This is a genomic window from Bradyrhizobium sp. UFLA05-153 (genome assembly GCF_054185185.1).
The window spans coordinates 56502-97969 of record NZ_JBBIAM010000028.1 but is presented as its reverse complement, the minus strand read 5'-3'; the positions used below and the strand labels follow the sequence as shown (position 1 = coordinate 97969).

General features: G+C 63.4%; 45 protein-coding genes (1 of these 45 only partly in view). 18 read left to right on the top strand and 27 right to left on the bottom strand.

Features of this window, described 5'->3' with window-relative positions; translation table 11 throughout:
- Positions 1-305: 305 nt before the first annotated feature.
- The 4 genes from Q2941_RS18915 to Q2941_RS18900 form a co-directional block, all read right to left on the bottom strand.
- Entirely contained in the window at positions 306-929 is a 624-nt protein-coding gene (locus Q2941_RS18915; protein WP_254110438.1) for a peptidoglycan recognition protein family protein, read from the bottom strand.
- Between the two features lie 39 nt (positions 930-968).
- Entirely contained in the window at positions 969-2189 is a 1221-nt protein-coding gene (locus Q2941_RS18910; protein WP_254110437.1) for a GGDEF domain-containing protein, read from the bottom strand.
- Positions 2190-2772: 583 nt separating this feature from the next.
- The gene (locus Q2941_RS18905; protein WP_027525258.1) at positions 2773-3384 is read right to left on the bottom strand and encodes a LysE family translocator; all 612 of its coding nucleotides are present in this window, start codon (positions 3382-3384) and stop codon (positions 2773-2775) included.
- A gap of 53 nt (positions 3385-3437) precedes the next feature.
- The gene (locus Q2941_RS18900) at positions 3438-3812 is read right to left on the bottom strand and encodes a response regulator (RefSeq protein ID WP_027525257.1); all 375 of its coding nucleotides are present in this window, start codon (positions 3810-3812) and stop codon (positions 3438-3440) included.
- Positions 3813-3940: 128 nt separating this feature from the next.
- Between Q2941_RS18900 and Q2941_RS18895 the strand changes: the two genes are divergently transcribed.
- A complete protein-coding gene (locus Q2941_RS18895; RefSeq protein WP_254110436.1) occupies positions 3941-4771 on the top strand; it encodes an SDR family NAD(P)-dependent oxidoreductase in 831 nt (276 codons plus the stop codon).
- A gap of 311 nt (positions 4772-5082) precedes the next feature.
- Here the strand turns inward: Q2941_RS18895 and Q2941_RS18890 are convergent, their stop codons facing one another.
- Complete coding sequence (locus Q2941_RS18890) at positions 5083-5889, bottom strand: lytic murein transglycosylase (protein WP_027525255.1); 807 nt, start codon at positions 5887-5889, stop codon at positions 5083-5085.
- Between the two features lie 88 nt (positions 5890-5977).
- A complete protein-coding gene (locus tag Q2941_RS18885) occupies positions 5978-6595 on the bottom strand; it encodes a DUF6498-containing protein (protein WP_458193407.1) in 618 nt (205 codons plus the stop codon).
- Between the two features lie 260 nt (positions 6596-6855).
- Between Q2941_RS18885 and Q2941_RS18880 the strand changes: the two genes are divergently transcribed.
- The 3 genes from Q2941_RS18880 to Q2941_RS18870 all read left to right on the top strand — a co-directional run bounded on the left by Q2941_RS18880 (position 6856) and on the right by Q2941_RS18870 (position 8686).
- Complete coding sequence (locus Q2941_RS18880; protein ID WP_458193406.1) at positions 6856-7383, top strand: hypothetical protein; 528 nt, start codon at positions 6856-6858, stop codon at positions 7381-7383.
- Positions 7384-7592: 209 nt separating this feature from the next.
- The gene (locus Q2941_RS18875; protein ID WP_458193410.1) at positions 7593-7934 is read left to right on the top strand and encodes a hypothetical protein; all 342 of its coding nucleotides are present in this window, start codon (positions 7593-7595) and stop codon (positions 7932-7934) included.
- Positions 7935-8449: 515 nt separating this feature from the next.
- Positions 8450-8686 carry a hypothetical protein gene (locus Q2941_RS18870; protein ID WP_458193405.1) on the top strand — a complete coding sequence of 79 codons (237 nt, stop codon included), beginning with the start codon at positions 8450-8452 and terminating at the stop codon, positions 8684-8686.
- 18 nt (positions 8687-8704) lie between these two features.
- Here Q2941_RS18870 and Q2941_RS18865 read toward each other — a convergent pair whose 3' ends face one another.
- The 4 genes from Q2941_RS18865 to dnaG all read right to left on the bottom strand — a co-directional run bounded on the left by Q2941_RS18865 (position 8705) and on the right by dnaG (position 15659).
- Positions 8705-9085 (bottom strand): thiol-disulfide oxidoreductase DCC family protein, encoded by a 381-nt coding sequence (locus Q2941_RS18865; RefSeq protein WP_458193404.1) that lies wholly within the window; start codon positions 9083-9085, stop codon positions 8705-8707.
- Between the two features lie 30 nt (positions 9086-9115).
- On the bottom strand, positions 9116-10912 hold the full coding sequence (locus tag Q2941_RS18860) for an RNA-directed DNA polymerase (protein ID WP_458193403.1): 1797 nt from the start codon (positions 10910-10912) through the stop codon (positions 9116-9118).
- Positions 10913-11114: 202 nt separating this feature from the next.
- Positions 11115-13274, bottom strand: coding sequence for an RNA polymerase sigma factor RpoD (gene rpoD, locus Q2941_RS18855; protein WP_027525250.1), 2160 nt, complete (start codon positions 13272-13274; stop codon positions 11115-11117).
- A 378-nt stretch (positions 13275-13652) separates the two neighbouring features.
- Positions 13653-15659, bottom strand: coding sequence for a DNA primase (gene dnaG / locus Q2941_RS18850; RefSeq protein WP_458193402.1), 2007 nt, complete (start codon positions 15657-15659; stop codon positions 13653-13655).
- 184 nt (positions 15660-15843) lie between these two features.
- Between dnaG and Q2941_RS18845 the strand changes: the two genes are divergently transcribed.
- Positions 15844-16407, top strand: a complete 564-nt coding sequence (locus Q2941_RS18845) for a chlorite dismutase family protein (protein ID WP_027525248.1) — start codon at positions 15844-15846, stop codon at positions 16405-16407.
- On the opposite strand, the gene Q2941_RS18840 is transcribed toward Q2941_RS18845, so the two are convergent.
- Genes Q2941_RS18840 through Q2941_RS18830 form a run of 3 tightly spaced genes read right to left on the bottom strand, consistent with a single transcriptional unit; the run spans position 16404 to position 18567 of the window.
- On the bottom strand, positions 16404-16802 hold the full coding sequence (locus tag Q2941_RS18840; RefSeq protein ID WP_027525247.1) for a gamma-glutamylcyclotransferase family protein: 399 nt from the start codon (positions 16800-16802) through the stop codon (positions 16404-16406). The two genes, Q2941_RS18845 and Q2941_RS18840, sit on opposite strands and share 4 nt — an antisense overlap.
- A gap of 37 nt (positions 16803-16839) precedes the next feature.
- On the bottom strand, positions 16840-17655 hold the full coding sequence (locus tag Q2941_RS18835) for a transglutaminase-like domain-containing protein (protein WP_458193401.1): 816 nt from the start codon (positions 17653-17655) through the stop codon (positions 16840-16842).
- Positions 17656-18567 carry a transglutaminase family protein gene (locus tag Q2941_RS18830; RefSeq protein ID WP_027525245.1) on the bottom strand — a complete coding sequence of 304 codons (912 nt, stop codon included), beginning with the start codon at positions 18565-18567 and terminating at the stop codon, positions 17656-17658.
- 92 nt (positions 18568-18659) lie between these two features.
- Here Q2941_RS18830 and Q2941_RS18825 point away from each other — a divergent pair, with 92 nt between their 5' ends.
- Positions 18660-19469 carry an N-formylglutamate amidohydrolase gene (locus Q2941_RS18825; RefSeq protein WP_027525244.1) on the top strand — a complete coding sequence of 270 codons (810 nt, stop codon included), beginning with the start codon at positions 18660-18662 and terminating at the stop codon, positions 19467-19469.
- On the opposite strand, the gene Q2941_RS18820 is transcribed toward Q2941_RS18825, so the two are convergent.
- From Q2941_RS18820 to Q2941_RS18805, 4 genes are all read right to left on the bottom strand, one after another.
- Positions 19466-20449, bottom strand: a complete 984-nt coding sequence (locus Q2941_RS18820; protein ID WP_027525243.1) for a DUF3592 domain-containing protein — start codon at positions 20447-20449, stop codon at positions 19466-19468. The genes Q2941_RS18825 and Q2941_RS18820 overlap by 4 nt on opposite strands.
- A 75-nt stretch (positions 20450-20524) precedes the next feature.
- Complete coding sequence (locus Q2941_RS18815; protein ID WP_084801570.1) at positions 20525-21145, bottom strand: LysE family translocator; 621 nt, start codon at positions 21143-21145, stop codon at positions 20525-20527.
- 223 nt (positions 21146-21368) lie between these two features.
- Positions 21369-21911: a hypothetical protein gene (locus tag Q2941_RS18810; RefSeq protein WP_458193400.1), complete on the bottom strand. Its 543-nt coding sequence runs from the start codon at positions 21909-21911 to the stop codon at positions 21369-21371.
- Between the two features lie 2 nt (positions 21912-21913).
- Positions 21914-23359, bottom strand: coding sequence for an LVIVD repeat-containing protein (locus Q2941_RS18805; protein WP_027525240.1), 1446 nt, complete (start codon positions 23357-23359; stop codon positions 21914-21916).
- 205 nt (positions 23360-23564) lie between these two features.
- Here Q2941_RS18805 and Q2941_RS18800 point away from each other — a divergent pair, with 205 nt between their 5' ends.
- The 3 genes from Q2941_RS18800 to Q2941_RS18790 all read left to right on the top strand — a co-directional run bounded on the left by Q2941_RS18800 (position 23565) and on the right by Q2941_RS18790 (position 24919).
- On the top strand, positions 23565-23879 hold the full coding sequence (locus tag Q2941_RS18800; RefSeq protein WP_458193409.1) for an ArsR/SmtB family transcription factor: 315 nt from the start codon (positions 23565-23567) through the stop codon (positions 23877-23879).
- Complete coding sequence (locus Q2941_RS18795) at positions 23872-24336, top strand: SRPBCC family protein (RefSeq protein WP_458193399.1); 465 nt, start codon at positions 23872-23874, stop codon at positions 24334-24336. The genes Q2941_RS18800 and Q2941_RS18795 overlap by 8 nt, the downstream gene beginning before the upstream one ends.
- Positions 24337-24406: 70 nt before the next feature.
- On the top strand, positions 24407-24919 hold the full coding sequence (locus Q2941_RS18790; RefSeq protein ID WP_458193398.1) for an SRPBCC family protein: 513 nt from the start codon (positions 24407-24409) through the stop codon (positions 24917-24919).
- A gap of 110 nt (positions 24920-25029) precedes the next feature.
- Here Q2941_RS18790 and Q2941_RS18785 read toward each other — a convergent pair whose 3' ends face one another.
- From Q2941_RS18785 to Q2941_RS18755, 7 genes are all read right to left on the bottom strand, one after another.
- A complete protein-coding gene (locus tag Q2941_RS18785) occupies positions 25030-25806 on the bottom strand; it encodes a DUF2189 domain-containing protein (protein ID WP_027525237.1) in 777 nt (258 codons plus the stop codon).
- A 157-nt stretch (positions 25807-25963) separates the two neighbouring features.
- Positions 25964-26407 (bottom strand): hypothetical protein, encoded by a 444-nt coding sequence (locus Q2941_RS18780; RefSeq protein ID WP_027525236.1) that lies wholly within the window; start codon positions 26405-26407, stop codon positions 25964-25966.
- Positions 26408-26549: 142 nt separating this feature from the next.
- Positions 26550-26777 (bottom strand): Cif family virulence factor, encoded by a 228-nt coding sequence (locus Q2941_RS18775; protein WP_458193397.1) that lies wholly within the window; start codon positions 26775-26777, stop codon positions 26550-26552.
- Between the two features lie 78 nt (positions 26778-26855).
- Positions 26856-27323, bottom strand: a complete 468-nt coding sequence (locus Q2941_RS18770; protein WP_458193396.1) for a MarR family winged helix-turn-helix transcriptional regulator — start codon at positions 27321-27323, stop codon at positions 26856-26858.
- A 27-nt stretch (positions 27324-27350) separates the two neighbouring features.
- Positions 27351-28499, bottom strand: coding sequence for an epoxide hydrolase family protein (locus Q2941_RS18765; protein ID WP_458193395.1), 1149 nt, complete (start codon positions 28497-28499; stop codon positions 27351-27353).
- A gap of 221 nt (positions 28500-28720) precedes the next feature.
- Complete coding sequence (locus Q2941_RS18760; protein ID WP_027525232.1) at positions 28721-29176, bottom strand: GatB/YqeY domain-containing protein; 456 nt, start codon at positions 29174-29176, stop codon at positions 28721-28723.
- 59 nt (positions 29177-29235) lie between these two features.
- On the bottom strand, positions 29236-29937 hold the full coding sequence (locus tag Q2941_RS18755) for an alpha/beta fold hydrolase (protein WP_027525231.1): 702 nt from the start codon (positions 29935-29937) through the stop codon (positions 29236-29238).
- Between the two features lie 146 nt (positions 29938-30083).
- Between Q2941_RS18755 and carA the strand changes: the two genes are divergently transcribed.
- Together carA and Q2941_RS18745 are read left to right on the top strand one after the other, a co-directional pair.
- A complete protein-coding gene (gene carA / locus Q2941_RS18750) occupies positions 30084-31274 on the top strand; it encodes a glutamine-hydrolyzing carbamoyl-phosphate synthase small subunit (RefSeq protein ID WP_027525230.1) in 1191 nt (396 codons plus the stop codon).
- A 218-nt stretch (positions 31275-31492) separates the two neighbouring features.
- The gene (locus Q2941_RS18745; protein ID WP_254110419.1) at positions 31493-32020 is read left to right on the top strand and encodes a cupin domain-containing protein; all 528 of its coding nucleotides are present in this window, start codon (positions 31493-31495) and stop codon (positions 32018-32020) included.
- Between the two features lie 19 nt (positions 32021-32039).
- Here Q2941_RS18745 and Q2941_RS18740 read toward each other — a convergent pair whose 3' ends face one another.
- A complete protein-coding gene (locus Q2941_RS18740; RefSeq protein ID WP_027525228.1) occupies positions 32040-32366 on the bottom strand; it encodes an ArsR/SmtB family transcription factor in 327 nt (108 codons plus the stop codon).
- Positions 32367-32425: 59 nt separating this feature from the next.
- Between Q2941_RS18740 and Q2941_RS18735 the strand changes: the two genes are divergently transcribed.
- The 4 genes from Q2941_RS18735 to Q2941_RS18720 all read left to right on the top strand — a co-directional run bounded on the left by Q2941_RS18735 (position 32426) and on the right by Q2941_RS18720 (position 35075).
- Positions 32426-32851, top strand: a complete 426-nt coding sequence (locus Q2941_RS18735) for a YeeE/YedE family protein (RefSeq protein WP_458193394.1) — start codon at positions 32426-32428, stop codon at positions 32849-32851.
- Between the two features lie 8 nt (positions 32852-32859).
- The gene (locus Q2941_RS18730; RefSeq protein WP_458193392.1) at positions 32860-33312 is read left to right on the top strand and encodes a DUF6691 family protein; all 453 of its coding nucleotides are present in this window, start codon (positions 32860-32862) and stop codon (positions 33310-33312) included.
- 11 nt (positions 33313-33323) lie between these two features.
- Positions 33324-34217, top strand: coding sequence for an MBL fold metallo-hydrolase (locus Q2941_RS18725; protein ID WP_458193391.1), 894 nt, complete (start codon positions 33324-33326; stop codon positions 34215-34217).
- 90 nt (positions 34218-34307) lie between these two features.
- Positions 34308-35075: a sulfite exporter TauE/SafE family protein gene (locus tag Q2941_RS18720; RefSeq protein WP_458193390.1), complete on the top strand. Its 768-nt coding sequence runs from the start codon at positions 34308-34310 to the stop codon at positions 35073-35075.
- 97 nt (positions 35076-35172) lie between these two features.
- Here Q2941_RS18720 and Q2941_RS18715 read toward each other — a convergent pair whose 3' ends face one another.
- A complete protein-coding gene (locus Q2941_RS18715; RefSeq protein WP_458193389.1) occupies positions 35173-35703 on the bottom strand; it encodes a Dps family protein in 531 nt (176 codons plus the stop codon).
- A 113-nt stretch (positions 35704-35816) separates the two neighbouring features.
- On the opposite strand from Q2941_RS18715, the gene Q2941_RS18710 reads away from it, so the two are divergent.
- Positions 35817-36521 carry a class I SAM-dependent methyltransferase gene (locus Q2941_RS18710; RefSeq protein WP_458193388.1) on the top strand — a complete coding sequence of 235 codons (705 nt, stop codon included), beginning with the start codon at positions 35817-35819 and terminating at the stop codon, positions 36519-36521.
- Between the two features lie 206 nt (positions 36522-36727).
- Here the strand turns inward: Q2941_RS18710 and Q2941_RS18705 are convergent, their stop codons facing one another.
- Positions 36728-37099: an ArsR/SmtB family transcription factor gene (locus tag Q2941_RS18705; protein ID WP_458193408.1), complete on the bottom strand. Its 372-nt coding sequence runs from the start codon at positions 37097-37099 to the stop codon at positions 36728-36730.
- Between the two features lie 114 nt (positions 37100-37213).
- Here Q2941_RS18705 and Q2941_RS18700 point away from each other — a divergent pair, with 114 nt between their 5' ends.
- Both Q2941_RS18700 and carB read left to right on the top strand, forming a co-directional pair.
- On the top strand, positions 37214-38383 hold the full coding sequence (locus tag Q2941_RS18700) for an MFS transporter (protein WP_458193387.1): 1170 nt from the start codon (positions 37214-37216) through the stop codon (positions 38381-38383).
- Between the two features lie 251 nt (positions 38384-38634).
- On the top strand, positions 38635-41468 hold the 5' portion of the coding sequence (gene carB / locus Q2941_RS18695) for a carbamoyl-phosphate synthase large subunit (protein WP_458193386.1). 631 nt of this gene lie beyond the right edge of the window; only the first 2834 of its 3465 coding nucleotides appear in the window; its start codon is at positions 38635-38637; its stop codon lies off the right edge, out of view.

Here is a 41468-nt window from a genome sequence, read left to right as displayed (position 1 = left end):
CTACTGCGCCTGGCTGCTTGAGGAGGGTGGCCTGCCGGTGCGCGTGATTACAACCTCGCGCCAGCGCGAGGTGATCTGGCGCGATGCGCACCAGATCGTCACGAAGCCTTCCGCCGACCTTCCCAAGGCATTTCCCTGAGCATGGGAAGGCCCGGTGGGGATGACGAAGAAAGTCGAAAGCGGTCGCTTTTGATTTGCAGTCCGGCACCGGCGGTTTCGGCCCCCGGTTGCCGGACGCAAACCGGCGGCCCCCGGCATCGAGCGTGACGTTCGGCTCGCGCCTTGCGGAGACATCCGAATCCCCTCTACTCACCCCACTCCCTTGCCATCTTGGCCAAAGCACAGCCTTCGCAGTAGCGTCCGTCCTTGAAGTCGATCCAGTTGTGCGCATAGACGTGGTCGAGCGGGATGGCGTAGCGCGCCCGCAGGACGGCCACGAGGATGCGCCACGCCGCAATCTGCGCCCCGGTCGGCCCCGTCGTCACATCCGGAAAATTCCCGGCGAACTCGACACCGATCGAGTTGTCGCGCACGACCTGATGGTAAGTCGCGGAGTTGTCGATGAAGGCGTTGTCGTTGCGATTGGCGCCATCGCCATGGGTCGGCACGAGATTCTCAGCCACCGCCCAATAGACCGTGCCGTCGGTCTCGACCCATACCGTGACGCCGCGCCGCGTCGGGTTTTTCGATTGTGCCAGCGCCCCCATGCGGGCAGATCCCGCCGGCCCCTCGGTCTGGTGCACGATGATGTTGTGCCAGGCATGGGCAGCAGTGACGTCACCCCACGGCGCCAGCCAGACCATGTTCAGGCCGGGAATCGTCGGCGTGCCGGACGCCCGCGCCAGTCTGGCGAGGCCGGGATCGGTTGCGGCGGCCGGAGCGAGGAGTGCAAACGCGGCGAGCAGCGCCGCAAGAAGGCGGGAAAGCATGAGGTGGAATGGTCCGTTGCCCCTCCGCCTTAACATAGGTCAGGCGAACTTGCGTGCCACTTCGGTTTGCACGTGCGGCAGGTCCGGCTGGATCGGCGGCGCGGCATCGTAGATCGCGAAATCATTCTTGCCACTTTTCTTGGCGGCATAGAGCGCATGGTCGGCGTTCGCCATCAGCCGGTCGGGGAATTGACCGATGCCGCGCTCCCACTGGGCGATCCCGATCGAGACAGCGATCGGAATCTCGCCTCCTGAGCAGGTTTCGGCATCCCTGCGGCAAACCTCCAGCACACGGCTGGCGATCAGCGCGCCCTCGGTCTGGGTCGAGGACGGCAGCACGATGCAGAACTCGTCGCCGCCGGTGCGGGCGAGCATGTCGCCGGGTCTGAGGCGCGTCTGCGCCATCAGGGTGAAATGCTGCAGGCAGGCATCGCCCGCGGCATGTCCATGGGTGTCGTTGATGGCCTTGAAGCCGTCGAGATCGATGACCAGCAGCGAGAACGGCTTTCCGCTCCGCTCTGACCGGGCGCATTCCTCGGTGAGGCGCTGCAACAGGTGCCGCCGGTTGGCTACGCCCGTGAGGTCGTCGAGCAGCGCGAGATCGGCGACCTCATTGCGCAGGCGCTCGATCGCCATCAACAGGCAGCCGAAATTCCAGGCCATCGCCAGGAACACCAGCACCAGGATCAGCGCGGCCTGCAATCCGTTGAAATTGATTGCGGTGATGGCGCCGCCAAGTCCGATCAGCGCGGCGACGGAACGGATCAACTGGGCGGCGAGCAGCATGAAGGCGACGATCGCGGCGAGCCGCGCGCCTGGATTTTCCCGGCCATCCTGCTTGCCGAGGAGAAGCGGCAGCACCATCAGGATCGGTGTCGACTGACCCAGCGAATAAATCACGACGCGCGCGGGCATGTAGTCGATCACGACCAGAAACCAGGCGAGGCCTGCCGTGGTCAGCAGCGAGACCGCGATCGCGGTGGGCCAGGATATCGGCTTGTTGTAGAACCGCGTCACGCCCATGCAGGCGAGCCAGGACGAGAAGATCATCAGCCCGCCGCCGGCAATCAGCGGAAAGCGTTGATCCATTACGCCGCGCAGCATGCTGATGCCGGCGCCGACCGCAGCCAGCACCGCAGCCGCCGTCCAGAACCGCGCCGCCTCGAATTTGGGATAAGCGTTGGCCACGTAGGCCCAGATCAGGCCCAGCGCCGAGAAGTTGAGGACGATGACGATCCAGAGTGTCGACACGCTCAGCATGGCGACCGCGCGACGTGCATCGTCGCGCCCTCTCCGTTTGGCAGCCGTCCGTCCATAGCCATCCCCGTCTTGTTGCGGGGGACAATGCGCGTGGCGCGCTTAACGGAGTCTCACCGCGATCCGCGAAAGCGCGCCTTTGGTTTTGGATTGATGAACGCCGCGCGTGCGTTGCCGGATCGTTAGCCATGCCGCGCGGGCGTCCCGAAGGACGCCGGCGAGGCGGATTCGCGGACGGAAATCACCCGTAAAAGCGTTTGAGCTGTGGATAACGCGATGACAGCGGCGTGACAGCGCGGGGCAGGCGCCCGCGAATCTGCTGAGTTTAGTGTCGAGGATGTTGCGAGGCTGGCCCTCCGCCGAGCATCCCTCGTGTCGCGTTCCACCATTAACCCTTGAGAGGATACTATGGCTAAGAAAGCGAAGAAGGCGAAGAAGGCGAAGAAGGCCAAGAAGGCGAAGAAGAAGTAACGCTACTTCTTGTTCTTTGCCCGGGTGGAGCCTCGCTCCGCCCGGGCGTCAGTGGGACGGGTCTAAGAAACGGCGGGCGCAAGGCCCGCTTTTTTGTTGGCCGGGAGGGAGAGCGCTACCGCTCCGCAAACGCCAGCTTGGCGCCCAGTGCGGCGAAGCCGGCGGCAAAGCTGCGGCGCAGCCAGGCCATGACGTGGGGACGGGAAATGACGCGCTCGCGGACGGAGGCGGCGAACAGGCCGTAGACCACGAACACGGCAAAGGTCATCGCCATGAAGACGCCGCTCAATTCCAGCATCCGCGCCAGCACATGGGCCTCATCAGCGGCAATGAACTGCGGCAGGAAGGCGAGGAAGAAGATCGAGAGCTTTGGATTGAGGATGTTGATCAAAAATCCCGTGACGATCACCCGCCAGCTCGAACGCTCCTTGATCCGCCCCTCCACCGCCAGCGCCCCGGTCTCGCGCAGCGCCTGCCAGGACATGTAGAGCAGATACACCACCCCGCACCATTTCAGCGCCGCAAAGGCGAGCGCGCTGGTGTGAAGCACGGCGGCGAGCCCAAGCATCGCCGCCGTCATATGCGGCACGATGCCGAGCGTGCAGCCGAAGGCTGCGGCAACGCTCGCCCGCGAGCCGCGCGTCAGCGCCGCCGCCAACGTATACAGCACGCCGGTGCCTGGTGAAGCGACTACGATCAGGGATGTCAGCAGGAAGGACAAGGTCATGACCGGACCTTATCATCGCATTTGACGGCGAGAAAGCGACGCCCGAACGGCGGTCAGGACATCTGTGCGAACTCGGCCTCCCGCAGCACGTCCAGCGGCGCCCAGGGTTTTGGCCAGAATTTTGCGCCGTCGGGCAAGGCTTGCGTCAACGGCCGGCCGGAGGTGACGACGACGTCCAGCCCCGGATTGCGCGCCTTGGCGATATGGGCCAGTTCGACCCCGTTCACGTGCCCGGCGAGCTGCACGTCGGTCATCATTAGGCACAGCGTGCCACCCGCGACGTCGAGGACATGCCGGGCATCGTCACCGCTCTCGCACTGGATGACGTGATAGCCGCTCTCCTCCAAGAGAAGGCTGAGCATCTCGCGCTGCATGGCATCGTCCTCGACAATCAGTGCCACCGAACGAAATGGCCGGGCCTGTCCCATAGGCTGCTCCTGATATTGCTGGTCATGGACCTCAACTATCGTAGGTTAAAAAGGGAACCGCGAATTGGTTCGGCTCCGGACCAAATATTGTAAGTAGTGTTCCCTTCTTTGAACCCATGGAGCCCACCATGACAGCGATCCGCGGCGCCGCCGCCATCACGGGAGCCTCGAGCGGCATCGGCCGCGCGCTGGCGATCGAGTTCTGCCAGCGCGGCTGCGATCTCGCGCTCGCCGATCGCGACGAGGCCGGACTGAAGGCGCTGGCCGCCGAGATCGGCGGCAAGACCAAGGTCAGCGTGCATCGCGTCGATGTCGCAGAGCCAAGCGAGATTGCGCGGTTCGCGACCGAGGCGGTCGCGGAACACCCCGAGCTCAACATCCTCGTCAACAATGCCGGCGTCGCGCTGCTGGGCTCGTTCGAGGAGATCGACCAGGCGCAGATGGAGTGGCTGTTCAACATCAATTTCTGGGGCGTGGTGCACGGCACGCGCGCCTTCCTGCCGCATCTGAAGACGCGGGAGGCGGCGCATATCGTCAACGTTTCCTCGATCTTCGGCATCATCGCACCGCCCGGACAGACCGCCTATGCGGCCGCGAAATTCGCGGTGCGCGGCTTCTCTGAAAGCCTGCGCCACGAGCTTGACGTCGCGGCAAGCCAGGTGAAGCTGTCGGTGGTGCATCCCGGCGGCATCGCCACCAACATCGTACGCAATTCGCGCGCCGGCGTCGGCGTCACCGACAATGCCCGCCGCGCGCAGTCGATCGAGCGCTTCGAGGCCGCGGCGAGGACAACGCCGAAGGACGCTGCACTGCGCATCATCAGGGGCATCGAGCGCAACGAGCCACGCATCCTGATCGGCAACGACGCCCGCTTCATGGATCTCCTGCAGCGCTTCCGCCCGGCAACGTATTGGAAGCCGTTGCAGCGACGGCTGGAGAAGATGGCGCAGGGGAAGTGAGGTGTGGCTCGCGTGGTGGGCGCAAGGCTGCGGCCTCACCACACCACCGTCATTCCCCGCGAAAGCGGGGAATCCAGTACGCCGCGGCTTCTCCGCCTTCGTCACCGCCTCTGGAATACTGGATCGCCCGCTCCCGTGCGCAATTGCGCACGAGGCGGGCGATGACACCGGAAGCACGGGATGGCGCTTGCCACAAGCTCGTCATTGCGAGCGCGGTTCGTAGGTGAGCAAAGCGAGGGTGCCCACCGTGTGAGTCCGCGAAAGAGGTGGGCACGGCGCGCTGCGCCTTTGCCCACCCTACGAATTTCTCCTCACTGCCCCATCAGCCGATCGGCAAAATAGCCGATGGTCTTGCGATAGATCAGCGCCCTGTTCCATTCGCGCATGGCTTCGAAATTGGCGGTGCCTTCGCCATAGGGCTGGCCCATCTTGAAGCCGTTGGTGTGCAAGAGGTTCGCGGTCGAGGCGAGCACGTCGGCGGCGCTGTGGCGGAGGTCGACGCGGCCGTCGCCGTCGAAATCGACGCCGTACTTGATGTAGGACGACGGCAGGAACTGCGTCTGCCCGATCTCACCGGCATAGGCGCCGATCAGGTCGCGCAGCGGCAGGTCGCCGCGCTGCACGATCTTGAGCGCGGCGAGCAGTTCGCCCTGGAACAGCTCGGTGCGTCGGCAATCATGTGCGAGGGTTGCGAGCGTCCGGATCACCGGCAGCTTGCCCATGTCGCCCTTGCCGAAATCACTCTCCAGTCCCCAGATCGCGACCAGGATCTGCCTGGGCACGCCGAACTGCTGCTCGATGCGCGAGAGCAGCGCGGCATGGCGCTGGAGCAGCGCGCGCCCGCCATTGATGCGGCCGGGACCGACGCGGGTCGAAACATACTGCTCGAAGCTCTTGTTGAAGGTGTAGCGCTGGCGCCGGTCGAACGCGAGCACCGCGCCGTCCTGGGTCACGCCGCTGAACGCCGCGCTGGTCACGCTCGCCGAAACGCCAGCGGCCTGCGCCTCCGAAGCCATGCCGGCGACGAACGCATTAAAGTCGCTGCCACAGCGGGCGGCCCGCGCCGAGCCGCTGGCCAAGAGAACAATGAACGCGATGGCCAGACCGAATCGCAGCATATCGAATTTTCCTGAGATGATTTACGCAAAGCGCTGGCGATCATGCCCCGGAAAATCAGGCACGTCAAAGCTATGAGAGACTCATCTGCTAGCGGCGTCTCATATCAAACAACGTCTTCAATCCAATCAGGATGAGGAAGGGTGCGCGGCTGCCATAGCTGCGCGCCAACATCCCGCCGAAGATGATGCCGGCCTGCATCATCACGATCCGGACCAGCGTGGCACCGACGACGGACCCGAAAGCGTCCGCGGTCCCTGCATCAGGCGCATGAGGCCTCGCCCGCATACGGACATATCCAACGAGCCCGCCAAGGAACATCAGCGTCAGCGGCGCCCAGGCGCCGGAATGAAGGACGAAGGCCTGCACGAAGCTCAGCGGACCGGAGACACGCTGCGACCAGTCGCCGGAAAAGATCACCCACAGGAGCAGGAGGTGCCCGGCCATGAACACGAGCAGCACGGCGCTAAACAACTTCACCATGTCGGAATTGGTGGCACGCCGCGTGCGGCCGTTGACGGTGATGTCGCCGAGCAGCGCCTGCGGCAGGCGCGCCAACGTCATCAGCATCCAGAAGCCCGCGACCGCAGTCTCCATCCAGTAGAGCATCAAAACCTGGAACGGATCCGTGCCGCGATAGAGCACGCCATAGAGCGGCAGCCCATTGGCGACCGCAGTCAGCAGGTTCTGCGCTATAAGGACGGGCATTGCGGGCGGTGGCGGGAGCGTCTGAAGTCGCGGTGAAGTGCAGGGCATTGACCGTTCAGGTCAGCCCATTAGTCGTCGCGGCATCGCGGACGGTTCGATCGCGGCAAAAGCCCCTCAAGTCATTTTTCCGCGAAACACATGCGCGAAGCATGCGGGCGAACGTGCCCGGGAACATCACGACCGTCAAAGTGGTGCGGTTGATCCGCATCAATATCTTTCCGCGTGCACTTTTCTAGACTGGCGTGAAAAGGGAGAGCGGCATGATCGGAATCACACTGACCGCGGACCAGATCCGCAACGCGCCGGCGCCGGTGCGGCAATGGATCGAGCAGCAGGTGAGCGCTTCGCTGGGACCGGTGCCGCAAGCCCCAAACGCCACGCCGCCGCAGGCCGCCCATCTCGTCGCTTGCAGCGTGGAGGACATCGCCGGCATCGTCGACCACATCCGCGGCGTCTTCCCGGCAGTCAACGTGCTGTTCGAATTCGGGCGTCCCGGCATCACCTATGGTCCGTCGACCGTCATGGCGTTCCGCCTGATCGACATCCTGCATCACACCCGGCTCGACGACGTCGGCCAGGTCATCACGTGCCTGGAGATGATCAACGAGGCGCTGACGGTGGTGAAGAGCGATGCATCCGTGCGGTTCTGCGGCTTCGACAATGAAGGCCACTGCTTCATCGTGCCGCAAACGCAAGCGAGCATCGCCACGCTTTGGCAGACCCTGCTCACGCGGCAGGAGACGACACAGGAGAACGAGGCCGCCAAGCGCGTCGCGCCGGCGGCGTGACGCTCCGCGTCTCCTCCTTGTCATTCCGGGGCGGCCCAAAGGACCGAGCCCGGAATCCATCCAACCACAGAGTTGGCGGCGAGATGGATTCCGGGCTCGCGCTGACGCGCGCCCCGGAATGACGAGCGGAAAACTCTGCCCGTTACCGGGTTGAAGCCTCGCCCGCCGGTGCTAACCTCGATCTACCGATGCAGACAAAGCCGTACGGCATGCCCGACGACCAACAATACCCCCAACGAAAGCGCCTCGCGCTCCTGCGCGTGCCGCTGTTCCGCCTGCTCGCCATCAACCTCGCAATCGGCGCCTGTGCCGCGACGCTGCTCGTCGGCGGGCTGCTGCTCATCAATCCAGCGCACTTGCGTGATCTCATCTTCGCCGACAGTTCGCCGCTCGTCGCGATTTTCCTCCTGCTCGGCTCCTTCCTCGTCACTTTCGGCTCGGCCGCAATGGGGAGCGCCATCATGGCGCAGGGACGCAAGGAAAATGACGGCGGAGGCGGCGGCGGAAAGCTGCACCTGGCGCCGCAGAAGCTGATCGACGAACCGCGCTAGCGCGCACGCATCGTCGAATGGCCATTGACGTGCGATGGAACCGATGCAAACCGCTGCTGCCGTGTACAAACGCGACGAGTTCCAATCGCGGCGCCGTGATCGGTATAGTTTGACCAGCCAAGCAAATCGTTCGAATCTCAAACATAAACGCGATGGCGATTAACTTATGTGTGTCGCGCACGCAGCGACATCGCCCTGTCACAATTTTATCTTGCCAGCACGCCGATCCAGCGATAGAATTCTATCTTAAGTTGTTGCCCCTGCCAGCCCCGGGCGACGCTGAAGACCAAAAATAAACGGCGGGCTTTTCGGCCCGCCGTTTATTGAGGGAGGGGCACCAAAGGGCGCATCGGACCTTGCGAAGCGCCGGACGCTTCCATCCTGCAAACGGATTTCGTCGATCGATTGCGCAACCGGTCCCGCGGCCACAAGCTTTGCCACCAAGGCCCCGCGCTGACCACCGGCAAATCGCAAAGCCATTTGACTATGACGTTCTGATCGACGACAAGCCGCCCATGGCCAAAAAACCTGGAACCAATCCCAAAGGCGAATTCGCCTTCTTCAACGTCGTCTACGAAGACGATTCCCAACGCTCCAACCGTCGCGTGCCTGCCGAATTGCTCAGCGGCCTCGACGGCGACGAACCCGCACGCGGCTTCATCCTGGAGCAGGACCGCGAGATCGCCGAAAAGTCCGGCCGGCCGGCGCTTGAGATCAAGCGGATCGAGCGCGTCGGGGCGAAGGAGAAATAGGCAGACATCGGCCGGCGCTCACCAGCGCCCGCTACGCCTATTCCAGGCAAACAGCAGGTCGGCAAATCGGTCATAGAAGAACCGCGTGAACGGCAGCGCCACGCGATTGCCGAACAGCGCCGCAAGCCACCCCTCCCCCGGCGTCAGCCTCCACAGCGCGATCGCGACGTCCGCGCCGACGATGAGCAGGCCGGCCTCATCTGTCGCATGTAGGCGGCGCCTGATGTCGTCAAGCGAGGCGCCGAAGTGCGCCAGCGCGTCAGGCTGCTCGTTGATGTCCCTGAATTCGATCGTGCCCGCGCGAACCAGCGCAAGCAGCTTGTTGCGCTGCCAGTCGATGCCGGCGTCGCAGACGGGGCAGCGGGTGTTGTACCAGACAATCAAGTGAGCGTTAGACATACGGCGATAGCCCCGCACCACAAGCTAGCACTAGACCATCGTCGCATAATATTGATCAGAGAGCGCCCAAGTATGAACCTTCGCCAAGTGCGACGTCGCCGCAGGTTTAATACCGGTGCTCTTAAGCAGCGATAGAAGCATTAAGAATTTTGAATGAGTCAAGCGATTTGGAAGCGAAGGGTTTCCTGTCAGGACAAACTTGCTGATCGAAGCATAGCCGGCAGTGCCGATCGCCAGCTGCCGATGGAAGCTGAAAACTGAAGACGACCATGAATTACCGGCGCGCCTTAGAATCGCATCAAATTTCGCTTCAAGAGGAGTAGCAAGGAATCGAGGGAATAGCCCGCCGACTAGCCGCGAGAGCGGCTCATGAATGACCCAGGTGGTCACGTTTTTCTCGACGACACTCATCAGCTCGTCAATCGAACCATACCGCGACAATAGCCAGATTTTCGCGTAGAGGCCCCACGTGGTTTTTTCATCAAGTTCGCCGAGCACCAATTGGATCATCCACTCAGTGACAGGATTCTTGGGAAGCCTAGCTGCCACGATTGCAACCGCCACATCGACCTTCGAGGCGTCGTCAACCAAGCTCCCACTATGGAGTAGCTTCGCGATCAAAGGCAGCTTGTCTTCGGCGCCAGCCTTGTGTTGCCACCATGTAAGCAACACCTGCCGCACTGCAGGCCAATCGCGCAGGAGTTCATAGAACGTATCGTCGGCTAATTCAGATCGGGTCTGCCGTGCAAAATTTATCAATCGCTTGAGAATCTTTTCGCCATTGCCGTCCGCAAAGCGCCCCCTCTTCAAACCCCATCCTATTGCAAGCTCGATCTTGCGCCTTTCCTTCGTCAGCGAAAGTCCCAATGATTTCTTTTTCTCAATTAGATCAGAAAGCTTGTCGAGCAACAGATTCTCTCGAATCTTAAAATGCTGCTCGGCTTGTCTCTCCGACAAGATTCTCGTTTTCCCCGAATTCAACCTGATTTGGCGTGTTTGCAGGGCCAGATCGAGATCTCTAAGGACTGCCCTACCCACTTGGATACTATCTACTCCGATATCCATATCATCCATGTACCGAGCAAAATCGACGCCCGCTAAATTGGCGAGCCATTCGTCGATCTCGAACAAGAACGTGTGGGCAAGGAGCCGAGGCGCATCAAGATTTGATTGAGGCAACCCCACCGGAACTCGCGGCATGTAGTCGGGCTGCCATAGCATACAGGACAAAGTGTAGATCAAAAGGTCAAGCGCATGCTCTCGCGCCAGAGATTGATCGGCGAGAATGTTCCGCAAATGATCGTACGAAATGGAATCATAGTAATTCGCGATATCTGTAACGACGATGAATTTCTTACTCTTCGCAAATCCGAAGATCGACTTTTGAAACGCCAGCCAAGCGTTGATTGAGCCATATTCGAGCGAACTGCCCTTCACAACCTTCGAAAACTGGTGATCACCGGGCGCGTAGAAGGACTTTTTGGTTGGAGCCTTCACACGAATTTCCGCCCACAAAGCATCTGAGAGAGTCTGCAGAATAAGAGCGTCTTTCACAGAAGGGATCACCAATTGACGGCACAACCCCTTTGATTTTTCAGATAGCAGCCTAGTCGGCGTATTTGGGATATATGCCGCCGAAAGAACTTCTCCCTCGATGGTGACGCAAGCATCAATTCGGGTGTGGAAGTCGAGGTTCTCAACAGGATCTGGAATCGGTTGGCGACGCATCGCCTCTCTGACTTTGTGCTTCCACGTGAATTTGAGCCGCGCGACGTTGACGACGTCCTTTAGACCTTTGGCCTTGAGAGGAAACTTCGGCGAATGCATGGATGAAACAGTCGAGGTAACAAAGTAGAAATCGGAGCATCATATCTCGCACGATCAGCAAAGCAACCGATAGCTGTACTAGTATTGGACTATGCTCACGACGCGAATTTGATGCCAGTGCAAAAGAAAAACGGCGGGCTTTGCGGCCCACCGTTTTCGTTTGGATGAATGCCCGGATCAAACCTCGGCATAACGATCCGGATTAATTATCCAAAAAGCTCCGCAGCTTCCGGCTCCTTGACGGATGCTTCAGCTTGCGCAGCGCCTTCGCTTCGATCTGGCGGATGCGTTCGCGGGTGACCGAGAACTGCTGACCGACTTCTTCCAGCGTGTGGTCGGTGTTCATGCCGATGCCGAAGCGCATGCGCAGCACGCGCTCTTCGCGCGGGGTGAGCGAGGCGAGCACGCGCGTGGTGGTCTCGCGCAGGTTCGACTGGATCGCGGCGTCGATCGGGAGGATCGCGTTCTTGTCCTCGATGAAATCGCCGAGATGTGAATCCTCTTCATCACCGACCGGCGTCTCGAGCGACAAGGGCTCCTTGGCGATCTTGAGGACCTTGCGCACCTTCTCGAGCGGCATTCCGAGCTTCTCGGCGAGCTCTTCCGGGGTCGGCTCGCGGCCGATCTCGTTGAGCATCTGGCGCGAGGTGCGCACGATCTTGTTGATCGTCTCGATCATGTGCACGGGGATGCGGATGGTGCGCGCCTGGTCGGCGATCGAGCGGGTGATCGCCTGCCGGATCCACCACGTCGCGTAGGTCGAGAACTTGTAGCCGCGGCGGTACTCGAACTTGTCGACCGCCTTCATCAGGCCGATGTTGCCTTCCTGGATCAGGTCGAGGAACTGAAGGCCGCGGTTGGTGTACTTCTTCGCGATCGAGATCACGAGGCGGAGGTTGGCTTCCACCATCTCCTTCTTGGCCTGGCGTGCTTCGCGCTCGCCCTTCTGCACGGAGTGCACGATCTTGCGGAACTCGCCGATCTCGAGACCGGTGAGGGCTGCGAGCTGATGCACCTCGTGGCGGAGGTCCTTGATGCGATCCTTCTCGTGATGGACGAAATTCTTCCAGCCCTTGGCCGAAAGTTTCGACACGCGGTTGAGCCAGCGCGGATCGAGCTCCGAGCCGGTGTAGTTGCGCAGGAAGTCGTCGCGCGCGACGCCATGGCTGTCGGCTAGGCGCATCAGGCGCCCCTCGTGCGAGACGAGGCGCTTGTTGATGTCGTAGAGCTGCTCGACGAGTGAATCGATGCGGGCCTGGTTGAGACGCAGCGACTTCACCTCGACGATGATCTCGTCCTTCAGCTTCCTGTACTTGCGCTCCTGGTGCGGCGAGAGCGACGGGCCGTGCGTCGTGCTCTCGAGCTGGTTCTGGATGTCCTGCTCCTGCAGCTTGCGCAGCTTCTTGTAGTTGTCGGCGATCTTGTCGAAGATCTCGACGACCTTCGGCTTGAGCTCGGCCTCGATCGCCGCCAGCGACATCTGGTTCTCGAACTCGTCGTCCTCGTCCATGTCGGCTTCGGCGGCGGCTTCCCCCGGATCCTTCTCGGCCTCGGTGCCGTTGCCGACACCGGGCGCGGGACGGAACGGGGTCGGCGACGGGGGCGCCGCGGGCGGGGCAACGTGCGCGGGCGCGGCGGCAGTCGCCACAGCAGCTTCGCCGCCCTCGGCCGGCGCTTCACCGCCCTCGCCGGCGGGACCGCCGATCATCGCGGTGTTCATGCCGCCCTTGGCATCCGGGCCGGCATAGGTCGCTTCGAGATCGATGATGTCACGGAGGAAGATCTTGCCTTCGTTGAGCTCATCGCGCCAGATGATGATGGCCTGGAAGGTCAGCGGGCTTTCGCAGAGGCCCGCGATCATCGCCTCGCGGCCGGCCTCGATGCGCTTGGCGATCGCGATTTCACCTTCGCGGGACAAGAGCTCGACCGTGCCCATCTCGCGCAGATACATGCGCACGGGATCGTCGGTGCGCTCGCCCGGCTCGCTCTTCTTGACCTCGGTGACGGCCTTCTGGGTGACTTCGACGAGCTCGTTGTCGTTCTCGTCCTCGCCGCCCTCGTCCTTGTCGTCCTCGCCTTCGCTGTCATCGGCTTCGGTGACGTTGATGCCCATGTCCGAGAGCATGGACATGATGTCCTCGATCTGCTCCGGCGAGGTCTGGTCGGACGGCAACACTTCGTTGAGCTGATCAAAGGTCACGAAGCCGCGCTTCTTGGCCTGCTTGATCATCTTCTTCACTGCGGCGTCGGACAGGTCGAGCAACGGTGAGGGCGCGTCCTGGGAATCCTTCTCCGGAGCGTCCGCTGCCTTGTCGTCCTTTTCCTTGTCCTTCGTCTGCAGCGTCTTTGCCTTGGTGGCCATCCATTGCTCCTAAACGCGCTTCATACAGGCGGCTCGCACGGCGCCTGCCTGAATTCACTTGAACCTGTTTCGACGCTCTCGCTTCGTCAGCTCTCGACACGGAAAGGGCGGCGCAAACCTCTTTCGCCACCCCGAAACTTCTCTCGCCGGATTTGCCTAACGCTTCGTGAGCACCTTCGTCGCCGGCGAATGCAGGTAGAGTGCCAAACAGCGAATGCGCGGATTTATTCCTGACGCGTCTGTTATGCCTGCGGCCGCCTGTTGGCCAAAGTGCTACAAGACAGTTAAGCCTCGATTAACCCTGTTTCTGCCGCCAAACCTTGGATTTGGCGAGTCTTTTTGCGGTTCCGGCCGCAACCGTCCGCATGATTCTTCGTTTCACACGCTCTTCTGAAACCGGCCCGACAGCTCGCCAAAACCCTCGATCAGGGCTTCGGTACCGTCGACCTCGGCCATCCTGGCCTTGACGTCACGCAGCCACGCCAAATTGGCCTCGCTGGGGTCTTCCCCCAAGGCCAGCTCGGCGTCTTTCAGCTCCCTAAGTAGTGAATGCCACTGCCGATGCAAGGCGACGAGCTGATTCCAGGTGGCAAGAACGTCATCCGGCGCCGCGCCCTCGCGCGCCCCGAACACGGCCTGGGTCGTAATGGCGCGATCAACCCTTTGAAGTAGCTGAGAAAATCCGCTCCGATCGAGGTCGGCGCGCATCTTCTCGGCCTGCGCGGAGGGGTCCGGGCTGTGATGATGGTCGTTGGCGAAGGCGGCGATAATACCGGCGCGGAGCTTGTGGGCCTCCGGGTGGGCGATCTCCAGCGCAGCCACCTCCTCCAGATGGTCGTGCAGGAGCCAGGGGTGATTGATCAGGCTTTGCAGAATCAGCGCCTCCCGGCGGGAAATGGCGCTGCGCTGCCCCCGCATGATCGGGCTTGCCGCGAGCTGCGGGCTCGCCGCCTGGTAGGGACCAGAGGGGATCGAGGCTGGAATCGGGCCGCCGCGGCGCCCCTGGCCGGCGAATCGATTCGCGCTGCCCCCGCCTCGGGGCTGGAAGGAGCGGCCGGGCTGCGAGCGGAAATTGCCGCGACCGGCGAAGCCGCCGCGGCCGCCCCCTTCCGGCGCAAAGGTGCGCTGGAGGCGCTCGGCGAGATCCTGGCGGTAGTAGCGCCGCACGACCTCGTCGCGGATGCCGTTGCTGAGCTCGTTGATGCGCGCCTCCAGCGCGGCGCGGCGCTCGGGCGTGACAAAGCTGCCGCCTTCGAGCTCGCGCGACCAGATCACGTCCGCAAGCGGCCGCGCCGCCGCGATCACTTCCTCGACCGCGCCGCGTCCGCCAGAGCGCACGAGATCGTCAGGGTCCTGCCCCTCCGGCAACAGCGCGAAGCGCAGGCTCTTTCCGGGCGCAAGGAACGGCAAGGCAAGGTCCGCAGCACGATAAGCGGCCTTCTGGCCGGCCTTGTCGCCGTCGAAGCAGAGGATCGGCTCGTCCGCCATCTTCCAGAGCAGTGCGAGCTGGCTTTCGGTCAGCGCGGTGCCGAGCGGCGCCACCGCACCGGCAAAGCCCGCAGTGACCATGGCGATGACGTCGACATAGCCTTCGACCACGATCAGCGGTGCACCGTCATGCGCAGCTTTCCGCGCGGTCTGGTGGTTGTAGAGATTGTCGCCCTTGTGGAAGAGCGGCGTCTCCGGCGAGTTCAGGTATTTGGCCGGGACGTCCTTCTCGAGCGCCCGCCCGCCGAAGGCAATGACGCGGCCCCGCAAGTCCGTGATCGGAAACATCACGCGGTCGCGGAAGCGGTCGTAGGGCACGGGAATGTCGTTGCCGGCGACGAGCAGGCCGGTCTCGATCATGTCCTCGACCGAGACGCCCTGCTTGCCGAGATGCTCCTTCAGCGCGAAGCGCTCGGGTGGCGGCGGCGCATAGCCGAGGCGGAACTGCAACTGCGTTGCAGGCGAGATGGCGCGATCGGCGAGATAGCCGCGCGCCTTGGCGCCAACCCGCGAGGCCAGCGTCTCCGCAAAGAACTTTGCGGCGAGCTCCATGACGTCATGCAGCGTGCGGCGGCGCTGCTCGTGACGCGCTGCATCCGGAGTTGCCGCCGGCAGCGGCAGGCCCGCCATGTTCGCAAGCCGCTCCACGGCCTCCGCAAACGGCACGCCGTCGGTCTCCATCACGAAGTCGATGATGTCGCCGTGCTTGCCGGAGGAGAAGTCGTGGTAAAAACCCTTCTGGTCGTTGACGTAGAAGGAGGGCGTCTTCTCCTGCTGGAACGGCGAGAGCCCCTTCCACTCCCGCCCCGCCTTCTTCAACTTCACGCGCTTGCCCACGACTTCGGAAACCGAAAGCCGGGCACGCAGCTCGTCGAGGAATTGGGGCGTGAAGCGCATACGGTGATTCTAGCGCGAACGATGTGAGTCGGGCGAAGGGTTAGGGATATAGGGACGAAGGGGCGGAAAGTCAGGTTTGTCCGGCTTATCCGAGTTATTCGACCTATTCACAGGCCCCGTCATTCCGGGGCGCCCGAAGGGCGGCGCTCTTGAACCGCGCCGGCTTCCACGCTTCCATAGCGCCATGTTCAGGACGTTTCGCGGTGGCCAGAGCGGGGGCTGGCGCGTCACATCGATTGCGCCTGTCAAGGGCGATCCCCTGCCATTCATGCCGGCGCTGTCGGTGAACGACAGCGAGGCCGTCGCGCTGCCGCTGGTGCCGTCGCGCAATGCGTGGCGGCTGGTCGGCGTCGCCAGCCATTTGCGCTACACCGAGCGGGCCGAGAAAGAGCAGCTCGTCGCCATGCAGGCCGGGCTCGGCCGTCCCGAGGCGACTTGCGCGGCGTTGATCCCGATCCGCAAATCGGCGGCCTGGTGGGACCTCACGGCCGACGAGCGGCGCAAGATCTTCGAGGACAAGTCGCACCATATCGCGAGCAGCCTGCGCTTCCTGCCGGCGATCGCGCGGCAGCTCTATCACTGCCGTGATCTCGGCGAGCCCTTCGACTTCCTGACCTGGTTCGAATATGCGCCGGCGCACGCCTCGCTGTTCGAGGAGCTGGTCGCGATGCTGCGCACGACCGAGGAGTGGTCCTACGTCGAGCGCGAGGTCGACGTGCGCGTGGTGCGCGAGGTGCTGGCTGCTTAGTTTTCGAGGAAACGACCGGACGCGATGCGCGGCAGGTCCGTGACCGGCCAGTTGTAGACGTAGGTCCAAGCCTGCTCGCTGGTGCCGTCCGCAAGCGTGACGTCGATCAGCGCGCGCAGGTATTCAGTGGGCTCGGGAAAACCTTCGCCGCAGGCCTCGTACATGTCGAGCTCGCGCAAGAGCTCGTCAGGCGCGCGCAGGCGGAACAGCTCGCCATGTACGAGATCGGACGCCGTGTCCGACAGCAGCAGCCCCGGATAGTGCTTCACGAGAACGAGCCGGCCACGGCAGGTCGCTTCTCCAAGGAAATCCGCATGCGCCGCCAAGAGCCGCGCCATCGGATGGTCGAAGCCGCGCATCAATGTGCCATAGACGAAAAGACGATCGGTGGTCATGGCGTGTCCATAGCCGTCAATTGTACGGAACAACAGCTCACGCCGCCTTCACCACTTCATCGCTGACGACCTCGAACTTCTTCAACTCCATCCGGCCAAAGCTCGTCGACAGCGCCACGTCGGCGGCATCGCGCCCCGTGGCCATGAGGATGCGGCCGATGCGCGGGACATTGTGGCGGGCATCGAAGGTGAGCCATTTGCCGGAGAGGTAGACCTGAAACCAGCCGGAAAAATCCATCGGGAACGGTTCGGGCGGAATGCCGATGTCGCCCATGTAGCCGGTGCAGTAGCGCGCCGGAATGCCCATGCAGCGGCAGAAGGCGACCGCGAGATGCGCAAAGTCGCGGCAGACGCCGGAACGGCTTTCATAGACGTCGTGTGCCGACTTCATGTGATGCGCGTGCGCATAGCCGAAGGTGACGTGCTTATGCACGAACTCGGTGATCGCGCAGATGCGCTTCCAACCAGGTTCACTCTTGCCGAACAGCGACCAGGCGATGTCGGTGAGCTTGTCGGTCTCGCAATAGCGGCTCGGCATCAGGTAGAGCAGAAGCTCGTTCGGCAGCTGCTCGATCGGCAATTGCTGCGCAGTCGGCATCACCTCATCCGGCAGGCCGGTATCGCGCACCAGCGCGCTGCCTTTCAGCGTGACGCCGCCCGTGGGCGCGACCAGACGGCCGCAGACATTGCCAAAGCTGTCATAATAGAAACGGATCGGTACGTCCGGCTCGGCGATCACCGTCTCCCTGCCGATGATGTCGGCCTGGCGCGAGGGGTGGATGTTGAGCATGATCACCATCGGCGTCGGCTGTGGCGCAGCGTAAGCGATCTCGAAGCCGACCTTGATGTCCATCTACAATACCTCTGTCTCCAGCTCTTCGTCGCTGTCTTGGTCGTCCGAGACCACCTTGATGTTCACCTCCATGGCCTCGAACGCCTCGGCCGAGCCGAGATAGACGCCATGCAGCGGGATCGCCTGGCGCGGATCGCGGGCCACCGCGACGCGGATCAGGTCGCGCGTGCCGACAATGCCGTTGGTCGGATCGAACTCGATCCAGCCCGCGCTCGGCAGGTACACCTGCACCCAGGCGTGCGTCGAGCCGCCGCCAACATGGCGCGTCTCGAGATCCTCCGGCACGAAGATGTAGCCGGAGACGAATCGCGCGGCGATGCCGAGCCGGCGCAGTGCCTCGATCATGAACAGCGCATAATCGCGGCAGGTGCCGGTCCCCCTTTGCAGCGTGTCGAGCGGATGCTGCGTGCCCTGCTCGTGACGCTTGCGATATTTGAAAGCCTTGCGGATGCCGTGCGTTATACCGCTCAGGATCTTGAACGTTGGCGTCGGCGCCTCCTCGTCGAGGAAGCTGCGCGCCCATTCCGACACCTCGCCGTCGGCATCGGCATATTGCGGCGTGATGTACTGGACGAGGTCGGGGAATTCCTCGTCGTCATAGACGAAGGGATAGAAATAGGCCGGATCGTCCGGCGTCAGCGCGAATTCCTCAACCGGATTGTGCTCGACAGTGACGTGCCAGTCGAACGTCAGCCGGTCTGCGCGCTCGTCGAAATTCGCGATCGCGACCGAATTGCCGAACACGTCGTGGATCCAGTGCAGCGACATCGGCTGGGGCGAAATATGAAGCCGGCTGTCGAGCACGCGCAGATCATGGCTATCGCGCGGACGCAGCATGATGCGATGCTCGCCAAACGCCACCGGGCGATTGTAGCGATATTCGGTCTTGTGATGAATCGTGAGCAGCGGCATCGTCAGGCAATCATGGTGATTTTGGATCGGCTAATCTATAGCGTTGGCTGCTCAATTTTAAGAGCAGAGTGCATTTTCCATAGGCAATCAGGATGGACTTAGGGGCGGCCGGCACGACGAATCAGCTTCTCGGCAAAGGCGACATTCCGCCGGTGCATGAGACGAATGCGGCGGGAGGCGCGCCCTTTCTGCTCACGTGCGATCATTACGGGCGGGCGCTGCCGGACGCGCTCGGCGATCTCGGCGTCGCCGAAAGCGAGCTGACGCGGCACATCGCCTGGGACATCGGGATTGCCGGCGTCGCCGAGCGGCTGGCTGCGATGCTGGATGCGCACCTGATCGCGCAGCGCTATTCGCGGCTCGTGATCGACTGCAACCGCCCGCCGGGCGTAGCGAGCTCGATCCCCGTGATCTCGGAGGCCACGGTGATCCCGCGCAATGAGGGGATTTCCGCAAGCGAGCGCGACGCGCGGCGCCGCGAGATTTTCGATCCATATCACGGCCGCATCAATGCGGTGATCGACGCGCGCGTTCATGCCAGGCGCCCGACCGTGCTGGTCGCGCTGCACAGCTTCACGCCGGTCTATGCCGGCGTCGCGCGGCCCTGGCACATCGGCACGCTCTATCACCGCGATACCGTGCTGCCGCACCTCCTGCTGAAGCATCTGCGCGGCGAAAGCGATCTCGTCGTCGGCGACAACGAGCCCTATGCGGTGAGCGACCTCACCGACTACACCATCCCCGTCCACGGCGAAGCCCGCGGCCTCCTGAACACCGGCATCGAGATCCGCCAGGATCTGATCACGGACCAATCCGGCCAGCGGCAATGGGCGGAACGGCTGGCAAGAATTTTTGGCGAGATCGAAACGGAGTTGCGGGCGGAGAGGTTGGTGGTCGGCTAGCCACCGCGCGTTGCGACGAACAGCGCAAGTGCGGCGAAGATCGCGGCGATGCCCCACAGCACCAAGGCCATGCCGCCGCCACCTCGCGGATCGAGGGTCGCCTCGGCCGGATTGGCGGGATTGACATGGACCTCGACGGTGGCGCCGTCCTGATAGCGCGACAACAGGCGCAGCAGCATCTTGTTGGAGCTTGACGGCTTCTCGCTGGCAACGCGGGCGCACTCGTTGGTGTAGCTGACGTTCTGGTAGCTGTAGGTATAGGACACGCGCCTGCCGAACATCTCGACGCCGGGCGCGCTGCCGGGCTCGCTCGCCTCGCGATATTTCTCCATCTCCGACAGCTTGATCGTGCCTGACACGACTGGCCAGTGCCGCGCCGCCGAGGCCTGCCGCTGCACGGCCAGCGCCATCAGCGCGATCACCGCGCCGAATGCACCGAAGGCGACGACCAAACCGGCAAGATCGGGCCGGCCGATGTGATGCGCGAGATAGGCGTAGCTCTGGTTCAGGCCGAAGGCCGAGCCAAACACGATCGCAAGCACGATGGCCGAGCCGATGCCGAGACAGCCCCACAGGCCCTCGGGCAGATCGCGCTCCAGCACGGCCTGATCGGGATGGCGCGGATTGTAGTAGACGGAGACGACGCTGCCGGCGGGATATTTCGCGAGCTTCTCGGCGACCTGAAAGTTGCCGAGGTCCTCGCCGATCGAGATGCGGTTGTTGCGCAGCTTCCGGCCGCCGACGGAATATTCGTAAACGACGTTGGCGAAGTTGCGGCTCTCGAGCCGATAGCCGTCCTCACGCTCGTCGTCGGAAACCTGGACCTCGCGCACCTCGGCGGCCGAGGTCACGACCTTGCCAGACGTCTGCGGCCAGCTCCGCGCCTCGCGGGCCTGCCAGGTCTTCACGACGGCGGCGATCAGGATCAGTCCGAACGGCGCAAGCAGCATCGCATAGACGAGCCAGGGCAGCTTGGGCACGGTCAAATTCCTTCGTCAGCGGCAATGCCCGGTTGGACGCGCCACGCTGACGAAAGGTTCAACCCGACCGGGAGGCTATTTGGCGCGGGTCAGCGCCAGCCAGATGCCACCGCCGATCATGAAGCCGCCGGAGACGCGCGACATCATCCGCGTGCGGCGCGCCGAGAAGAATTTTCGGGCGCGGCCGGCAGCCGTGGCGTAGAGCGCGTCGGTCATCGCGGCCGTCACCATGAAGGTCGCGCCCAGCAGCGCGACCTGCGGGAAGTGGTCGCGGTTCATATCCATGAACTGCGGGATGAAGGCGCCGAAGAACACCAGCACCTTCGGGTTCGACAGCAGCACCAGAAAGCCTTGCAGGAAGAAGCCGCCGCGCGGCGGCGCCGGCGGCTCGTCGACCTTGACGCCCTCGACCGGCGCCCAGATCAGCTTGATGCCGAGCCAGATCAGATAGGCGGCGCCGGCAAAGCGCACCCAGTCGAACCAATAACCCATGGTCGCCATCAGCGAGGTCAGCCCGATCGCGACGACGCCGATCACGATCGCAAGGCCTGCTTGCGCGCCCGCGACGTTGGTCAGCGCCGCGCGGGTTCCATGCCTGAGGCCATTGGCGATGACGAGCGTGACGATCGGACCAGGTAACAGCGCCAGCGCAATGCAGGCGGCGACGAAGGCGAGATAGGCTTGCAAGGACATCATGGGGAGACTCGCTGATGGAGTTGCGGGTTATTAATGCATGGCGCAGGCGGGAACGGAAGTCGTGATGATGCGGACCGCTCGGGCCCTGAATACCGGCGTCATGGCGAAAGCGGGGTATCCAGTACGCCGCGGCCCCTCCGTAGCCCACAGAAGCCTCTGGAATACTTGATCACCCGCTTTCGCGGGTGATGACGGCGGTGTGGGCGGCCCGATCGTGCCTCCCTCACCTTCCATCCAGCGCAGCGATCATCCATCGTTTCATCTCCGGGGTTTCCAGGAACTCCAGCGCCGCGCTCCGAGCGGCCATCGCCTCGCCCGCATTCTGCGCAACTGCAACCAGGAGATCACAACGGCGCGAGAGCGCGATGCCAATCGCCGCATGGCGCGCGCCGTCGAGCATGTCGAGACCGTAGTGTCTGCCACGTCCATGCAACTCGCCAACACGCACCGCTTCGCCCGGTGCTGTCGCTACAAAACGCGGGCTGATCAGGTCGAGGTCGGCGACGCGATCGACCTCGTCGTCATCGGCAACGCCGCGGTCGCAATTGCAAAAGCCGAGCTTGGCGCGGACGTAGAGCTCAGTGCCGGCGCAGGCCCCATCGCAGCGGAACGCACGGCCCGCGGGCCAGCCGTCCCGCGGGAACGGCCAGGCGATCTCGCGCCAATGAGCGGATGTCTCCACTGGCGCCGGCGCGAGTTGATACGCGCCGACGCTGGAGGCGCCGAACCCAATCGCCGCAGCCACTATCGTCGCGGCGCGCCGCATCGTCAGTTCTTCGGCAGGCCGGCGACGGCGCGCGCGGGTCCGGTCAGTTCCAGAATGTGCAGGCCGGTGTTGGCGCGATCGACGATATAGATATAGCCGCGGTCATCGGTCTCGACATTGTTGGTCTGGATCGCGACCTTGCAGCGCTCGCCGCCTTCGACCGGGATGCAGCGTTTGTCGGTTGCCTGAGTGATCGCCGGGATGAAATAGCCGACCTCCTTGGGGTGATAGGGATCGCGGATATCGAGCGCACGCACGCCGGCATTGAAGAAGGCGATGAAGGCCATCTTCTTGTAGTAGACCGGCGCCATGCTCTCATTGGACGAATGCGAGCCGAAGCGACCGCCGCGCTGGCAGAATTGCCCGCTCGCCTCCGGAACCGTGTAGCTCGAGATCATCATAGGCCGCGTCTCGGTGGTGACGTCGGCAAACCACACCATCTGCCGCGCCTCACCACATTCGTTCAAAATCGCCTCGTCGACGATCATCACGATGTCGCGCATTCTGCCGTCCTTGTCCTCGCCGAATTCGGCGACAGGCATGTCGAGCATCGGGAACGTCGTATGCGCGCCATTGAAGGCCGACATCGGCAGGCGCGAAATCTCGGGGTAGCGCAGATTGTCCGCCGTCGGCTCCTTCGGTCCACTCAACAGCTTCTCGCGATCGACGATTTGCAAGATGCCGCCCTTGTTGGTGCCGTAGCCGAAATAGATGCGGTTGCCCGTGGGCCCGGTCGAAATCGGCCCGTGCAATTCGGTCGGCACCGCGCCGGTCGCGCCGGGCTCCTGGCCGGGCAAGCCGAAGTCGCGGATCTTCTGCGGATGCGCGGGATCACCGAGATCATAGACCTGCGTCATGCGGCGCGTGCGCCAGTCCGGCGCGCCCGAGACGAGATAGGCAATGCCGGTGTCGCATTCCCACCAGCTCTTGTGCGTGTCCTTCAAGCCACCAATGCGCGTGATGAGCACGGGATTGGCGGGATCGGCGACGTTCCAGATCTCATGCGCCTCGCTGCCGAAGGTACGGAGCAGATAGACGGCGTTGGCATCGCCCTTCGGCAACGACTTGCCGTCGCACACCCGCACCATCTGCGCGCCGCCGGATTCATACTTACCCTCCTGCCCCGGCAGGTGGCGCAGATATTTGGGATGCGCGGGGTCCGTGACATCGACGATCGAGGTGCCGTTCGGCTCGGCTTGCCCCGTCAGCGGATTGACCGGACTGGGAACGTCCTCGGTGCCGCCGTGATGGCCGATATAGGCGATCCAGCGATCGCCCTGATGATGAATGGTCGGCTGATAGGCACTGCGCGCCTGAAGGTCGTTATATCCGACCAGCTTCATGTTGGAGGCTTCGGGCGGCGCGCCGATCACCTGCTGCCTCTGCGCATGGACGCTGCTGCAAGCAAAAAGAACGAGGCAGGCAGCAAGTTGGACACGACGAAACATGTTTCCTCCCGGAACCAATCTCCGTTGGCTGAGATAAGACGCTAACACGGGGACCGTGCCGAAAACATGATCTCGAGGTCAAGGCGGTCATTCCGGAAACCGCGCAGGTTATCCGGAATCTCGAGATTTGCGGGTTCATCGCCGCGCGATGCCCCCGAATGATGACACTTGACATGCAACTATTTGGTTGCCTATTATCACCTGCATGGATGAGGTCTTCAAAGCGCTGGCCGACACCTCGAGACGGTCGCTCTTGGACAGGCTTCACGCCAGGAACGGGCAAACGCTGAACGAGCTCTGCGAGGGCCTGGAGATGACGCGCCAGGCCGTCACCAAGCACCTTGCCATTCTCGAAGAGGCCAACCTGGTCACAACCTTCAGGCACGGCCGCGAGAAGCTGCACTACCTCAATCCCGTGCCGATCCATCAGATCGGTGAACGCTGGATCAAGAAGTTCGAGCGCGGGAAACTTGCCGCGCTCAGCGAGTTGAAACGTAAACTGGAGAAGCGCGATGTCTAAGCCGAGCTATGTCTACGTGACCTATATCGAGACCTCGCCCGAGACGCTGTGGCAGGCACTGACCGACGGCGATTTCACCGAACGCTACTGGTTCGGTCATCGCATCGCCTCCGACTGGAAGGAGGGCGCGCCCTACCGCTTCACCAACAACGGCAATCCGACGGTGGAGGGCGAGGTCATCACCTTCGATCCGACACGGCGGCTCGCCTATAGCTGGCACAATCGCAAGCCCGAGGCCGCGGGCGAAGGGATCTCGCGCGTCACCTTCGATCTCGAACCACGCGGCAAGGTCGTCAAGCTGACGGTCACGCATGACGAGCTCGGCGAGGACGGCAAGACCCTGCGCGACATCTCCGGCGGCTGGCCGATGGTGCTGTCGAACCTGAAGAGCCTCCTCGAGACTGGCCGCTCCATCGAGATCGTGCCGCCAGGTTATTCAAAAAAGGACGCCGCGTGATGCCTCGGCCTGGATTCATCCATGCGTTAGCGATCCCGCCGGGCGCGCTGGGCATTGAAGGATTTGAGTGATGAACATCGATCAGTTCAAGGCGCTGACGGTTTACACGATCTACATCGCCTCCACGCCCGAGAAGGTGTGGGAGGCGCTGACCTCGGCCGAGTTCAGCCGGATGTATTTCTTCGGCAATGCGGTCGCGGTCGAGCCGCGGCTCGGCGGCGCCTTCATCGTGCGCACGCCGGACGGCGCGCTGCACATCTCGGGCGAGGTGCTCGAATATGATCCGCCGAGAAAGCTCTCGATCACCTTCAACGTCAACTGGCCGGAGCTGATCGAGAAACTCGGGCCGACGCTCGTGACCTACGAAATCGAGCCAGCCGGCGAGGCGGTCCGCCTCACCATGAGCGAAGGCCACGACCGGCCGCTCAGCGACGACATCCTGTCGGGCGGGCGCCAGGGTTGGCCTGCGATCCTGTCCAGCCTCAAGAGCGTGCTCGAGACCGGCAAGCCGCTGGTCGTCAAGATGGGCCCGCCGCAACGGATGCTGGACGCGTTGAAGGCGATGGGCATCAAGACGCCGTAGGCTGATCGACGTCATTCCGGGGCGCTCGCAAAGCGGGCGAACCCCGGAATCCGGAAGTTGTGGCGCGAGATTCCGGGTTCGCGCTGACGCGCGCCGCGGAATGGCAGCGCTCAGGCCGGCACCGGCACCACCAAGCGCCGATACAGGTGCCAGGTCGCATGGCCGAGCACCGGCAACGTCACGATCAGCCCGAGAAAGTACGGCAGCGCCGAGACGACCAACAGCATCACGATGACCGCGGCCCAGCCGATCATCGGCAACGGGCTGGTGACGACGGCGCGCACGCTCGTCACCATCGCGGTGACGAAATCGACCTCGCGGTCGAGCAGCAACGGAAACGACACCACGGTCAGCGAGAACAGGATCAGCGACAGCGCGGCGCCGACCGCATTGCCGATGGCGAGGAACAACAGGCCCTCATTGGTGGTGAGCACCACCGTCATGAATTCCTGCAGGCTCGAGAAGGACGCGTGCAGGCCGAGCAGCAGCGCGATCAGCAATCGCACCTGGTACATCCAGACCACGAACACGAACAGCGTGACGAACGCCATCCAGCCGATCTCGCTGCGCGAGCGTATCGTCGACCAGATTGCGCCGAAGGACACGGGCTCGCCCGCTTCGCGGCGCCGACTCACTTCGTAGAGGCCGATTGCGACGAAAGGCCCGATCAGCGCAAAACCCGCCGCGAGCGGATAGACCAGATAGATCAGCCCGAACGCGGTGAGGCAGAGCATGATGGCGATGCCGCCGGCGGCATAGAGCACGCCGAAGCAAAGCCCGTACAGCGGCAGCGCCTGGAAATCCCGCAGGCCTTCGGCCAGCGCCTCCGCGATGTCGGTCGCGGCCACAGCGCGCACGACCGGATCGACTTTGCCCGAAATGGACATTGGCTTCCTCCGCGAATTCCCCTCGCGCGATCTTCCTCGCGAGCGGTTCTCTTGGCGCCAATGATAGTCCGCTCTCGCAGGGCTTGCACGGGAGAGTTGAGCGGTCAGCAGATACCGCAATTGCCTTTCGGGCAATGCGCCGCGCCCTCTTCCCTCGTCAGGAATGCGACGCGAGCAAGAGCGCCATACCAAGATTGGCCAGAAACAGGGCCGCGTCGATGACAAAGATCCGGAGCATCGGCCCCTTCAACACGGGCCAGTAAGCCACTCCGACGCGCCCGCCGCGCATCAGGACCGGTAGATTATAGGCGAACTGGCTGAAGTGGCAGGCAGCGAAGAACAGGAACAAGACCAGCTGCGCTTCGATCGGCTGGAAGAAAGGTGGCCGAACGGCCAGAAGATAGAGCGAAAGAATTCCGATCGGCAGATTCATCCCGCCCAGGAACGCTACGCTTGCGGCCAAGGTCGGCGCGATCGGATTGCTGCGCTCTTCCCGCGGCAGCAATATCTTCAGCGTATTGCGCTGGGCGATGCTGAACTGGATGAAGGCACCGCCGAACCAGAGCGCGTTGAGCAGCAGGACGAAATCTGAAAGACGCATGGCTATTTCCCGTAGAAGGCCTCGCTACGCACAACACGACCGGCATCATCGAAGTCCATGAACTCGCTGGCGCGCGTATCGCCCAATTGCCACCACACAGTCAGGCGCGCGATCGTGTCGTCCCAGCTCCAATTCAGGATCTTCAGGTCGGCGCTTTCGATGTGGCCGTAGGCTTTCCGCCAGTAGGTGCGGATGTTCTCGGTGCCGTGACGGTGGGAGACCCGGTCAGAGTGAGCGCCAGGGGACTACGCATCTGCGCATCGTCGGCGAAATGCGCGACGACCGTGTCGATATCGACCCTGCGCCAGCTCGCGCACCATGCCGCTACGAAGCGTTCGGCGGCAGCGCGATCCATCTTCTGTGCACTCATGGCGCAGCCCTCCCCCGGCTCGTTGCCGGGAAAGTGGCAAAGCTCGCTTCTCATGTCAACTATATTGACGTGACGCCGTCAGTTGTTGTCGGCGATCGTCTCCATGACGGCCATCCATGCGGCAGCGCCAGGCGCCCCGACGCGATCGAACGCGTCGCGCATGACCTTGCGCTCATGGTCCGACGCCCTTTGCTCAATGCGATGTCCCGCTTGCGTCAGGCGCAACAGTTTGGAGCGGTGCTGCTCGGGCGAGCGCTTCGAGGTCAGGAGCTTGCGCTCCAGCAACAGGTTGAGCGGCCGGTTCAGGGCCTGCTTGGAAATGCCGAGTGTCTCGATCAGCGACCCGATCGCGATATCGGGCCGGCGAGCCACCACGTAGAGAATACGATGGTGCGGACGCGACAAGCCCTGCTTCGCAAGATACTCGTCGGCCAGGAGCGTCATTCCGCGCCAGCCGTAATACATGAGCTCCAGCGCCGCATCCAGATCGTGCAGCTTCTCGAGTGAGGCGCGGTGAAGACCCGCTGCATGAGACGTCTTTTGCATCATCTGACTGCGTCGAATTGAAAGAGTTTATCCCCGCGCCCGCACCGTCGCGAAGAATTTTCGCACGTCGCGCACGAACAGCTCCGGCTGCTCGAAGGCGGCAAAGTGGCCACCCTTCTCCATCTCGCTCCAATGCGTGATGTTGTGAAAATTGGGCTCCATCCAGTGCCGCACCGGCGTGATGATCTCCTTGGGGAACACCGCAACGCCGGTCGGCACCTTGACGACCGGCGTCGTGCGGCGCTTGCCGAAGCTTTCCCAATAGAGCCGCGCCGAGGAGGTCGCCGTCTGCGTCGCCCAATAGAGCATGACGTTGTCGAGCAGCTCGTCCCGGGTGAAGATGTTTTCGGGATGGCCGTTGCAATCGGTCCAGGCCCAGAACTTTTCCAGGATCCAGGCCGCCTGCCCGCTCGGCGAATCCGTGAGGCCATAGCCGAGCGTCTGCGGCCGCGTCGATTGCTGCTTCGAGTAGCCGGAGTCGAGATCGACATAGTGCTTCAGGCGAGCGAGCGCCCGCTTCTCTTCAGCCGTCGGCTCGCCCTCGACCTTCGGCGCCGAATTGAAGGCAAGCGTGATGTGAATGCCGGCGCAATGCTCAAAGTCCTGCGCGCCGAGCGAGGTCGTCACCGCCGAGCCCCAATCGCCGCCCTGCGCGCCGTAACTGCTATAGCCGAGGCGATCCATCAGCTTGGCCCAGGTCGCGGCGATGCGGTCGACGCCCCAGCCGGTTGTCTTGGGTTTCGCCGAGAAGCCGAAGCCCGGCAGCGAGGGACAGATGACATGAAAGGCATCGGCGGCATTGCCACCATACGCAGCGGGATCAACCAGCGGCGCGATCACCTTCTGAAATTCGACGATCGAGCCGGGCCAGCCATGAGTGATGATCAGCGGCAGCGCAGCAGGCTCGTTCGAGCGCGCATGGATGAAGTGGATATCGAGCCCGTCGATCTCGGTGGTGAACTGATCGAAGCGATTGAGCTTTGCTTCGCGCGCCCGCCAGTCATATTCGTTGGCCCAGTAGCCGCAGATCTCCTTGATCCACGTCAGCGGCGCACCCTGGCTCCAGTCGTCGACCAGCTCCGGCTCCGGCCAGCGCGTGCGCGCAAGGCGCGATTTGAGGTCGGCGAGGATGTCATCGGGGATGTTGATGCGAAACGGCTTGATCGCGCTGGTCATCAGTTGCCTTCCGACTTGTGTAGCCGGAGACTAGACCGAACGGCTGCCACATCAAAGGTGCACCTTCTCCCCTTGCGGGAGAAGGTGGCGCGAAGCGCCGGATGAGGGGTCTCTATCCGCGCATTCACTGCGACAGTTTCATTCTCGGAGAGAGACCCCTCACCCGTCTCGCCGCTATGCGGCGAGCCACCCTCTCCCGCAAGGGGAGAGGGTAAGAACGGCTAGCCCGTCAACGCTGCCTTCACCAAACCACTGGCCTTCGCGAAATCCATCTGCCCGGTGTACTTCGCCTTCAACGCCGCAATCACCTTGCCCATGTCCTTCATGCCGGCGGCGCCGGTCTCGGCAATCGCATCGGAAATCGCCTTCTTCACATCGTCGTCGGACATCTGCTTGGGCAGATAGGCCGAGATCACGGCGATCTCCTCGCGCTCCTGCGCGGCGAGCTCGGCGCGGCCGCCCTTCTCGTAGAGCTCGACCGCCTCCTGGCGCTGCTTGATCATCTTCTGGAGCACGCCGAGCAGCTCGGCATCGCTCAGCGGCGGCTTGCCGTTGCCGCGCGCCTCGATGTCGGCATTCTTGATGGTCGAATTGACCATGCGCAGCGTGCCGAGCTTGCGCTCGTCCTTGGCCTTCATGGCCTCTTTCACCGCAGCGTTGATGTCGTCGCGCATCATGGTCCTGATCCTTTCGATGTATTGAGCCTGATCTAGGCCGTTCGCAGGCCGTACACAACTCAGTTCCGCAGCCATTCCGACAGCGCCGCGGCAGTCGCCTCAGGCTGCTCCGGCTGAGGCAGGTGCCCGCACTCGCTGAGGATCACGAGCCTGGCGCCGGCGATACCCTCGGCCATCTCCTTCGAGAGCGCGTTCGGGATGGTGTTGTCGGCGTCGCCCGTCAGCACCAGCGTCGGGCATTTGATCGTCGCCAGCGTGGGACGGGAATCCGCCCGCGCGATGATCGCGGTCTGCTGCCGGAGATAGCCTTCGACGCCGACATCCTCATCCTGCGCATGCACGAGCCGCAGCAGGTTCACATCATGACGCCGCGATGGATGCACCAGCTCCGGAAACATCTCCTCGCGCACGGCGCGAAGCTCGCCGTGCTCGGCGCGCGCCATGTGCGCACGGCGGCGCGCGGTCGCCTCCGGCGTATCGGGTCGCGCCTGCGTATTGATCAGCGCGAGCTTTGCCACCCGCTCCGGCGCCTGCCGCATGATCTCGAAGGCGACGTAGCCGCCCATGGAATGGCCGGCGAGCGCAAAGCGCGGCGGCGCCTGGCTGAGGATACCCCGGGCGATCGCCGCCATACTGTCGTCACGGATATGGTTGGCAACCATCACTGGGCCGAACCGCCATAGCGCGGGAATGACGGGGGCGTAGATGCGGGGCGAGGACGCCAATCCAGGAACCAGTAGAAGCGGGGTGGTCTGGTTCATTATTGCCTCGCAAGCCCCCGAATTTGCGGGAAATTGTCGATTCCAGCTTAAGTGCCCGGAGAGGCCTGTCAAATATGCAAAAACGCATGTGAATCCGCGCTTCTCCGCTTTGACGGCAGCGCTGCGCCGGACTATGTAGCGCGCTCATGACACAATCCGAAAACGATCCCGCCTGGCCGGACCATAAACCGACCGCGCTCCTCGTGCTTGCCGATGGCACGGTGCTCGAAGGCTTTGGCCTTGGCGCCGAAGGACACGCCGTCGGCGAGGTCTGCTTCAACACCGCGATGACCGGCTACGAGGAGATCCTGACCGATCCGTCCTATGCCGGGCAGCTCATCACCTTCACCTTCCCGCATATCGGCAATGTCGGGACCAACGAGGAAGACATCGAGACGGTGAACATGGCCGCGACGCCCGGCGCGCGCGGCGTGATCCTGCGCACCGCCATCACCGATCCCTCGAACTACCGCGCCACCCGCCATCTCGACCAGTGGCTGAAGGCGCGCGGCATCATTGGTCTGTCCGGCATCGACACGCGCGCGCTGACCGCGCTGATCCGCACCAAGGGCATGCCGAACGCCGTGATCGCTCACGCGAAGAACGGCGAGTTCGACCTGCACGGCCTGAAGGAAGAAGCACGCGAATGGCCCGGCCTCGAGGGCATGGACCTCGTGCCGATGGTCACCTCTGGCCAGCGCTTCACCTGGGACGAGACGCCCTGGGAATGGAATAAAGGTTTCAGCCGCCAGGATAATCCGGCGTTCAACGTCGTCGCCATCGACTACGGCATCAAGCGCAACATCCTGCGCCTGCTCGCCGGCGTCGGCTGCAAGGTGACGGTGGTGCCGGCGACGACATCGGCCGATGACATCCTGGCGATGAAGCCGGATGGCGTGTTCCTGTCGAACGGCCCGGGCGATCCGGCCGCGACCGGCAAATATGCCGTGCCGGTGATCAAGGAAGTGATCAAGTCGGGCACACCGACGTTCGGCATCTGCCTCGGCCACCAGATGCTCGGCCTGGCCGTCGGCGCCAAGACCAAGAAGATGCATCAGGGCCATCACGGCGCCAATCACCCCGTGAAGGACGAGACCACGGGCAAGGTCGAGATCACCTCGATGAACCACGGCTTTGCCGTGGACGAGAGGACACTGCCGAAGGGCGCGACGCAGACGCACGTGTCGCTGTTCGACGGCTCCAATTGCGGCATCCAGCTCGACGGCAAGCCAGTGTTCTCGGTGCAGTATCACCCCGAAGCTTCACCTGGCCCGCGCGACTCGCACTATCTGTTCCAGCGCTTTGCCGATCTGATGCGCGAGAGGAAGCGGGCGTAAGCTTTTGCGCAATCGCTGCCACGACGTCATGCCCGGGCTCGCCCCGGGCATTTTTGTCATTCCCGGGCGCGCGAGGCGCGAGCCCGGAATCCATTGAGCAACGAACTCTGCGGTACGATCGATTCCGGGCGCGACGCTGCGCGTCGCCCCGGAAATGACAGGGAACGTCGACTGACGTGCCTTGTTGATCCCTGCCAGCCTTCGCACAGGAGCCTGCCATGTCCGTCGTCCACGACAAGGCCGAGCCGCTCGCCATCGTCTTCGAAGACGACGGCCTCGTGCCGAACAACATCCTGCCGTTCCTGGTCTATCAGGGCACGGTCAAGCTCGATCCGAAGCGTCCCGAAGAAACCATCGAAGGCCTGTTCGCGGAGAACGGCTGGGGCGGCACGTGGCGCAACGGCGTCTACGATTATCTCCATTATCATTCGACCGTGCATGAGGTGCTCGGCGTCGCGCGCGGCCACGCCCGCGTGCGCTTCGGTGGCGATCACGGCCAGCAGCTCGACATCAAGGCCGGCGACGTCGCGATTCTCCCCGCTGGCACCGGGCATCAATGCATCAGCGCAAGCGACGATTTCTGCGTGATCGGTGCCTATCCGCCCGGATCGAAGATGGAAGTCACGCGCCCAACGCCGGAGAACCACGCCAAGGCGCTGAAGACGATTCCGAGGGTCGAGCTGCCGCCGAGCGATCCGGTGATGGGCAAGCAGGGGCCGCTGGTACGGCTGTGGCGACGTCCCTAGCGCCGTCGCAGTACCATGCTCAGGCGCAGTACAGCCGATAGAGCGTCTGCAGCACTTCGCGAACCTCGGGGCTGGCGAGCCGGTAATAAATCGTCTGTCCGTCCCGCCGGGTCGTGACCAGATCCAGCGCGCGCATCTTGCCGAGATGCTGCGACAACGCGGCCGAGGACAGCCCGACAAGGTCGGCGAGATCGCCCACCGACCGCTCCCCGTCGAGAAGGTTGCAGAGCACCATCAATCGCTTGGCGTTCGCCATCGCGGTCAGCAGGCGCGAGGCCTCCTCGGCCTTCTCTTCGAGGGCCACGGCTGCGGTTTCGGGAACCTTGCGTCTGCTTTGATTCTTCATGCTTGATAATTTAGAATATTCGAATATAATAATCAACTAAATGTTCTGAGGAGCACCCCATGCCGACTACGTTCACACCGCTGGCCTCGCTTGCGGGCGGGGTCCTGATCGGGCTTTCCGCGGTGATGCTGATGGCCGTCAGCGGCCGGATCGCCGGCATCAGCGGCATCGCCGCGCGCCTGCTGCCGCCCTTCGGCGATGACGCAACCGCGGGCCGCTTCGCCTTCATCGCCGGGCTTATCGCCGCGCCCGCGCTTGCGCGCCTCGTCACCGGCGAGTTTCCACCGCAAGCGATCGAGACCGGCGGCGTGCTGCTGGCCGTGGCTGGCCTGCTGGTTGGCTTCGGCTCGGTGTGGGGCAGTGGCTGCACCTCCGGGCACGGCGTCTGCGGCATATCGCGCCTGTCGACCCGCTCGATTGTCGCCACCCTCGTCTTCATGACCACCGGCTTCGTGACGACCTTCGTCGTCCGGCATCTCGCGTGAGGTCTGCCATGTCCGTCCTGATTCAATTTGCCATCGGCCTGATATTCGGAGTCGGGCTCTTGATCTCCGGCATGTCGAATCCCGCAAAGGTCCTCAATTTCCTCGATCTCGCCGCCATTCGCGCGGGATCATGGGACCCGAGCCTGATGTTCGTGATGCTGGGTGCCGTCGCCACCGCTTTCATCGGCTTCCGCCTGGTACTGAAGCGGCAACGGCCGCTGCTCGGCGACACCTTTCATCTGCCGGTCAGGAACGATCTCGATCCGCGCGTCATTGTCGGGCCGGCGATTTTCGGCGTCGGCTGGGGTCTCGCCGGCTTCTGTCCGGGCCCTGCCTTCGTTGCGCTTGGCTACGGTACTTTGGCTTCGGTCCTGTTCGTGATCGCGATGATGATCGGCATGGCCGCTGCCCGCGCGCTCGCGGAGCGGCAACCGACGCTAGCGACGCCATCCTACGAGTAACGGAGTTCCCAATGTCAGATCTTCCCCTCGTGGTCGATCTCCCGGTCAAGCCGGTGATCACCCCGTTCTTTGATGCGGCGACCAATACCGTCAGCTATGTGGTGCAGGATCCCGGCTCCAAAGCCTGCGCCATCATCGATTCCGTCATGGACATCGACTACGCCGCCGGGCGTATCTCCTATCACTCTGCCGATGCGATCATCGACTTCGTCTTGCAGAACGGCCTCACGCTCGAGTGGCTGATCGAGACCCACGTTCATGCCGATCACCTCTCGGCCGCGCCCTATATCCAGGGCAAGCTCGGAGGCAAGATCGGCATCGGTGAAAACATCACCGTGGTGCAGGAGACCTTCGGCAAGGTGTTCAACGAAGGTACCGAATTCCAGCGCGATGGCAGTCAGTTCGACCGGCTGTTTGGGGATGGCGACAGCTACCGCATCGGCGCGATGACGGCGGTTGCCCTGCACACGCCCGGCCATACGCCGGCCTGCGTGACGCATGTCATTGGCGATGCCGCCTTCGTCGGCGACACGCTGTTCATGCCCGATGGCGGCTCGGCGCGCGCGGATTTTCCGGGCGGCGACGCTCGCAGCCTTTACCGCTCGATCCGGCGGATCCTGTCGCTGCCAGATCAGACCCGCCTCTTCATGTGTCATGATTACGGTCCGAACGGCCGCGATATCCGTTGGGAAACCACGGTCGCCGAGCAGCGTGCCCACAACATCCATGTCCGCGACGGCATCTCGGAGGAGGAGTTCGTGGCCGCGCGCGAGGCGCGCGACCGGACGCTGGAGATGCCGAGGCTCATCATCCCGTCACTGCAGGTCAACATGAAGGCCGGCCGGCTTCCCTCGCCGGATCCGAGCGGAAAGCGCTTCCTCAAGGTGCCGCTCAACGTGCTGTAGCCCGCAAGAATAGCGGCAGCGTGCCTCCCGCACTGATGCGTGGGGATCTCCTGGAGCAATGAAATTATGGTTGCGCTCTCGATAGCGCGAATGACGCTCGGTTCGCTCTCCGGCTCACTCGTCGGCTTCTCACTTGGGCTTGTCGGTGGCGGCGGATCTATCCTGGCCGTCCCGCTGATGGTCTATCTCGTCGGAGTCGCTAACCCCCATCTCGCGATCGGAACGAGCGCGATCGCGGTGGCGGCAAATGCGGGGATCAATCTGGCGAACCATGCCAAAGCGGGCAATGTGAAATGGCCGTGCGCGAGTGTCTTTGCTGTGGCGGGCATTGTGGGTGCGCTCGGCGGCTCGACACTCGGCAAGATGCTCGACGGCCAGAAACTGCTGCTGATCTTCGCGCTGTTGATGCTCATCGTCGGCGCGCTGATGCTGCGCAAACGCGCAGGCGACGGCGATTTTGCCGTGAGGCTCGGTCGCAACAATTTCCCGGCGCTCCTGGGCCTCGGTCTTGCGACCGGCGCCCTGTCGGGCTTCTTCGGAATCGGCGGCGGCTTCCTGATCGTGCCCGCCCTGATGCTGGCGACCGGGATGCCGATCCTCAACGCCATCGCCTCCTCGCTCGTCTCGGTCACGGCCTTTGGGCTCACCACCGCGGCCAACTACGCTATCGCCGGCCTGGTCGACTGGAGGCTCGCGATCGTTTTCCTTGCGGGGGGTGCCGTTGGCGGCCTGCTCGGCGCGCGGCTGGCCAAACACCTCGCCGGCAAGCGAGGCGCGCTCAACAACGTCTTCGCCGCGCTGATCTTCGCCGTCGCGATCTACATGCTCTATCGAAGCTGGATGGCCCTCGGCCAATAGACCTGGAGCCTTGTCGAGGCGTGCCCACCATTTTCCACCGTGATCACGGAAAGGTGGTGGGCACGGCGTGGACGCACCTTTGTTGCGGCGGAGTACCTTACGCCGCGTTGCTGCCTTCCTGGCGGCTGGCCTCGAACAGAAACCAGGTGCGGCGCTCGGTCTCGTCGATGAAGACTTCGAGCAGGCTCGCACTGGCGACATCGCCGGCTTCGTCGCACACCTCATGGGCTTTGCGCATGGCGGCTGCGACGTGCTTGTTGTCCTGCATCAGCTCGTGCAGCATCTCGCGCGGCGGGACGTAATCCTCGTCATTGTCCTTGATGGTCTTGAGCCTGGCGATCTGGCCGATCGACTTCAGCGTGGCGCCGCCGATTTTACGGACGCGCTCGGCGAGTTGGTCGGTAGTGGCGAAGATCGCTTCCGACTGCTCGTCCAGCAGCAGGTGGTAGTCGCGAAAATGGCGGCCGCTGATGTGCCAGTGGAAATTCTTGGTCTTCAGGTACAGCGCAAAGGCATCGGCAAGCAACACGTTGAGCGCTTCCGAAACCTTGTCGACCGAGCCGGATGCCAAATCGGTCGGGGTGTCGAGATCGGATGAGATCTTGTGGTTATCTGGCTTTTTGCTCACGGGAGACCTTCCTGTTAGGACGCGGACATTGACGGCGTGCCGTCGCACCCCTAACGCAGGCGAGCAGCCGCGGTTCCTGGGCCGGAACCGACTTGCCGGGACCTTCGAAGACCATGGACGATTGGATCGACTATTACGACTCCACGCACACGATCTATGTCAGCAAGCTGCATCGCGATTTGCACTTCCAGATCATCGCGCGGGACATCATCGGCTACATCTCCTCGCCCGGCGCGACGGTACTGGACTATGCCTGCGGCGAGGCGCTGTCGGCGGGCGAGGTGGCGAATGCCTGCGACAAGCTGATCCTGGCGGAGCCCGCGCCCGGCGTGCGCGGCCGGCTGATCGCGCGCTTCGCACCGAACACCAAGATCCGCGTCCGCTCGCTTGAAGACGTGCGGAAGATGGCCGAGCAGTCCATCGACCTCGTGGTGATGAACTCGGTCGTCCAATACATGACGCCTGCGGAACTGGACTCCGCGCTCATAGTGATCCGCCGGCTCCTGAAACCTTCAGGCAAGCTCGTGCTCGGCGATATCCTCCAGCCCGAGGTCGGGATGTTCAGGGACGTGCTGGCCCTGCTCAGTTTTGGCGCACGTCACGGCTTTCTCAGGGATGCGCTGGTCGGACTGGTCTCGACCGCACTGTCCGACTACCGCCACCTGCGCTCGCGCATCGGACTCCAGCGCTACAGCGAGGAGGAGATCACCGCCAAGCTCGCGGCGGCGGGGTTTTCGGTGCAGCGCGCGCACACCAATATCGGCCACAACCGCTGGCGCATGACCTTCATCGCGCGCCCGCCCTTTGCGCGCGGTTAGGGTTAACGGGGAGTGGAGGTAGCCTGCCCGACTGCGATCGGTAATGATCCAGTCGGCCCGGTGGCGGAAGCGTCAACGCGAGGGCGGTGCATCGCTCTTTATCCTGGTTCAAATCCAGGCCGGGTCTCCACGCTTCGCCCCTGCGTGGCTACACGTGGCGCAGCCACGCTAGATCGGCGCCATAGCGACGCGCACTCATCTCATCCTCACTCCACGTCAACCACATCGCATTCAGACAGCAGCTGAAGCCGATCGGCATCCTTGGCGGCCGAGTTGATCACGGCATCGAGAAGGCCCGGAAAACGCGCGTCCAGATCCTCGCGGCGCAGCCGCATGAACCGGTTGGTGCCCGCCACGCGCGTCAGCATCAGGCCGCATTCGCGCAGCTTGGCGAAGTGATAGGCGAGGTTGGATTTGCCGGCGAGCCCGCTGAAGTCGCCGCAGCACAGTTCGCTGCTGACACGTTCCTGCTGGGCGAGCTGGTACACGATCGCCAATCGGATCGGATCGCTCAGGCAATCCAGGACCATCGGCAGTTCGATCTGCTCGCGGGTGGGATGGAGAGGTGTGCGGCTCATGATCTGAGAATCATAGCGAAGCGCCCGCAATGTTCAATAGTTCTTGAACCAATTGACTCCTCCAAACTTCGCATTCAATAGTTCAATAAACGTTGAACATAGGGATGTTGTGCAATGAGCGTGTTCTGGCTGGCCCTGGCGGCCTTCGCGATCGGCACGGAAGGATTTGTTATTGCAGGGCTTTTGCCCGCGATCGCCACTGACCTCTCGATCTCCGTCTCGGCCGCCGGCCAATTGGTCACTGCTTATGCCCTCACCTACGCCGTGGGCTCGCCGATCCTGGCGGTAACGCTGAACAATATCGACCGCCGCACCGTGCTGGCCCTGGCACTGTCCACCTTCGTCGCCGGAAACCTCGCGGCGATGGTGGCATCCAACTACGCCCTGCTGCTGGCCTCGCGTATGCTGATGGCGCTGGGCTCCGGGCTGTGCATGCCGACGGCGCTCGCGGTGTCCGTGGCGGTCGCTTCACCCGAACGGCGCGGCCGTGCGGTGGCACTCGTCACCTCGGGCCTCACGGTCGCGACCGTTATTGGCGTTCCCGTCGGCAATCTCGTCGGCAGCCTGCTCGGCTGGCGCGCGACCTTCGCCATGGTCGCCCTGATCGGCACCGTTGCGCTCGCGGGCCTTCTGCTCGGCCTGCCCCGCGGCCTGCCGCGCAACACAGCCTCGCTCAGCGAGCGGCTGGCGGTGGCACGTCACAGCAATGTCCTGATCGCGCTTCTGATTACGATTTTATGGGCGCTCGGCGGCTTCACCGTGTTCACCTATTTCGCGGTCCCGCTGCGCGGCCTCGGCTTCGATGCTTCACAGATCAGCCTTGCACTGCTGGTGTTTGGCGGCGCCGCCGCGATCGGGAACATGCTCGGCGGCATTTTGGCGGACCGGCTCGGGACGCTGGCGACCGCGGCCCTCGGCCTTGCCGGCATGGCCAGCGCGCTGATCCTGCATTCACTGGTCCTGAAGCTGATGCCCCACCAGGCCCATTACGCTGTGCTGGGCGCGATCTTCCTCTGGGGCATTTCGGGCTGGGCGTTCTATCCGGCCCAAATCGCCAGCATCATCCGGATCGAGCCCCAGGCCTCGATGATCGCGCTCTCGCTCAACGCCTCCGCGATGTATCTCGGCTTCGCCATCGGCGGGGCACTGGGCGGCGCGGTGCTGGCAGCCCTCTCGCCCAACGACCTCGGCTGGATCGGCGGATCGAGTGTTGCGGCCTCGCTTCTGGTGCATCTCGCCCGTGGCTGGCAGGCACGGCCAAAACCGGCCCAAATTGCCGGTTGATGGGCATTTTTCGGGGTTTCGCCGCTCCGGAATCTGGTCTAAGACCCACCCGCGCGCGAGGGAAGACCCCGCGCGCGCATGATCCGCCAAAGTGTAGGCGGTTTGGCGTTAAGATCATGCGCTTCTTTGAGTGTAGAAGCGCGATCGGACGCAAAACCGGTGGCCACTTTTGCCGATCGCGCTTCGGCACAAGGGGACGCGCGGCAAGCGCGCCCTTTTTTTGTGCCCAGATTCCAGTCCGGCGAGAGTTGATGCCCAAACGTACAGACATCACCACCATCCTCATCATCGGCGCCGGTCCCATCGTGATCGGCCAGGCCTGCGAGTTCGACTATTCGGGCACACAGGCGGTGAAGACGCTGAAGGAAGAGGGCTATCGCATCGTCCTCGTCAATTCCAACCCGGCCACCATCATGACCGACCCGGAATTGGCCGATGCGACCTATATCGAGCCGATCACGCCCGAGATCGTCGCCAAGATCATCGAGAAGGAACGTCACGTCATTCCCGGTGGCTTCGCGCTGCTGCCGACCATGGGCGGCCAGACCGCGTTGAATTGCGCGCTGTCACTGCGCCGGCAGGGCACGCTGGAGAAGTTCGACGTCGAGATGATCGGCGCCACCGCTGACGCCATCGACAAGGCGGAAGACCGTCAGCTCTTCCGCAACGCCATGGAGAAGATCGGGCTGCAGACTCCGAAGTCGCGGCTCGCCAACGCGTCCGAACTGAAGAAGTCCTTCCGCGACAAATACCACGCCGAACGCGAGAAGCTGTCGGGCGCGGCTCTGGAAGAGCTTGATCGGCAATGGACTCTCGGCGAAGGCGACCGCCGCAAGCGCTACCAGGAACATGCGCTGGGACAGGCGATGATGGCGCTGTCCGAGATCGGCCTGCCCGCGATCATCCGTCCCTCCTTCACCATGGGCGGCACCGGCGGCGGCATCGCCTACAACAAGGAAGAATTCCTCGACATCATCGAGCGCGGCCTCGATGCCTCCCCCACCAACGAGGTCCTGATCGAGGAATCCGTTCTCGGCTGGAAAGAGTTCGAGATGGAGGTGGTGCGCGACAAGAAGGACAATTGCATCATCGTCTGCTCGATCGAGAATTTCGATCCGATGGGCGTGCACACCGGCGACTCCATCACGGTGGCGCCCGCGCTGACGCTGACCGACAAGGAATACCAGATCATGCGCGACGCATCGCTGGCGGTGCTGCGTGAGATCGGGGTCGAGACGGGCGGCTCGAACGTGCAGTTCGGCATCAACCCGGCCGACGGCCGCATGGTCGTGATCGAGATGAACCCGCGTGTTTCCCGCTCTTCGGCACTGGCGTCGAAGGCGACGGGCTTCCCGATCGCCAAGGTCGCGGCCAAGCTCGCGATCGGCTACACGCTTGACGAGATCGCCAACGACATCACCGGCGGCGCGACGCCGGCCTCGTTCGAGCCGACCATCGACTACGTCGTGACCAAGATCCCGCGTTTCGCCTTCGAGAAATTCCCCGGCGCCTCCCACACGCTGACGACCTCGATGAAGTCGGTCGGCGAGGTCATGGCGATCGGCCGCACCTTCCAGGAAAGCCTGCAAAAGGCATTGCGCGGACTCGAGACCGGGCTGACTGGCCTCGACGAGATCGAGATCGAGGGTCTGGGCCAGGGCGACGACAAGAACGCGATCCGCGCCGCGCTCGGCACGCCGACGCCGAACCGGCTGCTCCAGGTGGCGCAGGCGATGCGGCTCGGCTGGTCCAACGACGAGATCTTCAACTCCTGCAAGATCGACCCCTGGTTCCTTGCCGAGATGCGCTGCATCGTCGACATGGAGGACAAGGTCCGCAAAAAGGGCTTGCCGCAAAATGCCTTCGGCATGCGTACGCTGAAAGCCATGGGCTTCTCGGACGCGCGACTCGCGGTGCTCTCGGAGAGCACGGAAGCCGATGTGACGGCAAAGCGCCACGCACTCGGCGTCCGCCCGGTGTTCAAGCGCATCGATACCTGCGCGGCCGAGTTCGCCTCGCCCACCGCCTATATGTACTCGACCTATGAGGCGCCGTTCGCGGGCGCAGTTGCGGACGAGAGCGAGCCGTCGGACCGGAAGAAGGTCATCATCCTCGGCGGCGGCCCGAACCGCATCGGCCAGGGCATCGAGTTCGACTATTGCTGCTGTCACGCCTGCTTCGCGCTGCATGACGCCGGCTACGAATCCATCATGGTCAACTGCAACCCGGAGACGGTGTCTACCGACTACGACACTGCCGACCGGCTCTATTTCGAGCCGCTCACGGCCGAGGACGTGCTCGAGATCATCGCGACCGAGCGCAGCAAGGGCACGCTGCATGGCGTGATCGTGCAGTTCGGCGGCCAGACCCCGCTGAAGCTCGCGCGTGCGCTGGAGGCCGCCGAAGTGCCGATTCTCGGCACCTCGCCCGACGCCATCGATCTCGCCGAAGACCGCGACCGCTTCAAGCGCGTGCTCGACAAGCTCCGCCTCAAGCAGCCGAAGAACGGCATCGCCTATTCGGTCGAGCAGGCGCGGCTCGTCTCCGCCGATCTCGGGCTGCCGCTGGTGGTGCGTCCGTCCTACGTGCTCGGCGGCCGCGCGATGCAGATCATCCGCGAGGAGAACCAGCTCAACGACTATCTGCTCGGCACGCTGCCGGAGCTCGTGCCCGCCGACGTCAAGGCGCGCTACCCCAACGACAAGACCGGGCAGATCAACACCGTGCTCGGCAAGAACCCGCTGCTGTTCGACCGCTATCTCTCTGACGCCACCGAGGTCGACGTCGACTGCCTCTGCGACGGCAAGGACGTTTTCATCGTCGGCATCATGGAGCACATCGAGGAAGCCGGCATCCACTCCGGCGACTCCGCCTGCTCGCTCCCGCCCTACTCGCTCGATGCCCAGACGATCGAGGAGCTGGAGCGGCAGACCCGCGAGCTCGCGCTCGGCCTCGACGTCGTCGGCCTGATGAACGTGCAATACGCCATCAAGGACGGCGAGATCTACGTGCTCGAGGTCAATCCGCGCGCCTCGCGCACGGTGCCATTCGTCGCCAAGGTAATCGGCACGCCAGTCGCCAAGAT

What these genes read in the sequence shown, in the direction of transcription:
- Q2941_RS18915 (WP_254110438.1), bottom strand. Translation starts at nt 929, where the DNA reads ATGCTTTCCCGCCTTCTTGCGGCGCTGCTCGCCGCGTTTGCACTCCTC.
- Q2941_RS18910 (WP_254110437.1), bottom strand. Translation starts at nt 2,189, where the DNA reads ATGCTGAGCGTGTCGACACTCTGGATCGTCATCGTCCTCAACTTCTCG.
- Q2941_RS18905 (WP_027525258.1), bottom strand. Translation starts at nt 3,384, where the DNA reads ATGACCTTGTCCTTCCTGCTGACATCCCTGATCGTAGTCGCTTCACCA.
- Q2941_RS18900 (WP_027525257.1), bottom strand. Translation starts at nt 3,812, where the DNA reads ATGGGACAGGCCCGGCCATTTCGTTCGGTGGCACTGATTGTCGAGGAC.
- Q2941_RS18895 (WP_254110436.1), top strand. Translation starts at nt 3,941, where the DNA reads ATGACAGCGATCCGCGGCGCCGCCGCCATCACGGGAGCCTCGAGCGGC.
- Q2941_RS18890 (WP_027525255.1), bottom strand. Translation starts at nt 5,889, where the DNA reads ATGCTGCGATTCGGTCTGGCCATCGCGTTCATTGTTCTCTTGGCCAGC.
- Q2941_RS18885 (WP_458193407.1), bottom strand. Translation starts at nt 6,595, where the DNA reads ATGCCCGTCCTTATAGCGCAGAACCTGCTGACTGCGGTCGCCAATGGG.
- Q2941_RS18880 (WP_458193406.1), top strand. Translation starts at nt 6,856, where the DNA reads ATGATCGGAATCACACTGACCGCGGACCAGATCCGCAACGCGCCGGCG.
- Q2941_RS18875 (WP_458193410.1), top strand. Translation starts at nt 7,593, where the DNA reads ATGCCCGACGACCAACAATACCCCCAACGAAAGCGCCTCGCGCTCCTG.
- Q2941_RS18870 (WP_458193405.1), top strand. Translation starts at nt 8,450, where the DNA reads ATGGCCAAAAAACCTGGAACCAATCCCAAAGGCGAATTCGCCTTCTTC.
- Q2941_RS18865 (WP_458193404.1), bottom strand. Translation starts at nt 9,085, where the DNA reads ATGTCTAACGCTCACTTGATTGTCTGGTACAACACCCGCTGCCCCGTC.
- Q2941_RS18860 (WP_458193403.1), bottom strand. Translation starts at nt 10,912, where the DNA reads ATGCATTCGCCGAAGTTTCCTCTCAAGGCCAAAGGTCTAAAGGACGTC.
- rpoD (WP_027525250.1), bottom strand. Translation starts at nt 13,274, where the DNA reads ATGGCCACCAAGGCAAAGACGCTGCAGACGAAGGACAAGGAAAAGGAC.
- dnaG (WP_458193402.1), bottom strand. Translation starts at nt 15,659, where the DNA reads ATGCGCTTCACGCCCCAATTCCTCGACGAGCTGCGTGCCCGGCTTTCG.
- Q2941_RS18845 (WP_027525248.1), top strand. Translation starts at nt 15,844, where the DNA reads ATGTTCAGGACGTTTCGCGGTGGCCAGAGCGGGGGCTGGCGCGTCACA.
- Q2941_RS18840 (WP_027525247.1), bottom strand. Translation starts at nt 16,802, where the DNA reads ATGACCACCGATCGTCTTTTCGTCTATGGCACATTGATGCGCGGCTTC.
- Q2941_RS18835 (WP_458193401.1), bottom strand. Translation starts at nt 17,655, where the DNA reads ATGGACATCAAGGTCGGCTTCGAGATCGCTTACGCTGCGCCACAGCCG.
- Q2941_RS18830 (WP_027525245.1), bottom strand. Translation starts at nt 18,567, where the DNA reads ATGCCGCTGCTCACGATTCATCACAAGACCGAATATCGCTACAATCGC.
- Q2941_RS18825 (WP_027525244.1), top strand. Translation starts at nt 18,660, where the DNA reads ATGGACTTAGGGGCGGCCGGCACGACGAATCAGCTTCTCGGCAAAGGC.
- Q2941_RS18815 (WP_084801570.1), bottom strand. Translation starts at nt 21,145, where the DNA reads ATGATGTCCTTGCAAGCCTATCTCGCCTTCGTCGCCGCCTGCATTGCG.
- Q2941_RS18810 (WP_458193400.1), bottom strand. Translation starts at nt 21,911, where the DNA reads ATGCGGCGCGCCGCGACGATAGTGGCTGCGGCGATTGGGTTCGGCGCC.
- Q2941_RS18805 (WP_027525240.1), bottom strand. Translation starts at nt 23,359, where the DNA reads ATGTTTCGTCGTGTCCAACTTGCTGCCTGCCTCGTTCTTTTTGCTTGC.
- Q2941_RS18800 (WP_458193409.1), top strand. Translation starts at nt 23,565, where the DNA reads ATGGATGAGGTCTTCAAAGCGCTGGCCGACACCTCGAGACGGTCGCTC.
- Q2941_RS18795 (WP_458193399.1), top strand. Translation starts at nt 23,872, where the DNA reads ATGTCTAAGCCGAGCTATGTCTACGTGACCTATATCGAGACCTCGCCC.
- Q2941_RS18790 (WP_458193398.1), top strand. Translation starts at nt 24,407, where the DNA reads ATGAACATCGATCAGTTCAAGGCGCTGACGGTTTACACGATCTACATC.
- Q2941_RS18785 (WP_027525237.1), bottom strand. Translation starts at nt 25,806, where the DNA reads ATGTCCATTTCGGGCAAAGTCGATCCGGTCGTGCGCGCTGTGGCCGCG.
- Q2941_RS18780 (WP_027525236.1), bottom strand. Translation starts at nt 26,407, where the DNA reads ATGCGTCTTTCAGATTTCGTCCTGCTGCTCAACGCGCTCTGGTTCGGC.
- Q2941_RS18775 (WP_458193397.1), bottom strand. Translation starts at nt 26,777, where the DNA reads ATGAGTGCACAGAAGATGGATCGCGCTGCCGCCGAACGCTTCGTAGCG.
- Q2941_RS18770 (WP_458193396.1), bottom strand. Translation starts at nt 27,323, where the DNA reads ATGCAAAAGACGTCTCATGCAGCGGGTCTTCACCGCGCCTCACTCGAG.
- Q2941_RS18765 (WP_458193395.1), bottom strand. Translation starts at nt 28,499, where the DNA reads ATGACCAGCGCGATCAAGCCGTTTCGCATCAACATCCCCGATGACATC.
- Q2941_RS18760 (WP_027525232.1), bottom strand. Translation starts at nt 29,176, where the DNA reads ATGATGCGCGACGACATCAACGCTGCGGTGAAAGAGGCCATGAAGGCC.
- Q2941_RS18755 (WP_027525231.1), bottom strand. Translation starts at nt 29,937, where the DNA reads ATGAACCAGACCACCCCGCTTCTACTGGTTCCTGGATTGGCGTCCTCG.
- carA (WP_027525230.1), top strand. Translation starts at nt 30,084, where the DNA reads ATGACACAATCCGAAAACGATCCCGCCTGGCCGGACCATAAACCGACC.
- Q2941_RS18745 (WP_254110419.1), top strand. Translation starts at nt 31,493, where the DNA reads ATGTCCGTCGTCCACGACAAGGCCGAGCCGCTCGCCATCGTCTTCGAA.
- Q2941_RS18740 (WP_027525228.1), bottom strand. Translation starts at nt 32,366, where the DNA reads ATGAAGAATCAAAGCAGACGCAAGGTTCCCGAAACCGCAGCCGTGGCC.
- Q2941_RS18735 (WP_458193394.1), top strand. Translation starts at nt 32,426, where the DNA reads ATGCCGACTACGTTCACACCGCTGGCCTCGCTTGCGGGCGGGGTCCTG.
- Q2941_RS18730 (WP_458193392.1), top strand. Translation starts at nt 32,860, where the DNA reads ATGTCCGTCCTGATTCAATTTGCCATCGGCCTGATATTCGGAGTCGGG.
- Q2941_RS18725 (WP_458193391.1), top strand. Translation starts at nt 33,324, where the DNA reads ATGTCAGATCTTCCCCTCGTGGTCGATCTCCCGGTCAAGCCGGTGATC.
- Q2941_RS18720 (WP_458193390.1), top strand. Translation starts at nt 34,308, where the DNA reads ATGACGCTCGGTTCGCTCTCCGGCTCACTCGTCGGCTTCTCACTTGGG.
- Q2941_RS18710 (WP_458193388.1), top strand. Translation starts at nt 35,817, where the DNA reads ATGGACGATTGGATCGACTATTACGACTCCACGCACACGATCTATGTC.
- Q2941_RS18705 (WP_458193408.1), bottom strand. Translation starts at nt 37,099, where the DNA reads ATGAGCCGCACACCTCTCCATCCCACCCGCGAGCAGATCGAACTGCCG.
- Q2941_RS18700 (WP_458193387.1), top strand. Translation starts at nt 37,214, where the DNA reads ATGAGCGTGTTCTGGCTGGCCCTGGCGGCCTTCGCGATCGGCACGGAA.